A 57,671-nucleotide genomic window follows, 5' to 3' on the forward strand; every position below is an offset into this window, starting at 1 on the left:
TGCAAACAACCAGAAAGGGCAACTTAGCCGGCCTAAGCAGTTTCAGCCTTTGGTGGATTCTTTCACTTTATTTCAAAATACTGTCCAGCGTTTGGATGGTTTAAATGGGGTTGAAGCTCCTTTTGTTGTGGTGAATGGGGAGCATCGTTTTCTTGCGGCAGAACAACTGCGCCAGCTTGGATATTCGGCGTCTTCTATTTTGTTGGAGCCTGAGGGTCGCAACACAGCTCCTGCTGTGGCGTTGGCGGCTTTCCAGTCGTTGACAGGGGGAGATGATCCTTTATTACTGGTTCTGGCTGCAGATCATGTGATTCAGGATGTTGGCGTTTTTTACTCTGCGGTGACTGGCAGTGTTGACAGTGCGGAGCAGGGGAGTCTGGTCACATTCGGAGTAACTCCCAGTCGTGCAGAAACCGGTTATGGTTATATCAAAGCTGGCTCTGGTGAGGGTTCTTTGCCCAGACCTGTTGGGGCCTTTGTGGAAAAGCCTGATCATACGACAGCTGAAAGCTATGTAGCCAGCGGTGAGTATTACTGGAATGCTGGCATGTTCCTGTTTCGGGCATCTGTGTATTTGCAGGAGTTAAAAACCTATCGGCCGGATATTTATACCGCTTGTGAAAAAGCAGCTGCCACTCAGGTGTCAGATCTTGATTTTACCCGTATTGATCAAAAGGCGTTTTTAGCCTGCCCTTCTGAATCTATTGATTATGCAGTGATGGAAAATACTACCAAAGCCATGGTGACGCCATTGGATGCCGGTTGGTCTGATATTGGTTCCTGGGCCGGGCTATCGGATGTATTACCAGCTGATGAATATAATAACCAGATTCACGGTGATGTGATCAGCCTTGATTCTAATAATTGCATGTTCCGTTCAGATGATAAATTACTGGCCTGTATTGGGCTGGATAACCTGATTGTGGTGAACACAGATGATGCGGTTTTGATTGCAGATAAACGTCGCAGTCAGGATATTAAGCAACTTGTAGAGAGGCTTCAGCAACAAGACCGTAAAGAAGCACTTTCTCACCGCAAGGTTTTTCGCCCATGGGGTTTTTACGATACGGTGGATTATGGCAATCGTTTTCAGGTGAAACATCTGGTAGTGAATCCCGGTGCCAGCCTTTCCTGCCAAAAACACTATCATCGAGCTGAACACTGGGTAGTTGTGACTGGCACGGCCAGAGTGACACGGGGGGAGGAAACTTTCCTTGTTGCTGAAAATGAGTCGGTCTTTATTCCTGCCGGGGAAATTCATCAGCTGGCGAATCCGGGTAAATTACCCTTGCACTTGATTGAGATTCAAAGTGGCGGTTATCTGGGTGAGGACGATATTACCCGTTTCACGGAGCCTGGTGGGGGGCAGTGAAACTGTCTCCCATGTTTTTGATTAAATGGTCCGGGCACTTAGCATTGTTTGATCCAAATCAGAGCTACTCCGTTAATATCTGAATAGAATTTGATCACAATCCTCACCTTTTACTTCAGTACTTTCATTTTGTGCTGTGCATTGCCGTGCGGGAGGGTTAATAAAACCTGATGGAACAACTCATGAAAAGTTGGATCGAAAACACTCTCATCTCTCCTTTGAAGCGTCGCAGCTTCATGAAATGGGGGTCTGCAATGGGTGGTGCTGCTGCGATTGCAGGCTCACTGCCTCTCAAATCGGTTGCCAAAGTTAATGTTGAACAGGCAAACGAGAATGTTACCAAAACCACCTGGTCTGCGTGTCTGGTTAACTGTGGCAGCCGCTGTGCCCTGCGTCTTCACACCAGAGATGGGGTGATTACCAGCGTAGAAACCGATAACACCGGTGATGAAAACACCTTTGGTCTGCACCAGATTCGCGCCTGTCTCCGTGGTCGTTCAATTAAGCACCGAGTGTACAATCCCGATCGCCTGAAATACCCCATGAAACGTGTGGGCAAGCGTGGTGAGGGGCGTTTTGAACGTATCAGCTGGGATGAAGCCCTCGACCTGATGGCCGATCAGCTGAAGGACAAGGCCAAACGCTTCGGCAACGACTCCATCTTCTGCTCCTATGGTTCCGGCACCACCGGTTACCGTACCGATGGCCGTAATGCCCTTCGTCGCCTGTTGAATATGACTGGCGGTTACCTGAACTACTACGGCAACTATAGCTGGGGCCAGATTCAGTTTGCTCTGCCATACACCTACGGTTCCAAAAAGCCGTCTGCGTTTGGCAGCTACACTACCGAAATTGAAAACAGCAACCTGCTGGTGATGTTCGGTTACAACCCTGCTGAAACCCGCATGAGTGGCGGCGGTGAAATCTATGAACACATGCACGCTATGAAAAAGCGTAGCGTGCGTACCATCATCATCGAACCTCGTTACACCGACACTATGCTCGGTAAGGAAGACGAGTGGATTCCCATTCGCCCCGGTACCGATGCCGCACTGGTAGAAGGCATTGCCCACGTATTGATCAGCGAGAATCTGGTTGATCAGGCGTTTCTGGATAAGTACTGTCAGGGTTTTGATGAGAAATCCCTGCCAGCCTCTGCCCCAAAGAACGGTCACTACAAAGCTCACATCATGGGCCAGGGCCCTGACGGTGTTGAGAAGACTCCGGAGTGGGCAGCCAAAATCACTGGTATTCCGGTCAAGCGCATTATTAAGCTGGCCCGTGAAATTGGCAACGCCAAGCCTGCGTATATTGTGCAGGGTACTGGCATCCAGCGTCAGGCTAACGGCGAGCAGACGGCCCGTTCCATCGTTATGCTGCCGATCCTCACCGGCAACATCGGCCTGCCCGGTACTCACACCGGCGACATGCCTGCTAACTACAACTATCCAGTGCCACGCCTGCCAACAGGTGCTAACCCTGTGAAGGCATCTATTCCTTTCTTCAAATGGACTGATGCCATTATCCGTGCCGACGAAATGACCGACAAAACCGACGGCCTGCGTAACTGTGAAAGCCTGAATAACGCGATCAAAATGATCATCTGTTACTCCGGCAATTTCGTGAACCAGCATGCGCAGTCCAACCGTACTGCTGAAATTCTTAAGGATGAAAGCCTGGTTGAGTTCATCACGGTGATTGATAATCACATGACCCCAAGCGCACGGTATGCTGACCTGCTTCTGCCGGATGTAACCTACTTCGAAAATACAGAGGTGACCTCTAACGGTTACGCGTCCGGCTCTCAAGGCGTTGTGTTCCCCATGGTGCCTGCGATAAAGCCCATGTATGAATGCCGCAGTGCGTATGACTTCTGCTCTTCTCTGGCAGAACGTTTCGGTATCCGCGAGAAGTACACCGAAGGCCGTACCCACGAAGAATGGGTCGAGTACCTCTACGCCGGTGCCATGGCGAAGGACCCTCAGCTCCCCAGTTTGAAAGACCTGCAAAAGAATGGTCCCTACAAGACGATAGCGCCTGAGGAAGGCCGCATTGCACTGGAAGATTTCCGCAATGATCCGGAAACCCATGCGCTGGGTACACCGTCTGGCAAGATCGAAATCTACTCCACCAGGCTGGAACAGATTGCCAGAGAGTGGACCCTGCCAGAAGGGGATGTGATCACCCCGCTGCCCCAGTATGTGACCACTTGGGAAAGCCATCTTGACCCCCTGACTGAGAAGTTCCCGCTGCAACTCATTGGTTTTCACACCAAAGGCCGTGTGCACTCTACCTACCACAATATTCCTGAATTGCGAGAAGCGGTGATAGATGGCGTGTGGATTAACCCCCGCGACGCTGAAGCCCGTGGCATCAAGAACGGTGACTCTGTGCGTATCTGGAACGATCGCGGTGAAACCCGTGTGCTGGCCAAAGTGACGCCACGGATTATTCCCGGCGTTATGGCTCTGGGGGAGGGTGCCTGGTATACGCCAGACCGCAAAGGTGTGGATCAGGGCGGCTGCATTAACACCCTCACAAGCCATCGCAATACGCCACTGTCCAAGGGTAACCCTCAACATACCAACCTGGTTGAGATCGCCAAGGTTTAAGGGCTTAAGGAATAGTTAGCTATGACCCAATTAGGATTTTATGTCGATACCAGCAAGTGTACCGGCTGCAAAACCTGTCAGCTGTCGTGCAAAGACGATAACCAGCTGCCCGTAGGTGTGAACTGGCGTCGTGTTTATGAATATGGCGGCGGCAACTGGGAAGAGAATAACGACGGCACCTTCTCACAGGACGTGTTCACCTACTACGCCTCCATCAGTTGCAACCACTGCGCCCGGCCTGCCTGCACCAAGGCATGCCCAACCGGTGCCATGCACAAGCGACCTGAAGACGGTCTGGTGCTGGTGGACGAAAGCGTATGCGTCGGCTGTCGTTACTGTGAAATGGCCTGCCCTTACGGTGCACCACAGTACAGCGAAGAGAAAAAACACATGACCAAGTGTGACGGTTGCTACGACCGTCTCGCACAGGGCCTTGGGCCTATCTGTGTGGAATCCTGCCCGCTGCGCGCTTTGGAGTTTGGCCCTATTGAAGAGTTGCGCGCCAAGTATGGCGACCGTGCCAATGTGGCACCGCTGCCTGATCCCACACTCACTCATCCGTCCGTAGTGATTGGCACCTGCCGCCACAGTCGCCCCAGTGGTGATACCACCGGCGCAATTCTGAACCCAACTGAGGTGTAAAGGATGAACGAATTACCTCTCGTTATTTTTACCGTTCTGGTGCAGGGTGCAGTGGGCCTGTTCCTCTGCCTCGGGCTGGTATCCATCCTGTTCCCGAAAACCGGTGAACAGGCCATGAACAAGGCCTTTGTCGCCACCATGGTGATGTTTGGCATTGGTGCCACAGCGGCTATCTTCCACCTCGGCACACCTGTACGTGCGTTTAATGTGTTGAACGGTGTTTCCCACAGTTCACCATTAAGCCTGGAAATTGTAGCGTTGAGCCTGTTTGGTGCTTCCGCTGTCGCCTACACAGGTATGCGCCTGTTTAACCTGCAGCCTGCACTGCGCAAGGTTCTGCTGCCCGTGGCTATGGTATTGGGCCTTGTGCTGGTTTACGCCATCGCACAGGTTTATACCCTGAGCACTGTGCCTACCTGGGACAGTGGCTGGACCTTGTTCCAGTTCCTGATGACGGCGGGCGTGATTGGCCCTGTGGGCGCGATGACACTGCTGCGCTGGCAGTCTGCCAGTGCCGGTCATTACCAGAAGATGGCAGACCGTGGTCTGGCAACCTTCGGGCTGATGATGCTGGTCGTGGCAGTCACCTGTTTTGTGGGCTTTGTCGTTTATCTCGGCGGCCTGACACTGCACAGCAATCCGCTGGCCATGATGGATTATCACTCCACACTGATGTTGGCCCGCGTGGCTCTGATGATGGTTGGTGTGATCTGTGCGGCAGTATCTGCAACCCGTGGCAACCATCAGGTAACCGGCGTAGCAGCACTCTGCTTCCTGCTGGTGGTTGTGGCTGAAGTGATGGGTCGTATCTTCTTCTACGACATTCACATCAGCGCCAGCGCCGGTATGTAACGGCAACTGCCTTATCTGCAGCCAGCCTGTGCTGGCTGCAGTTCTTTTCAGGATACAAGACAATGACTGAGCAGCAGCTCCATCAAATGGCAGGCCTTCATATTGCCAGCCAATTCTTTTACCGCTTTCTCCATCAGGCTCCCGATGCCGAATTGATTCAGGCTCTGCAGGGAGATGGTGATGTTTGTTTGCTGGATCACTGGCCCGTTGAGCTGAACGACGAAGATCAGCAGGCTCTGGCTATCATGAAAGCCGGGCTGGATACACATTTGAGCGAACTGTCCCAGGATTATGCAGATCTGTTTGTCGGCCCTAATGCGCTGCTGGCGGCTCCATGGGGTTCTGTGTATCTCACCGAAGATCAGGCGAACTGCGGCCAGCCTACTTTGCAGGTGAAAGCATTCTACCGCGAATACGGCGTTGAGATTGATACTGGCGAGAACGAACCGGACGACCATATCGGCCTGATGTTCGCGTTTCTGGCTCATCTGACCGAGCAAGGGTTGCAGGCGGCTGGCAATGGCGGAGAGGCAGAGCCGTGGATTACAGCGGCTAAGGCCTTCCTTGAACACCACATACTCACCTGGGCGCCTCGCTTCCTGACCATTATGGGGGAGAATGCCAGGTCTGATTTCTATAAAGGTGGAAGCCTGCTGTGTAAGGCGACACTGGATAGTTTTGCCGAGCTGACGGGGGCGCAGTTCAAAATCGTTAAGCTGTATCGCTAATGGAAGAGGCCAGTAAAGAGGAGGTGCGGTCACCTTCACGGCGAAACTTCTTTAAGCATCTCGCCCAGCCCCAGGAGATCAAACTGCCGGAAACCTTTCATCCGCGCCCACCCTGGAGTTGTGATAACAAAACCTTTCTGAGCCTGTGTGATCGATGCAATCTGTGCATTGATGCCTGCCCTCAGAAGGTTTTGCGCAAGTCGGAAGAGACAGATCCTGTATTGAAAAAACTGCCGGTGTTGATACTGGAATGCGGCAGCTGTGACTTTTGTGGTAAATGTGTGGAGGTCTGCCCCACAGATGCGCTGTCGAAAGAGAACGGCCGGCAGGCTCAGGCTGTTGCCGTGGTTAGCGGCAACTGTTCACCGGGTTATGGCTACCCCTGCCAGATGTGCGTAGAAGCCTGTGAGGTGGACGCGATAACACCACCTTCGTCGTCTGATGGCAAGTCTGATCGGAAAAAGGCCAGGGTTGATACCGAGCGCTGCACAGGCTGTGGTGAGTGTGTTTTAAGCTGTTATAACTATGCCATCTCTATGGAGAAACGTGCTTAAGGGTTAAGAGTCAGGTTGAGAATAGCGTGCCCTCGCTCCATGAGGTGATAAACGGTTCGTTCTCAATGGGGAAGCTGGCGTAGGCGTAGATGTGGGGCATGGTGCTCACTTTGTAGTTATTAGCCTGTGGCTTGCACTGTGTCAGTGTGCTGTCGTTTAATCGTCTCCATTATTTAAGACTCCAACCCCTCAGGTGCAGGCTATGACTCTGAAATACTCCGGCAATATCCGTGAACTCTGTTATCCGTTTATCTACGAGGACTCCCCCCTTTGTGACTACGAGATTCTGACGGATGAGCTGTGCACTCTGCTGGGTGGTGTGATTACAGAACTGGAAGGGGACGAGAATTTCGGGGATATTTATGATTTCCTGACAGCCCTTCAGCCCCGCATCTTTCACATGAATGGTTCCATTCGTGGCAAACAGGCCATTTTTGAAGAGCAGATTGAGTGGGTGGCGGAATACTTTGATCGCTACCAAAAGGAGATTGAAGGGCAGCTAAAGGGTTTTGTTCTTCCCCGTGGCGGACACGCTGTTCAACTGTTGCATATGGCGCGCTCGCTGTCCAAAAAAGTCGTGCGAGCACTGGTAAAAGTGGATGCTGCTGGCATTGATGTGCCTGATGAACTTCACCGAATGGGAAATATGCTTTGTAACTTGTTCTTCCGGTTGACGGTGGTAATCAATCGTCGTTCAGGAGTGGTGGAGCCTCCTTACGAGAGCTTGAGTTATAACCTCAAGCCCTCAAAGAAGTACTCCTGATTATTCGTACTCGACAATATTGGTGACACTGAAACCATAGAGGGTATCGGTGTAATCAGAGGTGTTTTTCTCCACCTTCAAAGTTCCTTCCAGCCAGTAGGGGGTATAACCGGCTTCGGTCACCTTCATGCCCTTGGGGTAGTGGACATAAATTGTCTGGTTGGGTGGCGGTGGCGGTACGTGAATACAGGAACCCATGGTGGGAACCAGAAGCAGTTCTGTCGCGACCTGATTCTTATCCATATTCAGTGGGACAAGGAATCCGGGAATTTTAACCTGGGTTTTATCCATTTTCATAACGGGGGTGTTCCCTAACACCTCCATATAATCCATCACATCTTCCCGGCTTAGTTTCCCGTCTTCCCATTTTTTAACCATGCCTTCATCAACGGGAGGCATCAGCCTTTCCCAGGTAATTTCTTCATAAATCGTGACTTTGCCGGTGGCTTTTGCTGGTGCATTTGCCGCCAGCGTGGCTGTGCTGATAAAGGCAAACACCAATGTCAGCAGACTGGTTTTTACTTTTTTAACGGTGTTATGCATCCCAAATGCTCGTTATTAAATCCTTACAGTGAGGCCATCGGCCAGAGAGTTTCGGTAAGCCCGCCAGGCTGGAATAGCACCAAGTACTGTTGCGCCCACGACGATCAAGCCTGCCAGAAGGCTTTCAAATTGACCGGGTAGGGTAATGGCAAGGTGGAGCCCCAGGTAACTTTGTACCACGGGTTGTACCGCAAATAACAGGCCGTAGGTAAAGGCAAAACCCAGTGCGGTGCCAACGACGCCGTAAATCAGGGATTCGGTAATCATCAGAACAAAGATATGCCAGGGGCGGGCACCCACGGAGCGCAAAATAGCCATCTCTCGTCGTCTTTCGTTGAGGGAGGTGAGAATCGTTGTCAGCATTCCCAGCAGGCCAGCAACAACAACCATGCCGGAAACGACCAGCAAAGCCTTTTCAGCAGAACCAACCAGCTTCCAGAGTTCACCCAGGGCCACACCGGGCAGGATGGCGGAAAGCGCTTCCTGGCGGTACTCGTTTACACTGCGCTGGTAACGGAAGGCTGCGATGCGGGATTTCAGACCCACATAGTAAGCGGTAATGCTGGAAGGCTGCAGGTGCATGGCCCTCGCCCTTTCAGCCGAGATGGCGAAAGCTGCAACCGGTGGCGCACCGTTCACCCAGTCGATATGCAGCGCTTCCATACCGCCCAGTGAAATCATAATCACCCGGTCCATCGGTGTGCCGGTGGGAGCAAGAATACCGGTCACGTGGAAAGGTTTATCGTCATGGCTTTGCAGACTCTTCTTCTCAATACCGTGACTGAGGGCAATCTGGGCACCTATGTGATAGCCGAGGGTCTGGGCCACTTCGGAACCAAGAACCGCGTCGTATACATCGTTGAAGGGCTTGCCGTCTACAAACGACAGATGTTCTTTATCACCATAAAGAAAGTGTTTGAACATATCCTGAGAGGTGCCCACAACTCGGTAACCCTTGTGGGAGTCTCCCAGCGAAATGGGAATAGTCCAGGCAACAGCCGGATCAGACGACAAATCCTGATAAGTTTCCCAGGTAATGTTGTTAGTAGCGTTGCCAATATGGAATACGGAGTACAGCAACAGGTTCAGGGAGCTGCTGCGGGCACCGACAATCAGGTCGGTACCCGACACGGTGCTGGTAAAGCTGTTCTTCGCTTCTACCCGCACTTTTTCCACACCTAGCAGCAGAGCAACACTGATGGCGATGGAAAAAATGGTGAGCAGGGCGGTTGTTCGACGGTTTTTCAGGCTTTGGTAAGCCAGCTTCATAACAGACACCAGGGAACCTCCACGGTTTTTTTCGCTGGAGTGGCGGCCTTGTTCAGTTCCTGCAGGGCGATGGAGCGATCGAACAAACTTTCCAGTGTTGCGTCATGGCTTACAAATATCAGAGTGCTGCCTGCCGCTTTGCACTCGGTGAAAAGCAATTGGATAAAGGCTTCCCGGGTTTCGGTATCCAGTGCGGATGTGGGTTCGTCAGCAATCACAATATCCGGCTGGCCGATCAGTGCCCGTGCGGCGGCAACCCGTTGCTGCTGCCCGATACTGAGTTCGGTAACACTGCGGGTTAGAAGAGCCGGGTCGTCCAGTTCCAGATGTTTGAGCAGACGAATAGCTTCTTCTTTCTTGCTGCGCCCGGTTTTGGCAACGGCTGCCTGTCGGTTTTTGGCAAAACTCAGGGGCAGGGTGATGTTATCAATCACTGATAAATAGGGAATCAGGTTGAACATCTGAAAGATAAAACCGATATGTTCGGCGCGAAAGTGATCTCGTTCGGCCGATGAACGCTGCGCAAGGTCGGTGCCCAGTACAGAAACAGAGCCAAGCTCCGGCGTCAGTACGCCGCCAAGCAGACCAAGCAGGGTGGTTTTTCCTGACCCGGACGGGCCACGAATAAAGACCTTCTCGCCCCGCTGGATAGAAAGCTCCCGGATGTCCAGCACAGGTGTGCCAGACGTCCAGCTGAACTTCACGTCACTCAGGGTAATAACCGATGGGTGAGTGTCGAGCATAATTAGAAACGTACCTCAGGGCGTTCGCGGTTGATTTCCACGAATACCTGCCCGTTGTTTGTCAGACCCTGAACCTTCAGCTCTCTGCTGTTGGGGAAGGTGTTAAAGAAGTTGCTGCTGCTAAAGGCGCGCAGCTTGCTGATGTTGCCACACTGGTACACATAAGTCGCCTGGATATCCATGTGGCCACCCTCAGCGTGGTTGTGGTCTGTGTGGCCATGACTGTCGTGCTTGTCGTGGTCTTTCTCATGATCGTCGTGGTGATCTTCGTGTTTAGTGTGGTCATCACCGTGATCGTGATGGTCACCATGATCATTATGGTCGTGGTGGTCTTCCTTGCCGAGGATGTCTGCTTTGGCCAGTGTGCAGGACGCTTCCGGGGTCAGGCTCCACAGTTCACCGTTGCCCAGCTTTTTATAGGCAGCCTGAAGCAGGTTCCGCTGTTCATCGGTTTTGATGGTCTCAAAACCCAGAATATCGAAGCCAGGGGTTTTCAATTCCAGATAAACCTGACCGCCATCAATGGCAAAGTTCAAAGCGCCGGAGCCGTGAACATGTTTTTCTGCATGGCGGGTGTGTTCCGCTGCCCAGGAAGGGGAAGAAAGGGCTACGCAAGCGATTGTCGCAGCAAGAGTGGCAATACGCTTTTGGGAAAAGAGCGCCATGTATGACTCCAAAGGATTGATTATGATTGAAGGGTTTCCATGAAATGTTACAACATAACGATTTTGTGTAAAAGATGTTGACTGACTCTGTGCAGGGTCCGTTGAATACGTCGCTTTATGAAATCCAGTTACTTCATGGTAGCCTTACGGGTTTGCCATGGCTGTTGAGTCAGGCGAATTTTCAATTGTTATCTGCCCGGGAGGGCACATCCATGGCTCCTGTTTCAAAACCGGTGAAACTCCCCGGTTTTTGCCATTCTCTTTGTACGTTTTTATGTATTCTGAGCATTATTTCTATCGGGTTGTTTTTCCTTTCAACCAGCCTCCACAGCTTGATGCTGGGATGCATTATTGTGTCTGCCGTAAGTGCCTGTGTATTGGGATATAGCTATCAAGAGGTACGGGATGCCATGAACGAAGGCATCCGAGGTGCGCTTCCCGCGATTTATATTTTCATTATGATTGGGGTGATGATCGCCTCTCTGGTGGAAAGCGGCACCTTAGCTACCATGATTTTTTACGGAATTCAGCTGATTGAGCCTGTTATTTTTTTACCGGCCAGTTTGGTGTTTTGTAGTTTAATGTCCATTGCCACGGGCAGTAGCTGGGGAACGGTGGGTACAGCGGGTGTCGTACTGATGGGGATCGGCTCGGCTATGGGCTTCCCGCCTCCGGTTGTTGCTGGTGTAATCGTGTCTGGTGCCTGTTTTGGCGATAAGATGTCACCTGTCTCCGACACCACAAATCTGGCTGCTATGTCGGCGGGAACCACTCTTTATGGTCACATTCGCAGTATGTGTTTCACAACCCTGCCTGTGTACTGTCTTGTGCTGGTGATTTTTGCATGGGTGGGGCTTAACAATGCCAGTCATCATTTTTCCGCCAGTGACCTGAACACCCTCACTCAAGGTTTACACGACACATTTACTATAAGCTGGCTGACTGTGATGCCACTGGTAATAATGCTGCTTCTCAGTGGTTTGCGAGTGCCTGCGGAAGTAGCGATGATGGCTGCTTCCCTTAGTGCTGTAGTGCTGGCAGTCACCTTACAAAACAGAGAGTTGGGAAGCGTACTGACCAGCCTGTTCCATGGCAGTGATATGCGTTCGGGCGTGGTCATTCTGGATAAGCTGCTGGCCCGTGGGGGGATTGCTTCCATGATGTGGACATTATCTCTGGCGCTTATGGCCCTGGCCCTGGGGGGGATTCTTAGCCACTTTGGTTTTCTCCGTGTTCTGGTAGCCGGGCTTCTCAACCGGGTCAGGCGGGGCGCAGCTCTTATTCCTGTCACCATTCTGACCTGCTTTATTGGCAACATCAGTATGGGGGAAGCCTATATGTCCATTATTCTGGGTGGGCAGTTGTTTGGTGAAGCTTATGACAATCTTGGGGTGGAACGCTCAATTCTTAGCCGTTCTCTGGAAGAAGGTTCTACCTTGACTATGGCACTGATTCCCTGGACGACAGGGGGCGCATTTTTTGCCTCTGCACTGGATGTATCCGTGCTGGATTATGCGCCTTGGGCTTTGTTGAACTGGCTCAACCCTGTGTTATCTATTGTTGGTGGTTATTTGGGTTTTATCCTGTTTCGCAATAACATACAGCCAGTGCTGAGCCAGGCGGGGGTATCGGAAAACCCCAGCCAGCATGTTATTTGAGGTGTTCTACTTCGATGTTTGAGGGTGGGGTGGCCCAGCGCCAATCCACCCAAGCTCCTGAGCAGCACAACTTTTACATATAGAATAATGTGTCGGCGGTTTGGCCTGAGCGCAGGACTGGCAGCTGAATCGTAGTTGCCCTACAGGATTTTCAGCTTTGCATTGTGAACAGAGCCGGCCATGACTGCGAGTATAAACAGAGCTGAGAGTATGCATATGCCTGCCCTTGGGCTTGCTGATTGACAGTGCATCATTGACAGCACAGTCTATGCAAAGATCATATCCCCTCTCCACGCATCCTCTTTCTTTATCTCGCTGGTAACAGTCTGGGCAGGTATAGTGGTGAACACCGCGCAGGTTTTTCTGTGGTTTTTGGTTTTTACACTCTCTTCCATCACAGATCAGGTTGGTGTATGTAGGGTTTGTATCCCTTATGCCGGGTATCAGGGTCATCTGGTGGCTGGACGGGCATTGGACTGTTTGTGGTAGGCCCGGAACACCTAATTGCTGTACACAGCTTTCCATACACTGATCGTAACCCCACATTCCCATACCGCATTGGCTGCAGTGCATAACCCATTCCCCCTTAATAGGTTTTTGCTCTGGTGGCTCCTTTTGTAGATCCAGACATTTGAAGTTGTCACATCGAATACCTGCTACACCAGCAACACCAATGTACTCTGTAGCCAGCTCCTTTGTTTTCCTGAGGGTGAGTGAATGGCCATTACTACAACACAAATAGTGGTGATCGGGTGCCTCAATGACTTCGGCTTCCTGTTTGTAAAGCTGGGTTTGGTGGGTTAGTGGAACTTTCAAGGCCTGCTGAGTTACAGGGTGGGAGGCTTTCGACCTGCCAGCCTTAAGAGCCGGTGCAAGAGTAGGAGTACCCGTTACAGGAGCGAATAAGCGTAAAACTGACGTCGGTGTTTGTTCATTGGGGGAGGCGGCCATCATTTTAATCACAGCCAATTCTTCTTTATCTGCAATTGCACTGGCGGATGACAGCCACTCTTCCCACATTTTTTGAGGTTTCAGGTGCCACTCACTCAGAGCTTCTTCTATAGAGGAACTATCTGACGGGCTAATCTGTTTTTTTCTTAAATAAATGGTTTCCAGAGATACGCCTGTGCGCAGCTCAAGGTAAGTCATCATCAGCTGCTCGAGGTGAACGGTAATTAGCGCGGAGGCATCGACTTTGCAGTTGGTCTCCTCCGGCCCGCAAAAGCTAAGGGGGGGGGCTGTGAAAAAGACTTTAAATGGTGGTTCGAGAGGGTTATGAGAAGGAACAAATATACTGAATTTGTTGATATGAGACGGGTAGATGCCATTCTCGTAGAGGGTTTGCAGTGCCTTGAGGCTCTCACGGAGAAAATGGCGGGATGTGTCCAGTGAGTGCGGGGAGCCTGTCAGTTTTTTGGATAGCTGTTCTGTATCGTCCGGAAAAACAATTATAGGAATATGGAGGGACCTTCCTGACCAGAAGGCGATATGTCTGGGGATAGGCAGAGAGACGTTTTGTCTGGATAGTACTCTTTTGATGGCCATAACCATATAAGTGCGCTCCAGTTCCGGGAGATCCTGAAAAATAATCAGTTGGTGTTGTGGTACAGTGGTGCCCTCATGGTACATAGGTGTGACCCTTCGAACGATAGGAAACTGGGTTATCTCAGGGCTTTGATCGACTAATAAAAAAGATTTATGGGGACCAAATGCCCCATGAAGAAGTGTCCAGAGTTCACTATCGTAGGATTCCTTTTTCTGCAATTTGCTATGCAGGTCGCTCTCCAGTTTCCACAGCTCTTTGTTTTTTTTGGCCTTAGGACTAGGATCCTTCGTCTTTTTTGCATCATTTGGTGGGGCTACAGGCGTCAGGAATAAGTTCTCTCTATATACGACTTCCAAAGCTTCGTGCTCTTCAGAAGAGCGAGTGTGGGCTCCAGAAAGTACGGGGATGGATGAAATCGGAATGTTCAAATCCTTGAATGCCTGAGCCATCATGATAACGGGCACTGCCAGGGTGCTGAGCTGTGTTTTAGAGTCAGTTCCGGGAGTGAGGGTGAGCACTTTGTGGGCAACCTCGGGGTACAGCAGTGCTATTCCTGCAAGCACATTGGCTTTAACTGTTTTGCTCAGCTCTGCGGGAACCCTGCTCTGAAGAGATAACAATTTCATGTTTCTCATCATAAGCTCCAGTGCACTGGGAGGTTGCACCGGGTCAGCATTATGGGAAGGGGCAGTTTTCGAGGCCTGATAGAGCGGGCGGAGATAGGTGATTAAGGGAACTTCTTCTACTGCCAGCAGGGGGCCAGCGGTATAGGCAGGAAAAGCCGTAACTACTGTTTCACCACTGAGTTGTCCCGCTACAGTGCTGTCGTGGATTTCGGAAAGGCTAAGGGCGATTGCTCTGGAATAGCCATCGAAGCCGCGTGAGAAATCCGATTTCTGGGAGTAAACCTGGGTCTTTTCTCCATTAAAAATCTTATACTTTTTCTGCCCCCCTCTATAGCTATGAATGGCGAAACCAAATAGCTCTTGTTTCCTCTCGGGAGGTGCATCTGCAGGAACGTCGGATGCAAATGCCGTGACCTTCAACGCTTCTGGAATCAGGATCTGTGCTCGCCCTCTGGGCTGACGGGGAGATAGCATATACAAGAACCCTCTTGCCAGTTTCATATAGCCGCTAATGGCGAGAGTATCTTTGTAGACGGTAGGGATTAAGAGTCGGTGGGAGGGTGTATCTTCTTGCGGATCTGCTGGCAATTCTAATTTCAGTACAATGTTTCTCATATTGTGGAGCCATTCCAGGGTCACCACGGTTCCCGGAGCCTGTGCACAGGCGTAGGGGGAAAGAGTGGCAAGGAGAAGCAGGAAGGTAAAGACCAGCCACACAGCATGGCCAGAATGGGCTGTGTCAAGTGTTTGCTGTTTGAAGTGCTGCATACAGGCCTCCCGTGATATCCCTGAAAACGCGGGGGAGGCAGTATAGTTCAGTCTGAGGAATGTAAGAGACCGGCTTTTGGGGGATTTTATGAAAGCGTGCGTGGTCGTTTATTGATGTAAAAAAGAACTGCCTTTATACTCCGCGCGGCTAAATCTAACTAAAAATAATAACACTCCTATTATAAATAGTATTAAATTTTCAAATACCGGTTATCGGAGAGAATCCCTTTTGTTTGATATTCGCGTAAGTAGAGTCGCATCTGTTAAAAATGATCTGCTTTCGGGCCTGACAGTCGCGCTGGCCCTTGTTCCTGAAGCTGTTGCTTTTGCCTTTGTTGCTGGTGTTGAACCGCTGGTGGGGCTTTATGCAGCTTTTATGGTGGGTTTGATTACAGCGACTGTCGGCGGTCGGCCCGGGATGATTTCTGGAGCAACAGGAGCTCTGGCAGTAGTCATGGTGGCACTGGTTGCCGATCATGGCGTGGAGTACCTGTTTGCCACAGTTGTACTGATGGGTATTTTGCAGGTGCTGGCAGGTATTTTCCGGTTGGGGAAATTTATTCGTATGGTGCCACACCCGGTGATGCTGGGTTTTGTGAATGGTCTGGCCATTGTCATCTTTCTGGCACAGCTGGGGCAATTTGGTACTGGTTCAGGTCCAGGCTGGCTGGCGGGTACTTCTTTGGAAGGCAGTGTGGCCGATGTGGCCTTTATGGAAGGGCAGGCCCTTTACATTATGCTGGGGCTGGTGGCACTGACCATGTTTATTATTCACTTCCTGCCCAGGCTGACCAAGATGATTCCATCTTCCCTTGCAGCCATTCTAGTGGTGTCCGGGTTAGTGATTGGCTTTGGACTGGATACCAGGAGCGTCGGTGATGTGGCCGGTATTGCAGGTGGTCTGCCGAAGTTTCATATCCCCACAGTGCCTTTAAATTGGGAAACTCTGACCATCATTTTCCCATATTCGGTGATTCTGGCGGCTATCGGCATTATTGAATCCCTGCTCACCCTGCGTATGGTGGATGAAATCACTGAAACCCATGGCAGCAGTAATCGTGAGTGTGTGGGGCAGGGAGTTGCCAATGTTGTGACTGGTTTCTTTGGTGGCATGGGAGGCTGCGCAATGATTGGGCAGAGCATGATCAATGTGAACTCCGGTGGTCGTGGGCGCTTGTCTGGCATCACCGCGGCACTGTGTCTGTTGTGCTTTATCCTGTTTGCCTCCTCATTGATTGAGATGATCCCGGTAGCGGCACTGGTGGGGGTGATGTTTATGGTGGTGCTGGGCACCTTTGAGTGGAGTAGCTTCCGGATTATGAACAAGGTACCCAAAGGTGATGCCTTTGTTCTGGTTCTGGTATCTGTAGTGACTGTGCTGACGGACCTTGCGGTGGCTGTTGTAGTGGGTGTGATTGTCTCTGCACTGGTCTTTGCCTGGGAGCATGCAAAACATATTCGGGTGGAAAAGCAGAATGATGAGAAAGGTTCGACTGTTTACAAAGTGCACGGTCCGCTGTTCTTTGGCTCTACTACCGGCTTTCTGCAACAGTTTAACCCCAGAGACGATAACACCGATGTGATTGTGGATTTTGCGGATTCCCGTGTAAGTGACCACTCTGGATTAGAAGCTATTGATACCCTTGCGGAGCGATATATGAATGCTGGTAAGGTGCTGCATCTGCGCCACCTCAGCCGGGACTGTCGTAAGCTACTTAAGAAAGCAGGCAGCCTTGTGGAAGTGAATGTGATTGAAGACCCCCGGTATTTTGTTGCTACGAACGCTTAACCTTCATTAAAAGCCTTGCTGAAACGGATTTCACTTTATGGCGCATTCAAAAATACAAGCCTCTCTTGCCATTGGATGGCTTTGTGGCTTGTTTCTTTTCAATGTGAGCACGACTCATGCTGTCGGTGTGGAAGGCTATACGCCTGTAAACAACTGCGGTGTTCTTGTAAAACCCTATGCGACCTGCAGCTCCTCTCCCGGTGTTTTGGAAAAACCCACAGACGATGTTGGCAGCGAGGCTGTGCGGTTTCCCGATCGTCAAGGGTGGGCAGTTTTCTTGCGGTCGGTGGCACCTGCTCATCAACAAGCGGGAAGCATCGCTTTTCTCAATGCTCCTTGGAAACAGCGCCGTTCCACATTCTCCTTCGAGAATTATTGGCTTCGAGATGCTCCGGAGAAGTTTGAACCCCGAGATTCGGTACAGCAGCATTTAGCATTGGCTGGTTCTAAGGGCCAGGCTGTTGAAAAAGAGTTGGCCCGATGTGGTCAGCAGGCCAAAGATGTTGTGTTTTTCAATGATACCTTATCTCGTTATATCCGGGATAACGACCTGTGGTACCGGGCTGGTATACGGCAGTTTTTCAATACTGGAAAGCCATTGACCTTTCCTCAGGGCAGCATCCGCCTGAAATCAAGCTGGGTGAAAACCAATAATGTGAAAGATACTGGTAACTTTATTACTTCACGGGATAGCAAGTTCCAACTCTGGAAAATGGTGTCCCTGCATATTGCGACAAAGCAAATCCCCGGCTGGACCTGGACGACCTTTGAGCATCGAAATAATCCCTGTTTTAACAAATCCCCTAAGGCTCAGGACAGTTTTGGTTATCCCTATGGTCCCCAGGGCGAGTACAGCAAAGAGTTGTTGCACATGGCTCACAGTGTGGCCGGGACAGATGCCCGTTTCCTTCAGCTGCTTGAGGTGATCACCAACTATCGTTTGGTGGGTACGATGACGGATTATGTCGATACCACAGGCCGTCCTATTGTTCTCGGCAGTTCAGTGACAGAAGCTGGCACGTTACAAACCGCCAGTTGTAAAACCTGCCATAGCCGTGCTGCACTGAATCTTTCTGTCACAAAGCCGTTAGGTATGCTGAATGGCAAAGGAGAAGGGTTTATTGGCAGTCCTCAGTGGCAGTGGTTCTTTTTCGAGGGGGAGTCAGGTGAGTTGAAGCAGAGGTTTATTCAAACAGACTTTCTCTGGTCACTCCCCCTGTGTGCTGCTGCTACGGATACTTCAGTGACAGAGTGTTAAGTACCCGGACCATTGCTTTCGCATAGTCTGACGGCGTCTTTTTCCGCCCTTGCTGCGTCACAACTCTGGTCACGTTGCGGGCTACGCTCCCGACGTTGTTCCTTGAAGAGCGAAAAAATTCACTCGCCACCATTATGCGAAAGCAATGGTCCGGGTACTTAGAGGTTATTCCCCCACTTTCCGATAAATCAGAATATAAAGCTCCGGCTCATTGAGCAGGCTATCTATCTCCAGCCCTGAGTCTTCAATCAATTTAACAGCCTCTTGTCTATTAGGAGGAAGAGTTCCCGGAACAATGGAGGGATCCTTCCTGTTCAGAGTTTGTACGAATCCGCGACCGAGAGGGTGGGTGATCAAAAGCTTTCCTCCGGCTTTGAGCTGTTTGGTGAGTTTGTGAATCACGGCTTTCTGATCATAGAAATTACCAAAGCAGGCATTGCACCAGGCGGCGTCGTAGAATTCTTTGACATTTGCTCTATCAGGAAAGTCAAGAACATCCCCCTGCCAGACAGCAATATCATGGTCAGAAAAACGGGATTCAACGTTTTTCAGCTGATTGGCACAAAGGTCAATACCCGTAATATGACTGCAGGGGTAAAGTTGAATCATAGCCGGGAATAATGCCCCGGCTCCACATCCAATATCCAGAAAGCGAGGTGAGGCGGTGGTCGGGAGATCGTATCCGGACGCTACAATCCGCTGCAGACATGGCTTCACATATTCTGGCACTGCCTCTTCCGAGGCAAACCATTCGGCAGTGTCTTCAAAAAAGGCCCGCTGACGAGCGACCTGTTCCTGGTAAGAGGCAGTATGGTTATTATCAGATGTTTGCTGGTCGACTCGATGATTCAGGTGATGGGCTATAACCTTATCTTCATGTTGTTTTAATGACACTGATTTCCCCCTCAAATCTTTGACTCCACAGGGTATCTTCTGTGTAAGTGATGCTGAAGGGGCGAAACCTGGATGAAGGCTTCGCCCGTATATTGAGCGATTAGACAACGCTGGCAATTTCTCCAGGTTTTCTCAGCATCTTATCAATATCGCCAATATGGCTTTCCTCTTCCGCAATCAGCTGGCGGGCGTATTCTTCAACAAATATGGATTTTTCTTCTACCGCTAGCTCCAGCAGTTGGTAATAAAGATTGATTCCGGCTTTTTCAAACTGCAGGGACTCAAGCAGGATGTTGTGAATATCATGCTGAGAGGTTTCCAGCAGCTCGCCAATACCAATAGAGGGGTGTTCTCCGAAGTGTGTGATCATCTCTCCTGCATTATGGGCATGGGTGAGCGTTTCCGTTGCGGCGCTGCGCAGCCAGCTAACGATAGGAATTCGGCTGTGACCAAATACCATGAAACTGTAATGAGTGTACCGTACGACACCAGCCAGTTCATGTTCAAGAATCGCATTGAGCTTGGCTATGATTGCGGCTTTATGGGTGGACATTGTTTAATCTCCAGTGACTTGTTGCTCATCAGGCCAGTGGAGTATAGAAAAAAACTCGTTGTCTGGTGCATTGAAAGAATGAGTCAACGACAGAGTGGTTGATAGTCCCTGGCAAGGTTTAAAGTGGGGGCTTTGTACTCAGCTGAAGGCAGCTAAAGTGCAGTCGGAAGTTGCCTGAAGTAACAGCCTGTAAGGCTCGCTGGGTGAAATGGAACTGTCAGCCTTAACGACTGTCTCAGCGAGTATGACGGACGCTATTCAAGCATTCACTCTCAGAGCGGTGACACAATATCTGTTTCGCAGAAGCTGTATCAGTGTATTCTTTGCTGGTTGCCTGTGCACAATTGCTTGTGGGCAGGACGTCCCAGAACCTGCCGATCATGGCATTCCCCTCAGTGTTTCTTATGTTGCTGCCCCCACAGGCACCTTCTTCCCGCAAGATAGCGGTACGCTGCTCTACTTTGAGGGAGTGGATGTGTTCTCTGGCGCAGGCAGTGCCATTCAAAATGGCATTATCAGCACACTGTACAATATGGGTGCATCTTTTGCTGTGATGAGTCTCATCGCCACCCTTCCTGTCACGGGGCCGGGAGCCATCGTCGCGATGACCATGACGGCTCTGTGGAAGTATCGCATCCCCCTCAGCTGGTGGCGTTCCTACCGCATAGCTCTGGAAGGAGTATGGAATTACCAGCACCGGCGAGTGGGTAATATGCCAGTTTACTTCTCGTCCCACAGATTGCAGCGCAGGCTGATAGTGAACTGGCGTTTTCCTTATAGTGATGAACGTCCTGTGCAGTTGGATATTGTGGTCGTGCCGCAGCTGGATTCTGGGGAGGCTGAAACGGGCACTGTTGCAGAACAGGAGCAGGGCTGGTTGGCCATGGCCCGGAGTTTGAAGGAGAAAGAACTTGTTCGGTTTGTGATCAGCATCGGGCAGGAGCAGTTTGTTGTATCTGCTCAGCATCAATCCGGGCAATGGTTTCATCGCACATTATCGCGGCCTGAGCAGCCGTTAGTGGTGGAGCAGCTGGTGGAATGGGGAAAGCGTAAAGAGATCAATGATGGTTTCACCTTGCTTTCTACTTCCAGCCTGAATTATCTCACCCGTGCGCTGGAGTGCCAGGCGTTCGATGTTCCTCCCTGGGCAGCAGGTTTTAGCCCGGACCGGAAGTTGTCAGAAGGCGAGGAGGGGTCTTTATGGGAACTAGGCACTGATATAAGCAGCACCACCGATAACAGAGTCAACGCTGAATGTGGTTTTCTGGGGATTGTTGATAACAGCACCCGTTACGGGGGGCTGGCCGGGTACATGCATTTGAACACTCAAGGCTGCGGCAAGCAGGACGCATTGTTTGACCGGTACAATACCGGAGGTTTTGAAAACGAACTTATTCAGAATAACTACATACAGGTTGTGCCTTACTGGCTGACAACACTGGTGTTACGCATAGTGGAAGAGGGGGTGTCTATCGGTGTGCGCACAGCCGCAACTCCTTATATGCCAGCGGTAGAGAATGACTCTGCCACTCCTGAACAGAACCTCAGCGACTGGCTGGCCTCTGCAGAATCTCAATGGATTCGAGGTATTACACTGGGTAAGCCTGATGTGGAAAGTCAGCCTGCACAGGGCAAGGTGTTTTGTCGCTGGCTCCGTGGCAGTGGCATTACGGGAAATCTTGGTAAAGCCGTTTCGAAGTGAGTTGGCTGATAGGGTATTCTTAGGGAAAATAATGTCTGGCATGGAATGTCCCTTTATGACCACGGCTTCATTGATTTACCTGAGTCTCACACTTGTTCTTCTTATTGTCGCAACAGCACTGGCCTGGCGTTTTTCTGCCCTGCATGCCCGCAATCGGTTAATACATGAATGGCGTGAACAGGGGCAGGAAAAGTCTCATCAACTTCTGGAAGCTCAGCAAAAAGCTACTTACCTCACAGAGCAGAAACAAAATCTTACGCAACAAGTGGAATCCTTGAGTGACAAGCTGGCCATCACCGAGCGAGAGTTGGAAGAACGCGGGCTGGCACTGGTGGCAGCACGAAAGGATCTGGAAAACACAACTGAGAAACTGCAGCTGTTGGAGCAAGCTGAGCAGCGGCTGGGTCAACAGTTTGAAAATCTGGCGAATAAAATTTTCGAGAACAAAACCAGCCGTTTTACTGAACAGAACAAAGCCGCTATGGAGGGCGTACTGGGGCCTTTCAAACAGCAGATCAGTGACTTTAAACAGCAGGTGTCTCAAGCCTACGACAGCGAAGCCCAACAGCGTCGTTCCCTGAAAGATGAAATCAGTGGTCTGAGAGAGCTGAATCAGCGAATGAGTGAAGAGGCTCTAAATCTCACCCGTGCCCTGAAGGGGGATAAAAAACTTCAGGGTAATTGGGGGGAATTGGTGCTGGATCGGGTGCTCGAAGAGTCCGGTCTGAGGGAAGGGCACGAATACATCCGACAGGTGTCTCTCAAAAATGAAGAGGGTGGACGCCAGCAGCCGGATGTCATCGTGCATCTGCCCGATGGCAAAGATGTGATCGTAGACTCCAAGGTTTCATTGATCGATTACAGCCGTTCTGTGGAGGCAGACGCTGAAGAGGAGCGCGGTCGCGCTTTAGCTGCTCATGTGCAGTGTCTGCGCAATCATATTCGTGGATTAGGGAAAAAGAATTATCAGGACATAGAAGGCGTGAGAACTCTGGATTATGTGTTGATGTTTATCCCTGTGGAAGCAGCGTTTTACAGTGCCATTGAACACTCACCCAACCTGTTTCAGGACGCGTTGGATAGCAATATTATGCTGGTCAGCCCCACTAATCTTCTGGTGGCGCTACGCACTATTGAAAACATCTGGCGCTATGAACATCAAAACAAAAACGCCCAGCTTATAGCGGATAAAGCAGCGGCGTTATACGACAAACTCCGTGGTTTTACCGAAGATATGCAGAAGTTGGGCAGCCAGCTGGATACTGCCCGCAAAACCTACGATGGAGCCATGAATAAGTTCTCCAGTGGCCGGGGGAATGCTGTTCGTCAGGCTCAACAGTTTGTGGAGTTAGGCGTGAAAGTGAAAAAACAAATGCCTTCTGAACTTCTGGATCGTGCTGCAACGGAGTTGGAGTCACAAAGTTCATGATGCCTGTATTGAGCCATTAGAGCTGTTTCATGATCTATCCTCTTACCGGTTTGAGTGGAGGGTTGTTAATGGCGTTTTCATTTCGAAAGGCATACACGTTGCTTTTGATGCTATTCACATTTTCCTGTTATGGAGGTGTGGACGGTTTCCCCTTGAGGTTCACAATACCCCCTGCCGGGGGGAGGGGAAATCTGATCCAATTGTGTTCCCTGATGTCTTTAAACAGGGAGGCAGCGACTACTCTGATATACGATCAGGATGACCGTTTTGCTTTAGAGACAGATACGCACCTTCGGGGCATCAGGAAAAAGTATATATATGGCGTAAGACGCACTCCTCGGAATGACACCTTGTTGATTACCCATGGGGATCCTTTTCGAGAGGATGATTCCCAAAAGTACCCGATATTGCAGGTGGAGCTGCGTTTCAATAATGCCAGGGAAAAAGAAACTGCCTTTAAAAAATTGAATGAAGCGTTATTCGGGAGAAGTGATGGGCTGGCCAGTCGCAGGCCTTTGAAAGTTATCGTGAATCCTGTGAGTGGAGAACGCAGGGGAAACGAGGTGTGGGCCAAGGTTGCGCAGCTGCTGGCAGATGCCCAGATACAAACTGAGGTGTACTTTACTGAAGCTGCTGGCGATGCAGAAACAGAAGCCAAAAGGCTTATCGGAAAAGAGGAAGAGTACAGCGGAGTGATGGTTGTCGGTGGTGATGGAACGGTTTATGAGGTGCTGAATGGCCTGACTTCCCGGGGGGACATGTTTAATGACCTTCCAGTCATGATGATACCGGCAGGAACCGGAAACGGCATGGTGGCCTCGCTGGGTATCAGACACTACAACCGGGCAGCGTTAGGTGTGATACAGGCTATACGTAATGAGAGAAGTGCTTCGCTGCCAGAGTGGCCACTTTTGAACTACACATTGCTTCAGGCGCCAAACGGGGACGAGGAGGACGAACCGAAGGCACTGGAGCATGGGGTCAGCTTTATGGGGCTGCACACAGCTATTGCTACGGATGTTGATATTGGCAGTGAACTGATTCGCGGGGTACCGGGCAGGGAAACCTTGTGGGCTATTAAGGAACTGGTTCGCCCCAAACACCACCCAGTGAAGTTCTCCGGAAAGAGAAAGGGGGGGGATGACCAATACTTTGAGAGTGAAGGAGATTTTACTTATTTGATGGTGATGAATATCCCGTGGGCTAGTGCGGATCATCACATCGCTCCGGATTTGGATCCACGGACAGAGGGTATGCATGTCATTCACATAAACCGAAGAGATGCACCATTACGTGAACGTTTCCATGCTTTTACCCACATGTCTGACGGCTCTTATATCAACAGGCCTGCCGTGAGGCGCAATAAGGATGTGCACAAAATCAGTGTGACAGATGAAGCCCAAAGAGTAGGGCAAAATCTGTTCACGATTGATGGTGAGCTCAAGGTTGGCGGGCAGATAGACCTGGAGATCAGCCGGCACAAACTCAAGATTCTCTATCTTTAGACGGAAATGTCTCCAGCAAATCTTTAATCATGACGTCGTAAGCAGGGTTGAATGTCAGCCTCGCGTGAAACCCTTTCCCCTCATGGCTGCCCCAGGCACTGTACCATACCGGCTTACCAGCACGACAGGCAGCCCTGTCGGCCTCGGATGCTTCTTCCTGATTACGACAAAGGCGCTCTGTGCCGTTAACTCCGTAATAAGGGTTGTTCGGTGAAAACAAAATGCCCATGTGAGACATGTTGCGGATTCTCCACTCAGGCATATAGCTTTGGATCGTGCGGATTTGGCCATCGATACTGGATTTTGCTGATCCATACCAGATCAGGTGGTTGTTCGGGTGGGTAAAGCGGGTCTTGAACATCTCTTTGATCCAGGCTGTTTCCAGCACACTGTCGTGCTCCGTCAGCACCATAAACACCGGGCGATCAAAGGTGGCCTGGTTAAGCTGGTGCATGGCCATGCGACTGGTTTTGTAATACTGGGCAAAGCCGTTCACAGGCATATCGGAGTAACGGGCATAGTTAGTGAAATTGCCTGGATCTCTGGAGGTTACCCAGTTTTTCACCCGTGACAGTGCAGGTGTCATAAAAGCCAGAGGTTCATTGGATTTAAATCCGGGGGCGAACAGCATCAAGCCTTTAATGTCCGGGTCGTCAACACTGTAGGCATACGCCAGGTTACCACCGGTAGAGAAACCGCCCAGATACACGTCGTCAACATCCTTTTTCAGCAAGGCGACCTGCTGTTCCACAAGCTGTTTCCACTCCCGATAATCTACATCAACCATATCTGCAGGGCGGGTGCCGTGGCCGGGTAGCAGAACGGTACGCACCAGAAAGCCTTCATGAGCCAGTGACTGAGCAATATCAACAAACGAGAACGGCGAGTCACCCAGCCCGTGTATCAGTAATACCCCTTTTGTCACGTCTTTTGAGTGTTCCGGTTGAACTTCAAAGGGAGCATTGGCATCAATTTCGTCAGCGTGATGACTGGTGAGAAAGTAGCGGTGCTCCGCCAGCATCTTACGGGATTGCTGAACGTACTCATCAAACGTCGTATATGCCTTGCTGTAACTGACACCGGACGGTGTGTAAAACGGGTGTGTGGAGTGGGACTGGCAACCACTCAATATCAATAATGGAAAAACAACAGCTATCAGGAACTTTTTCATTCCACTTACCAACCTGACTCTAGAGCGAAGATGACTTTGCAATGTATCAGTGGTTTGCAGGCAGGTCTTGCCGTGATGGACAGAACGATGTGCTATTTGCATGAGTATTACACTCCCTGACGAAATGATGACGAAGCTCTCCGGGAAATCGTCACTCCTGACGAAATGCCCGCGTTTCCGATTTGCTCAGGCGTTACTAATTCCAGCAAAAATGATGTGAACGCCTTGTGAATAAAGGCTCATGGAGAGTTGGTACATAAAGTGCTTAGCAGGCTTAAACTGGCAAAGTTGCTGGCTCTGTGAATGAATCGTTGGCGAGCTGGCGGTCAAAAGGAATCCAGGTAGTGAACAAATATATTTTTGCCGACTCCCAGTCTTGTATTGGTTGTCGTACCTGCGAAGTGGCCTGTGTCATCTCTCACCAGGAAGACCGTTCCCTGAGTGCGTTGGACCCGAACAGCTTCGCCCCCCGTCTGCAGCTGATTCAGAATGCACAGGTCACTGTACCTGTGATGTGTCGTCAGTGTGAAGACGCCCCCTGTGCCCGTGTGTGTCCGAACGATGCGATTACCCGTGAAGACGACATGATCAAGGTGAATCAGGAACGCTGCATCGGCTGCAAGACCTGTGCAATCGCCTGTCCTTTTGGAGCCATGAATGTGGTTACCCAGAACAAGACAGTTGGCAGTGGCCTGTTCGCCCGGGATGAAACCCGAGCACTGGCGCTGAAATGTGATCTGTGTACCGATCATCAGGAAGGCCCACAGTGCGTAAAAGTTTGCCCAACCAATGCCCTGCGTGTTGTGACACCTGCAAAGGTTGAGGAAGTGAGCGCCAATCGTCGTGAGGCGGCAGCTATGGCAGCTATGGCTGTCTCTTAAGCGCTACTTGTTAAAAGATAATTGAAGACTGATTTTTTCAGGAAAACTGGATGAAGAAGATTACAACGGTGTGTCCGTACTGCGGCACCGGCTGTAAGATGAATCTGGTCGTGGAAAACGACAAGGTCATCAGCGCCGAGCCCGCCATGGGCCGCACTAACGAAGGCAACCTCTGCCTGAAGGGTTACTACGGTTGGGACTTTCTGAACGACACCAACTTGCTGACACCGCGTCTGAAAAGCCCCATGATCCGTCGTGAGAAAGGTGGCAAGCTGGAAAATGTGTCCTGGGACGAAGCCATCAGCTTTGCCTCCGAGAAGCTCAAGCGCATCAAGGCTGAAAACGGCCCTGACGCGATCATGACTACTGGTTCTGCACGCGGACCGGGTAACGAAGCTAACTTCGTTATGCAGAAGTTCGCCCGTGCTGCAATCGGCACCAATAACGTGGACCATTGCGCCCGGGTCTGACACGCCCCCTCTGTCGCCGGTCTGGCGAAAACTGTAGGTAACGGTGCAATGAGCAACGCCATTACTGAAATTCAAGACACCAAGTGTCTGCTCGTATTCGGCTACAACGCCGCGGATTCCCATCCTGTTGTGGCACGTCATATTAACAAGGCCCGTGCGAACGGTGCCAAAGTTATCGTTGTTGACCCGCGCAAGATTGAATCTGCCCGTGTTGCCGACCAGTGGCTGGCCCTGAAGAACGGTTCCAACATGGCTGTGGTGAATGCCCTGGCCAATGTTCTGATTACTGAAAATCTGGTGGATCAGAACTTTATCAACAATTACACCGAAGGCTTCGAAGAGTTCAAGGCGGTTGTTGAGAAGTACACCCCTGAGTCTGTTGAGAAGATCACCGGCCTGAAGGCTGAAGATGTTCGCATGGCGGCTCGCACTTACGCAGCGGCACCCAACGCCATGATCCTGTGGGGTATGGGCGTGACCCAGTATGGTCAGGCGACAGACGTTGTCCGTGGTCTGGCAGCTCTGGCCCTGATGACCGGAAACTTCGGTAAGCGTGGCGCGGGCTGTGGCCCTGTGCGTGGTCAGAATAACGTTCAGGGTACCTGCGATATGGGTATGCTTCCTGACGTTTACCCCGGCTATCAGAAGGTGACTGACGACGCTGCTCGTGAAAAGTTCGAGAAGCACTGGGGCGTAAAGCTTTCCCCTGATGAAGGCTACAAGATCACTGATCTGGGCCATAAGGTAAAAGACGGCTCCTGCCGTGCTTACTACATCTTTGGTGAAGATCCTGCCCAGACCGAAGCCGATCTGGCGCACCTGCGCAAAACCCTCCAGGCCATGGAGCTGGTGATTGTGCAGGATATCTTCATGACCCAGACTGCTGAAATGGCCGACGTTATCTTCCCGGCAACCAGCTGGGGCGAACACGAAGGTGTTTACAGCTCTGCAGACCGTGGTTTCCAGCGTTTCTCCAAGGCCGTCACTCCTCCTCCGGGCGTGAAGACTGACTGGGAGATTTTCTGCCTGATGTCTCAAGCTATGGGTTACCCTATGAGCTACGAGAACACCAAGGAAATCTGGGACGAAATCCGTGAGCTGTGCCCACTGTACGCGGGTGCGACCTACGAGAAGATGGAAGGTCTTAAGTCTGTTCAGTGGCCTTGTCCGACGGAAGATCACCCAGGTACCTCCTTCCTGTTCGAAGGCAACACGTTCTCTACGCCTTCCGGCAAGGGCCAGTTCATTGCTGCTGAATGGCGCGCGCCAATGGAACTGCCTGATGGGGATTATCCGCTGGTGCTGTCGACCGTACGTGAGGTGGGTCATTACTCCTGCCGTTCCATGACCGGTAACTGCTCCGCGCTGCAGACTCTGGCGGATGAGCCTGGTTACATCCAGATGCACCCTTCCGACTGTGAGAAGTACGGTGTGAAGGATCAGCAGCTGGTATGGATCTCCTCCCGTCGTGGCAAGGTGATCAGCCGAATCAGCGCTAACGAGCGTGTGAACAAAGACGTTGTGTACATGACCTACCAGTGGTGGATCGGTGCCTGCAACGAGTTGACCATCGAGCACGTTGACCCTGTCTCTGCAACACCGGAGTACAAGTACTGCGCCGTTAAAGTGGAAGGCATTGAGGATCAAGCCTGGGCCGAAAACTACGTGCAGACCGAGTACAGTAATCTGAAATCCAAGTTGCGCACCGCCGCACGCGGTTAAGCGTTCTTCCCCATAACATTTCAATGATGTGAGTTGTTTAATTGTTATGGGGTTGACCGTCTCTTTACGATCCCCCTGACAGTGCATTCCTTGAGTGTGCTGTGTCTTTTCCGGACCGATGAAGAGGTTGATTCATGCACTGCGAGCACTCGCATATTGAAATGGGTTCACTGGCCAGCCGATGGGATGACGACTTTATAGGACTCTCCGGTTGCCTTCTTGAAGCCGATAGTATTTCAACCTTTGTGCGCAGCCTGAATGAGTTTTCTATTGAATTTGCCAGTCTCGCTGTTATCAGCCTGGTGATTCACGATTACCCTGGTCGGGGTAATACCGTTTTCTCCATTGATCCCAACAGTCTCGAAATACTGAAAATTTCTCGTGAAAATTACGACATGCCAGACCATGAGCTGGATGAGCGGGAAGTGATCAATATGATGGATGGGGACATCTTCGGCAGTGTCTATCCGGAACTCACTCGCCTTCCTCCTTACCGTAACTTAAAGCAGTACTGTCAATTCCCTCTCAATGCAGTGAACCGGCACCTGGGCGGTATTGAATTTATCAGTCACGAAAGCGAGCCATTCAGCGAACTGGTGCTGTGCAAACTCAAGCAGTATGCATCCATTGTTGCGACTTTGATTGCCCCGATGCTTGATCGGGACAGGGCCAAATACGAAAGCAGAAGAAAACAACCGGAAAATAACGCTGCCAGGTTGCTTGTAGAAGTCACCAACATGGTGATGAGTCAGGGGAGTGTCGATGGCCTTGTGGCAGGTCTGCATGAATTGTTGTTCCGTCACTTTGGCATTGACCATGTCGCTCTGAAATATTTTTCAGAGAAACTGAACGTTTTTGAGTGTTATGTCCTCTCAGCCAATCAGCCTGATAAAGTGCACTTTGAGGTGGAAGACGCCAGCAAGGGCTGTGAAATTGAATTAAATGTCCTCCACACCAGCCATCCAGTCACGCGCAAAACGGCGTTGAATGGTCAAGTACGGGGCATGGGATTTCTGCCACTGGTGTTCCGAAATCGCTGCCGAGGTGTGGTGTGTTTGGGCCATGCCGGGGATTACTTCTCTATCTGTGATCTGAGCCTGCTGCAACGCATTGTGGCGCGGGTGGCTATGGCACTGCACAGCATACAAGTGCATCAGCGCACCTTCTCACTACAGCAGGAAAATCAGGTTCCCATTCGCGAGCAAATTCATCGTCACCAAGTGTTTGATGAGGTTATCAGTCAGAGCGAAGTGATGAACACTGTATTGAATCAGGCTGCTATGGTGGCGGATTGTGACTGTACGGTTCTGATTCTTGGCGAAACCGGTACCGGCAAAGAGCTGATTGCCAAAGCTATCCATGCCTTGAGTCATCGCAGTGACAATAAGATGGTGAAGATGAACTGTTCCGCCGTGCCTGCCGGACTGTTTGAGAGTGATTTGTTTGGACATGAAAAGGGTGCCTTCACAGGTGCGCTCAACAAACGTATTGGACGTTTTGAACAGGCGGACAAAAGCACGCTGTTTATGGACGAGATTGGCGATATGCCTCTCGACCTGCAACCCAAAATTCTCCGTGCGCTCCAGGAGAGTGAAGTGGAGCGGGTGGGCAGCTACAAGCTGATTCCTGTCGATGTGCGTGTGGTGGCCGCCACCAATTGCGATCTGTTGAAAATGGTACAGGAGAAGACGTTTCGCAGCGACCTTTACTATCGTTTGAACGTGTTTCCCATCGTACTGCCGCCCCTGCGGGAACGTCGTGAAGATATTCCTCTGCTGGTGAAGCACTTCACCGCCCAGATCGCCGACAAAATGAAGCGGGAGATCAGCAGTATCCCTGAAGACACCATGCGTATTCTCTGCGCCTACGACTGGCCGGGTAATATTCGTGAGCTGCGCAATGTGGTTGAGCGGGCTGTGGTACTCACCCGTGGTCATGTACTGGATGTGCCTCTGGATGACTTGATGTTTTCAGAAGCCACTTCACGGGTCTCAGGCACATCGGAAGTGCGCAGTGTGCCTGAACGTATTCCTGCCAGCGAAATCCCTGCCCCGGTGTCTCCCCAGGCGTCTGAGAAAGAGCGCATCATCCGGGTATTGAAAGAAACAAACGGTGTCGTGGGCGGCCCTCGTGGCGCGGCTCAGATGATGGGTGTGAAGCGCACAACATTACTATCCCGTATGAAACGCCTTGGCATATCTCCCAAAGGCACAAGTAAATCCGCCACGGCTATTAAAAGAATAAGGACGTATGATGAAATCCACTGAGCTGACTACCACAGAATATTCACCCCTGCCCGTCTATCGCATACGCAGGAATGCAGGGCCGGACTACTTTGAAGATAACCTGATCGAAGAAGTGCCTGTTGCGCTGGTATATAACGGCATCTCCCACGCGGTGCTGATGTCCATTTGCACAAATCTGGAAGATCTGGCGGTAGGTTTCTCTCTGACCGAAGGGATTATCGATAGCTACCGGGATATCCGTGATATGGATATAGTACCCGGTTGCAGTGGCTATGAAATCCAGATTGCTATTTCTCCCCGCTGCTTCCAGCGTCTGAAAGAGAAGCGCAGAAGTATGGCTGGCCGTACAGGTTGCGGTATCTGTGGTGCAGAGGAGCTGGATCATGTGGTGCGGGAACAGCCTTGTGTTGGCAACGATCTGACCATCGATCCTGCCACTGTAGAAATGGCTTTCCGTACTCTGGAAGATCACCAGTTGCTGGGGCAGGCGACTGGTGCGGCCCACGCTGCAGCTTATATTACGCCAGCAGGCGAATTGGTTGCTGTGCGTGAAGATGCTGGCCGTCATATCGCTCTGGATAAACTGATTGGCTATATGGCCAGACACCAGCTGCAGGGAGGGGCGATTCTGGTCACCAGCCGTGCAAGCTTTGAAATGGTGCAGAAAACGGTGAGTGCTGGTATCGAAGCATTGTTCGCCATTTCTGCCGTCACTCGTATGGCTCGTAATCTGGCCGAAGAATCCAACCTGACTCTGGCGGGATTCTGCCGTCCCGGTAAAATGAGCGTTTATGCTCACCCTCAGCGTTTGGGTGCTGATGCAGGTTTGCAAGGTGATCATTAACCGTCTGGCTGTCCGTGTTTGGGGCACGGTGCAGGGGGTGGGGTTTCGCCCAACCATTTACCGTCTTGCCAAAGAGCTGCAGCTGACAGGAGTTATCAACAATAACGGTGAAGGTGTTTATATTGAGGTGCAGGGTGAGCAGGCGCTGTCGTTTGTTGACACCATGCACCGGGAAGCACCTCCACTCAGTCGTATTGAGCGGGTGGACACTCAGGAACTGCCCGTTGTTCAGGGTGAGCAGGTGTTTGTTATTGTTGCCAGTGAACATTCGACACTCACCAGTATCAGTATCTCTCCTGATAAAGGTGTATGTCCGGACTGTCTGGCGGAGATGAGCCAGCCCGGCAACCGCCATTACCGTTATCCTTTTACCAACTGTACCCACTGCGGCCCCCGTTACACCCTGGTGAAACAGCTGCCCTATGATCGCCCGTTCACCAGTATGTCAGCATTCCCCATGTGTCCGGACTGTGAAAAGGCCTATAACGATCCGGAAGATCGTCGCTATCACGCCCAGCCGGTGAGCTGTAATGTATGCGGACCACAGATCAGGCTGCAAACCTTTGAGGATGTGACGCTGGCGGATCGTTACGATGGGGTTGTTCAGGCCGCTGCCGCTATTCATACGGGTAAAATCGTTGCAGTAAAAGGCATTGGCGGTTACCACCTGTTCTGTGATGCCACCAATTCTGACGCTGTTGCACGACTGCGCAACGGTAAGCACCGCCCGAAAAAGCCTTTGGCGGTGATGATGACTCATCTGGAGCAGGTTCAGGCTTACACCGCAGGAACAGAGCAGGAGTATGGCCTGCTGAGCTCTCAGGAGCGCCCCATCGTACTTTTGAGTAAATCCGGTGAAGAGCTGGCAGAGAATGTTGCACCGGATGTGAATTGTCTTGGTGTGATGTTGCCTTATACGCCGCTGCACGTTTTGTTGCTGGAACTGCTGGATGTCCCCGTGGTGGCAACCAGCGCCAACTTATCCGGTCAGCCTATCTTGACGGCATACGAGCAGGTGAGGGCGCAGCTCTCCAATGTCGCTGATCTGATTCTCGATCATAACCGCCCGATTGTTCACCCCTGCGATGACAGCCTTGTACAGATTGTGGGTGGTCGTCGTCAGACTCTGCGCCTTTCCCGTGGTTATGCGCCCTTAATTCTGCCGTTGGAATCGCGCGTAGAGAAAAACGTGCTTGCATTGGGAGCCCAGCAGAAAACCAGCCTCGCCTTTGCAACGGGTAAGCAGGCGGTGATCAACCCCTTTATCGGGGATTTGAACAGTCTGGATATGCAGGAGCGTTATGAAGCAAATCTGGAGTCTGACTCAGGCCTGTATCAGTTCAAACCCGGGATGGTTGTTGGGGATCAGCACCCCGCTTATGAAACCACGCTTTTAGCGCAGTCAGAGGCAGAAGAGCATGATCTGTCCCTGTGTCAGGTTCAGCATCATCATGCCCATATCCTCTCGGTGATGGCAGAGCATGGCCGTACCAATACAGTGCTCGGTTTTGCCTTTGACGGTACTGGCTTTGGTGATGAAGACAACTCAGAAGAACATATCTGGGGTGGAGAGGTACTGCTGGCGGATGTCGAACAGGCACAGCGACTTTACCACCTCAAGCCTTTTCGCTTGATTGGCGGTGAGCGGGCGATTAAAGAGCCTCGTCGTATTCTTCTGGGGCTGCTGTTAGAGTATTTCTCACTTGATGACATTCAAGAGTTTCAACTCCCGGCTTTCCGGACATGGGCGCCGATGGTGTTCAACAACCTTTACAGGCTCTGGCAGAACCCTTCTGTTTCACCATTAACCAGTTCCATAGGGCGCTTGATTGATGCCTGGGCCAGCTTGCTTGATCTGGTGCAGGAAACAGCTTTTGAAGGCGAGTGCGGAATGGCGCTGGAGCGAGTGGCTCATGGCCAAGGCTGCGAGTACAGGCTTCAGGTGTCTGAGAATGGGCTGATGGATTGCAGCGCTATGCTTGCGCAGGTACTGGATGATCTGCACTGCAAACCAGTGTCTTCTGTTGCCACCGGTCTGCTGACCTCTGTAGCAACGCTGGTTATGGATATAGCCAGGTGCCACCCTGAGTTTCCTGTAGCTGTATCCGGTGGGGTATTCCAGAACCGCTTTATTATGGAACGTCTGATTAATCAATTCCATGCTGCCGGGAGAGAGTTGCTGACCAGCGAAAGTATCCCCCCGAATGATGGTGGAATCGCAGCCGGACAGCTGTGGTATGGCATTCACTCAATTCTTCAAAATAGATAACAGTTTTTATGTGCTTATGTGTTCCTTCACAAATTGTTGAACTCCACGAGGATTCCACTGCCACTGTGGAAACCATGGGGGTTCGTAAACGAGTCAGTGTCCATCTGTTAAGTGATTCGCTGGCTGTGGGCAACTATCTGCTGGTCCACGTCGGCTTTGCCATCAGCAGAATCGATGAGAAGGACGCCCTCGAAAGCCTGCAGGAATACGCCAACCTCAGAGAAGAACTGGGTGAGGAAGAATTCAGCAGACTGCTGGTATAACAGTCAGTCTGAGAGTAACGAAATGAAAGATATTGAACTGAAAACCCTCAGTGCCGGTTTCCGTGACCCTGAGGTGATCCACTCCCTGACCCGCAAGATTAACAAGCTGGCGACAGAGTTGAACGACTCCATTCAGGTGATGGAAGTATGTGGCGGTCATACCCACACCATTATGAAATACGGCCTTAATCAGCAGATGCCGGACAACATCGAGTTCATTCATGGGCCCGGTTGTCCTGTGTGCATTATGCCCAAGGAACGTATCAACCATGCTGTTGAACTGGCGGAACAGCCCAATGTGATTCTGGTGACACTGGGAGACATGATTCGTGTTCCTGGCTCTAAAGGTTCTCTGGCTGAGTGCCGTGCCCGTGGCGGTGATGTGCGCTCTGTGTACGATCCTATGGATGCTCTGACCATCGCTAAGGAAAACCCTGAGAAAACCGTTATCTACTTCGCTATCGGTTTTGAAACTACTACCCCCATGACGGCGGTACTGGTGGAACTGGCGGAAACTCAGGGTATTGAAAACCTGCTGTTCCATGTAAACCACGTGCTGGTGCCTCCGGCTGTGGATGCCATCCTTTCTGATGATGATTGCCGGGTCAACGCGCTTATTGGCCCGTCTCACGTGAGTGTGATTGCCGGTGCAGAGATTTATCAGCCATTGGTAGATGAATACAACGTGCCAGTGGTAGTGAGTGGCTTTGAACCGGTGGATGTGCTGGAAACCATGCTCAACATTGTTGAGCAGAAGCTGGAAGAGCAGAAATCCGGTGAAAAGCCTAAATTACAGCTGCAGTACTCCCGTGCTGTGGTACCCGGTGGTAACACAGCAGCCCAGAAGAAGGTCGATGACTGCTTTGAACCCCGTGAGCACTTCCGTTTCCGTGGTTTGGGAGATATTCCCGGTTCTGCCCTGAAACTGCGGGACAAGTACGCTCACCGTGATGCGGAGCTGATTTACAGCGACAAGCTCTCTACCGAAGAACTGGACGACCATAAAGTGTGTCTTTGCCCATCTATTCTCCGTGGTCAGGCGAAACCCTATGAGTGTCGTGCATTTGGTAAAGCCTGCACACCGTCTCGCCCTATGGGTAGCTGCATGGTCAGCTCTGAGGGTGCCTGCAATGCTTATTTCCGCTACTCCGACCTGACGGATTCCGAATGAAAGCCAAAGAGATTCAATTAAGCCACGGCAGTGGCGGCCAGGAGATGAATGATCTTCTGGGACGTCTGTTCTACAAGCATTTTGCCAACGATATTCTGCTGAAGGCGGAAGATGCCGCCATGCTGCAGATGGATGGCCCCATTGCCTTTACCACCGACAGTTTTACTGTGTCGCCGTTGTTTTTCCCCGGTGGCAATATCGGCAAGCTGGCTATTGCCGGCACAGTGAATGACCTTGCTATGGCCGGTGCTCAGCCGGAGTATTTGAGCAGCAGCTTTGTGATTGAGGAAGGTTTCTCCATTGAACAGCTGACCACTATTGTGGAAAGCATGGCGAAGGAGCTGGAGAAGTCTGGCGCTAAAATCGTCTGTGGTGATACTAAGGTTGTGCCCCGGGGCACGCTGGATGGGGTGATTATCAATACCAGCGGTGTGGGTTCTGTAAAGTATGCGGGGCTGTCTGCCAGCAATGTGCAGCCGGATGATGCGATTCTGGTTTCCCGTAATGTGGGCAGCCATGGTAGCTGTATTCTGATGGCCCGTGATGAGCTGAAGCTGGAATCTGACCTTGTGAGTGATTGCGACACGCTCTGGCCTCAGGTGAAGGCGTTAATGGATGCGGGTGTTGAGCTGCACAGCCTGCGGGATGCCACCCGTGGTGGCTTGGCGGCGGTGCTGAATGAATGGACGGCGTCGTCCAGGGTCGGCATTCATGTTCAGGAGAAGGCTATTCCGATTCTGGATGAAGTTCATGGTTTGTGTGAGCTGTATGGTTTTGAGCCTTGTGATCTGGCGAATGAAGGCACGATGATTCTGGCGGTGCCCAGGGTTGAGGCTGAAAAGGCTTTGGCTGTTTTGCGGGAGTTTCATTCGGATGCAGCCTGTATTGGTTGTGCTGCTGAAGCAGATAAGCATCGGGTGACTTTGACTACGCCCTGGGGGAGTCGTCGTTATCTGGATATGCCCCGTGGAGAGTTGTTGCCTCGGATTTGTTGAGAATGCCCCTATGCATGAAATGTCCCTGACTATGAGCATGATCGAGCTTGCGGAAGAGCATTGCCGTAAGGCCGATCCCTCTGTGAAGAAGATTACTGGTATCTGGCTGGAGATAGGCGCGCTGTCCTGTGCTGAGCCAGAGACTATTGAATACTGTTTTGATGTCGCTCGTCGTACGACGATGGCGGAAGACGCAAAACTGCATATCGTGCGAGCCAAAGGTGTGGCCTGGTGTGTGGATTGCGAGAAAGAGATTCAGCTGGAAGTGCGGGGCATGGCCTGCCCACACTGCAACGGTTTTAACTTACGACTGACCGCAGGCGATGAGCTGCGGATCAAAGATATTGAGGTAGAGTAGTATGTGCGGCGTTTGCGGCTGTGGAGACAGCCATATTGAAGGTGATGAACATCACGGACATTCCCACGATCATGGGCACGGACATCATCACCATCACGGCCATAGCCATGGGCATCAGCCTCAGCCAACAGTGATTGTGCATCATCACCACTACTACGGAGTGATGCCTCCTGCTGCAGGGGCTCCTGCCGTTCACAGCCACGCCCGCAGTGATCATAGCCATCACCATCATGAGGAACACACTCATTCTGCAGATGAAGTCAACAAAGGTCAGGATCTGCATTACGGTCATGGTGAAGCGGGTGTCCATGTGTCTGGCCTGAGCCAGCGTCGTCTGATGAAGATTGAGCGTGATGTGCTGGAAAAGAACGATGAGCTGGCAGCCCATAACCGTGAGCATTTCAAGAAAGATAATCATCTGGTACTGAATCTGGTATCCAGCCCCGGTTCCGGCAAAACGACCACCTTGTGTGAGACCCTGAAACTGCTGAAAGGCAAGCGTAAGCTGGCGGTGATTGAAGGGGATCAGCAAACCACTAACGACGCTGATCGTATTCGTGAAACCGGCGTTCAGGCGTTGCAGGTGAATACCGGCAAAGGCTGTCATCTAGATGCCCAGATGGTGCACGACGCCTGTCACAAGATGGAGCTGGAACCTGAAACCCTGCTGTTTGTTGAGAATGTGGGTAATCTGGTTTGCCCCAGCAGTTTTGATCTGGGCGAAAAATACAAGGTAGCGATTCTGTCTGTTACCGAAGGTGAAGATAAGCCGCTGAAGTACCCCAATATGTTCGCAGCTTCCTCCCTGATGATTATCAACAAAATCGACCTGCTGCCTTATGTGGCCTTCAATGTTGAAAAATGCATTGAGAATGCCCGGAAGGTGAATCCTTATATTCAGGTAATTCAGCTTTCTGCTACCACTGGGGAAGGTATGGAGGCCTGGTTGAGCTGGCTGGAGCAGGCGTAAATCTTGATGCGTTGGACTCAGACCTTGTTGAGTTATGGATAAGGTCTGAGCCGCATTTATTTAATACTTTCCTGTTTCCAGCTCTTTCAAACGTCGACTGGTTTCTTCGATAATCCACCTTTCATGTTCGACAAACTGCTCAATGGCCTTGCGCATGATATATGAGGTGTCACGCTCTGCCAGCTCCGCAATTTTGTTGAGCTGTTGTATGGTTTTCTCTTCCAGTCTTACTGACACAGCTTTGGCTGCCATGTGCGTGATCTCCAATACTATGGTTCGATCTTCTGGCAAGGGTAGTCATTTATGCAGGAAAGCGCTCCTGTAGATACTGAATAATAGCGCTGGATTCATACATCCATGTGACTTCACCATTCTCCTCAATACGCAGGCAGGGCACCTGCACTTTTCCACCCTGACTTTCCAGCTCTTCGCGATAAGTGCCGTAACTGGCTTCACGAGTTTCTATATTCAGGTTGAGCTTGTAAATCGCACGGCGGGTTTTTATGCAGAATGGGCAGGCATAGAACTGATAGAGAACCATGGATTGAGTGGTCGCGTTGGTCGCAGCCTGATTCTCTGCAGAGCGTTTTAATCTTCCAAAGCGGGTCATCAGGTCGGCGGTGGCAATGGTGTAACCGAGCAGGTTGCGGATGGCCTTTAACAGCATGGTGTCTCCCCCTGTGATTTTATTGTGTTGGTATTGTACAGCCTCCTGAAGAGATGTCTTGTATCAATATTTTACACTGACATTTTTTGTACCCTCCCCAGCACGGAGGGTCTTTATGCGAAATGGAGTAGCGGTCAAGCGTCATGACCGTTTTCAACTGGAAATCTGTGTGGAAAACACCGATGAGAGCCGCAAGCAAAACATTGATATGTACCTGTGCTTTCCCAAGGCTCTGGATATCACACCCAAAACTTATCGTAGAAGTACATTCTACCGGGATAAAAAGAGTGGTTTGCAACTTCTTCCGGAGATGATCGATCTGACCGGCTCACCCCTGACCTGCTGTCGAGCGATAAGAGTGTTCCTTCACCCCCAGAGCGTCAGTACCGATAAGGATTATCGTCATCTTCTCAAGCTATTCAGCTGTGCATTTTCCCGCTCCCTGCAACGAACGCTGGACAATCTTGACAATGATGCCTGCGAGGAATTTCTGGCTATAGACAACAATGTTCGACTGATGCTGGCATTGTTGCGCCGGCACTCTCCCGAGGGAGACAAGCGACAGAGTTACTTCCGCTTTCTTGATGGCTATTTAAGCACTGTTATGAATCAGGCTTATTTGAGCCTGTTTGCTCGACTCCCTGACTTTCAGGCCCGCCAGCAGCTTCTGAACACTATCGCTCTGGAAATCAAATACCGGGAGGGCGCAGGACTTTCCAGTTTTGATAACAGCCACCGGGCCGGAAAGGCTTACCGTCGTCTGGCGACGCAACGTAAATACAGTGAAAGTGTGCTGCATCTTGAAAACAGTTCACGCCCCCACGGGGTTCTGGTTCAGCAGATGGCTTATAGTCTTGTAGCAGGCCTGGCTATGGCGATTGCTACGGTGATTGCATTCTGGTCCCAGAAAAGGTTTGGCAACCTGACCATGAACTTTATGATATGCATGGTGCTGGGGTACATGCTGAAGGATCGGGTGAAGGCACTGGGCACCAGTTTCACCGACCGGCGTCTGGGACGGGTTCTTGCAGACTATTTTGGTGAGGCCACTAATAAATACAGCGGCAAGAAAATGGTCAGTGTCCGTGAGGTGGTGAACTTTGCCAGCCAGAATGGTGAAGAGGAGCCTTTTCTTCAAGGCTTCCTGAAAGAAAAGCGCCGCTTTCGGCCCGAGCATTGTGTGAGTATTTTGCGTTACAGCCGGAAGTTGAGGCTGGAAAGGCAGTCACTTCCACCTTTTATCACTGGCGTGTCAGATCGTACCCTTGTGAATGTCGAGGCTATGCTGCGCAATACGGCCTGGGAATCCCGCAGTGTTTATTTTCTGGAAGGGGAGAGGGTGGTGACCGGTTCTGCCCTGCCGGACTATGAGGTGGAGTTGCTTGTGCATTATGGAGATGAGCAGAGAAGTACCTGGAAAGCCTACACGCTCAAGGTAAATAGGAAGGGGATACGCAAGGTGCTGGAGAAAAAGAAGTGGAGTTTTAACGAGACAGTTAATTCAAAAGCGGAAAAGTAAACCTAGCCGGGCTCGGGTTTTTCTAGTAGTGTTCACCGGTTTACTGCCCCGTAGACATGTTTTTGCCTGCCTCGGGGCTTTATCTCTATTTTACAGGTGACCTAATGGGCAAACATTACACCCAGACCAACCTTCAGATTGACGACCGCGTAAGTCAGCGTGATTTCAGTGGTAAGCGTCAGGCACGTCTGGGCACTGAGAAAAATCCAGCCTCCGTCACTGTGCAGACAGAAGAGCGCAAGGCCGAACTGGAAAAAATTTTTCAGGAACATGAATGGGCTTTCTCCATTGCGGTGAATGAAGAAGCTGTTGAAGATGTCAGCGACCTGGAGCTGTTGAAAAAGATTCCAACTACAACAACTGTATTGGAAAAAACACCGGGCCGGAACGATCCCTGCTCTTGCGGGAGTGGTAAGAAGTATAAGAAGTGCTGCGGCTGAAGTTTGAACCCTGACTTCTAAAGCTCAGAGCCTCTTCCCGGCCTGGCCAGGCCGGGAAGTAAGAATAATTGTCTCGTACAGGGCGTTCCAGGCTGTAAAGTTACCAGCCAATAGACGAACCATCGTAGTTCAAAAACTCACCAGAGTTTTCCATGGTTAAGGCAGCAATTGTGGTACGCAGGCCACTGACTGATGCTGGCGTGCTAATCAAGGCACTTGCCCCTCCCATATCTGTTTGTACCCACCCCGGATGATAAATGCCTACGGCGATATCACGCTCGGCCAGATCGTGGGACAGGCTTTTTCCCACCGCGTTCACAGCCGCTTTGGAAGAGCGGTAGATATAACTGCCGCCGCTGGTGTTGTCACTCATACTGCCCATCTTACTGCTAATGATTGCAATCTTTGAGCCGGCACTGAAAAGCCCTGACAGGCTTTGGCTCACCATCATCGGTGCAATAGTATTCACCTGCAGAACTTGCAGCCAGTCCTGGGGCTGGACTTTGCCAAACAGGGCATCCCGAGGGCCATAAATACCGGCATTGTTGATTAGCAGGCTGATGGACTGGCCCTGGAGCTTTTCTGTCAGTTCATCTTTCAGACGATCCAGATCACTCTGGCTGGTGACATCGCCATAGAGAATTGTCAGTTGAGGGTGCTGGTTGGTGAGGGCCGCTAAACCATCGGAGGGGTGTGTGCCTCTGATAATGGCAAAGACGGTGTCTCCGGCTTCAAGGTACTGACGTGTAAACTCCAGCCCAATACCGCGCCTGGCTCCTGTAATCACAATCGTCTGGGACATGTTTTTCTCCATTCGGAAGTTTGGCAAAGGGTGCTTGAATCTCAGGAGTGTAACGATAAAGTGTGCAGACCGCACGAAAGAAAACCCCTGAGAAAGCAGGGGCTGAGGTGAGTTTAAACAGACTCTTCGTGAGGTGTAGTGCCTGGATTGATCGTTTCTGTCAGAAGCTTAAGATCTTCCTCAAGCTTTTGCTTTAGCTCCTGCTTATATGTGAGTGTGGCCTTCAGCGTGTTGGCTTTTTCCAACTGTGCCAATGTCTTTTTCATAGCTTTCAGGTTGGCCTTGTCTGCCTTATCTGGAGTCTTAAGAGCATTCAGAGCCTTGATGTCTTTCTTCAGCTGGTCCTCAATGTTTTGTGTGGATTCGGGCCATGAAGGCTGTGAACGGTATTGCTTTGAGTCTGTTTGCTTACGCATTTTGTGCATCAAGTCATCTGCGCGGTTTATAGCGGCAGTGAACCTGGAGCTGGCTTTTTTCACAGCATCATTCGCGTCACTGATCTTATCTTCAAGTAAGCCGGCTGGCGTCAGGTTGAGCACGGAGCGAGCGCTTTTCAGTGCACCAATGGTGCCGCCGATGCCTGCTCCTGCCACTACCCCAACCCCGGTGCCTAAAGGAATGGCTGCGATGTGCATGGTGAACAGTGCACCCAGGCTACCGACGGCCAGCCCGACAACACCACCAGTGATTGCACCTTTCACGGCCGCATGTAGCGATTTTTTGAGGAGCAGCTTTATCTTTCTGGGTACAGTGACTTTGTAATCATGCCGCAGTTGTTTCTTTTTCAGGGGGCGCAATTCGTCGCTGATGCCTTCTGACAGATGGCGTTCCACATGGTTCTCTGTGCTGATCGCGGGGGCAGCACTTTCTGTGGCCGGGGCGATACTGCTGACACCTATGGTTGCTGGGTCGGCAAACGGTTGTGAAATTGAGTGTGACATGTCCATAGTGATCTCTCCCTGCTGTGTCTTTTGTAATACGCAAGTGAATTTGCTTTGTGTCTTCTCAGTTTTGGCCGGGATTGAATATTCAGCTATGGGCCTTTAGTGGCAATTACGACTTTGGTATGAGGAACTCTTCAAGAGGAATGTGGTCAGCCAGAGCAAAGACAAATGGACTTGCTTCAATCCCTTCGCCGATAATAAGGGGTAAGAGTGCCAATCCTGCGTATTTCAGCGCATAGATGGATGATGGCCGAACAATATTATTGGAATTTCCGGCATTTATGGAACAATTCAAACATATTGGAGTGATAGGGCGGCAGGGTAATGTTCAGGTAGTAGATACATTGAAGCGCCTGAAAAGCTATCTGCTTTCCCGTGAGCTCCAGGTCATTCTTGAAGAGCCTATGGCGCAATTGATGCCAGGGCACGGGCTTCAGGTATGCAGTCGAAAGATGATGGGCGAGGTGTGTGACCTTGTTATTGTGATCGGCGGCGATGGCAGCATGCTCGGCGCAGCACGGGCGCTGGCCCGTCATAATATTCCCGTGCTGGGGGTAAATCGGGGTAGTCTGGGTTTCCTGACTGATGTTCAGCCCGATCATCTGGAAGAACAGGTGGGGGATGTGCTGGATGGCAAGTACTTTATTGAGAATCGCTTCTTGCTGGATGTGACGATAAAGCGTAATGGCGAACTTATCGGCCATGCGGACGCCTTGAACGAGGTCGTGCTGCATCCCGGTAAGGCGACCCGTATGATTGAGTTTGAGCTATTTATAGAGGGCCAGTTTGTTTACAGCCAGCGTTCCGATGGTCTGATTATCGCCACACCCACTGGCTCCACAGCCTATGCGCTTTCTGGCGGAGGGCCTATTATGCACCCGAAGCTGGATGCGGTAGTGCTGGTGCCAATGTTCCCCCATACCCTGAACAGCCGCCCGCTGGTGATCGATGGCAACAGCGAAATCAAAATCGTGATTGGCCGCAATAACCCGACTTATCCGCAACTCTCCTGTGATGGTCAGGTACATATCACCGCTGCGCCCGGTGATACACTGTCGATTCAAAAAAAGCCGTTTAAACTGCGGCTGATTCATCCTTTAAATCATAACTACTACGAAGTGTGTCGCTCCAAGTTAGGCTGGGGCAATCGCCTGGACACTTAAAGAATTCACTATGGACATAATTCGGGTTTTTGATCGCCCTTCGGATGAGGACCTCTTGCCCTTTTCCGCTTTTCTCTGGCAACAGAGTATTCCCCACCGTATTACGGAAGAGGGCGGCCGGCAGGTGCTGTGGATACAGCACCCTGAGCAGATGCGTACCGTACTTGGCTACTACGAGGATTGGAAAGCTGGGCTGCTACAGCTCGAAGAGGCAAAAGTCTCCTGGAAATCTTCCGGTGGGCTGGTGGCCGGGCCGCTGGCGAATTGGAAAAAGATGCCAGCCACGCTGATTTTTCTGCTCATCTGTGCAGTGGTTGCCATTATCACCCATCTTGGTGAAAACAAAGAACTGGTGTCTTTGTTCACAATCACCGATTTTCGCATCACAGGTAACTACATTGAATACGCCAGCCTGAGCACCATGCTGGGGCTGGGGCAGCTATGGCGAGTTATTACCCCTGTCTTTTTGCACTTCGGCATATTCCATTTTGTGTTTAATATGCTGTGGGTGCTGGATTTTGGCTACCGTATTGAATCCCGCCACAAAACGCCGTTTCTTGTTGCGCTGGTGCTGGCAACGGGGCTGATTTCCAATATTGTGCAGTTCTACACCGGGGAAGGTTATCCGCTCTTTGGTGGCATGTCCGGGGTGATTTATGGTCTTCTGGGTTTTTGCTGGGTACGGGAAAAACAGGAACCGGGTCTGTATCAGGTTCCCTCCGGCATCTACCTCTTTATGCTGATGTGGCTGGTGATTGGCGCCACCGGCGTGCTGGGTGCTTTCGGCTTTGGCAAAATTGCCAACGCTGCCCATGTCGGCGGTTTGCTCTCCGGCGTGCTGGCGGGGTGGCTGTTTAACCGGTTTGCTGGTAGAAAGACAGCATAAACCATAAAAGAGGGGGAGATTATGGATTTCCAACAGCTGTTGTCTACTTTGACGCCAGACATTGTCACCAGCCTGAAGCGTGCTGTAGAACTGGGCAAATGGTCCGATGGTCGCAGTCTGACTCAGGAACAAAAAGAGCAAAGCCTGCAGGCGGTGTTAGCCTGGGAAGCCCGCAACCTGCCGGAAGAGCAGCGTACCGGTTATATGCCCCAGGCCTGCAAAAGTTCGGCTGCTCGCTCTGATACTGGCGCCAAGATAGAAAACAGCGAACAAACCATTCTTCGATTTCAGGATGCCTGATGTCCACCGTTGTAAATAATGATGCAATTCAACTGACCGGAACGGTCGCCAAAATGCACACAAAGCTGGGCGAGAACGGTCAGCCTGTGTCTTACAAATTGCCTGTGGGTGATGAATTTATTTCCATGAACGAGGCTATCGGGCGTAAAATTCGCCTGGAATACACTGGAAAAATTTTCTGTACCCACTGTAACCGTAAAACCAAAAAGAGTTTCAGTCAGGGCTTTTGCTGGCCCTGCTTCCAGAAACTGGCCTGTTGCGATAGCTGTATCATGAGTCCGGAAAAGTGCCACTACCATAACGGCACCTGTCGTGAGCCGGAGTGGGGTGAAAAATTCTGCATGACGGACCATGTCGTTTATCTGGCAAACTCCTCCGGCATCAAAGTGGGCATAACCCGCGCCAGCCAGGTGCCGACTCGCTGGATTGATCAGGGTGCGGTGCAGGCGCTGCCTGTTCTTCGGGTTGCCACACGACAACTCTCCGGTTTTGTGGAAGACCTTCTGCGTCAGGACGTCAACGACAGAACCAACTGGCGTGCCATGCTCAAAGGCCAGACAGTTGAAATTGATCTGGAACAGGAGCGTGAACGCCTGCTGGATAAATATGCGGATGGCATTGATGCTCTGCTGCAGGAACATGGCCTGCAGGCTGTTCAGCCAGTCACAGACGCTGTACCTTTAGACATCCACTACCCTGTAACCGAATATCCCACCAAGGTGACATCCTTTAATCTGGATAAGAACCCTGTGGCAGAAGGGGTATTGATGGGCATTAAAGGACAGTATTTGATTTTCGATACCGGCGTTATCAATATCCGCAAGTACACTGCCTACGAATTAAATATCGAAGTTTCTTGATCGCGCAGAAGCTACAAGCGGCGAATCGCGATATCTGAAAGGCTGAGGTTTTACAGAGTATTTCACACACCATGGATGGCGTGAGAGCGACCCAATACAGAGATGTATTGACGGAGCGGAAATACCCTGTGAAACCTCGGCCGAAACTCTATAGTGAAGTCACATTTCCATACTCGGCCAAAAGCTGAGGCTTAAGGGAGAAAGAATGAAAGACGCACAACCACGGGCTATTTATCTCAAGGATTATCAGCAGCCTGATTACTGGATTGATACCACAGCTCTGACCTTCGAGCTGGGTGAAGAATCCACGCTGGTGACATCTACCCTGAACTTTCACCTCAACGAATCCAAAACACACGACAGCCTGCCACCGCTGCCACTGCACGGCACCGACATGGAACTGGTGAGCGTAGCGATTGATGGGGAAGTGATTCCAGCAGATCAGTATCAGGTTGATAAACACCAGCTGATGCTGCAGCCCAAGTCTGACGCTTTTGAAACAACCATCGTGACCCGCATTAAGCCTCAGGAGAACACGTCTCTGGAAGGCTTATATCGCTCCAGCAGTATGTACTGTACTCAGTGTGAGGCCGAGGGTTTCCGCAAAATTACCTACTATCTGGATCGCCCGGATGTCATGTCTGTATTCACCACCACCGTGATTGCAGATAAAGAGAAGTACCCTGTGCTGCTCTCCAACGGTAATGCCATTAAGCGACAGGAGCTGGATAACGGCCGCCATATGGTGACCTGGAATGATCCGTTTAAAAAGCCAGCTTACCTGTTCGCACTGGTGGCCGGTAACCTTGAGTTTATTGAAGACTCCTTCACCACCATGAGTGGCCGTGAAGTGAACCTGAAAATCTTCACCGAAGCCCATAATATCACCAAGTGCGACCACGCCATGCGCTCCCTGAAAAAGGCCATGAAGTGGGACGAAGAGGTGTATGGTCGTGAATACGATCTCGACATGTTTATGATCGTAGCGGTGGATGACTTCAATATGGGGGCCATGGAGAACAAGGGCCTTAACATCTTTAACTCTTCCGCTGTGCTGGCTCGCCCCGATACCGCTACCGATGCTGCATTTCAGCGTATTGAAGCGGTAGTGGCTCATGAATACTTCCATAACTGGTCGGGCAACCGTGTAACCTGCCGTGACTGGTTCCAGCTGAGCCTGAAAGAAGGTTTCACCGTATTCCGTGATGCCGAGTTCTCTGCGGATATGAACTCCCGCACTGTAAAACGTGTGGAAGATGTGAACCTGCTGCGCAGCCATCAGTTTGTGGAAGACGCTGGCCCTATGGCCCACCCCATTCGTCCGGATTCCTTTATCGAAATCAACAACTTCTACACCCTGACGATTTACGAAAAAGGTGCGGAAGTTGTGCGCATGATTCATAACATCGTCGGTAAAGAGGGTTTCCGCAAAGGCTCCGACCTGTACTTTGAACGCCACGACGGTCAGGCGGTGACCACTGAAAACTTCGTATCCGCCATGGAAGATGCCAACGGCGTTGACCTGACCCAGTTCCAGCGTTGGTACAACCAGGCCGGTACACCTGTTCTGGATGTGAGTGATGCTTACGACGAAGAGAAGCAGGAATACAGCCTGACCATCAAGCAAAGCTGCCCGGCTACACCGGGGCAGAACACCAAGCTGCCGTTCCATATTCCCGTGGAAATCGGCCTGCTGGACGGTGAAGGCGAGCCTATGCCTGTGACACCAGACGGTAAGACGACCACGGTTCTGGATCTGAAAGACGAAGAGCAGACCTTTGTATTTGCCGGTATGGATGAACGTCCACTGCCGTCTCTGCTGCGGGGTTTCTCCGCACCGGTTCGCCTGAACTACGACTACAGTCGTGAAGATCTGGTGTTCCTGATGAGCAACGATGAAGATGGCTTTAACCGCTGGGACAGCTGCCAGCGTCTGGCTATCGACGTACTGATGGAGCTGGTAAGCGCCATTCAGGAAGGCAAAGAACTGGTGGTGGACACCAGCCTGATCAACGCTTACGGGCAGCTGCTGGCGGATGAGTCTCTGGATAAGGCGATGGTGGCAGAAATGCTGAACCTGCCTTCCGAAACGTATCTGGCCGAGCAGATGGACGTTATCGATGTTGATGCTATCCACCAGGCCCGCGAGTTTGTGAAGCAGCAGATTGCCGCAGGTTTGAAAGATCAGCTGGTAGACACTTACAAGAAGCTGAGAACAGACAAGCCTTACCAGCCCGAAGCTGCTGATATTGCTGAGCGCTCCCTCAAGAACACCTGTATGGCCTATCTGACTGAGCTGGACGACGTTGTGGGTGTTGATCTGGCAAAAGCCCAGTATGAATCTGCTACCAATATGACTGACACCATGGCCGCCATGGGCTGCCTGATCAATGCCAGCCATGAAAGTGCGGCTCCAGCCGCGAAGATGGTGCTGGCAGAGTTTGCCGAGAAGTGGGCAGACGATAACAATGTGATGGATATGTGGTTCTCTTCCCAGGCCGGCAGTGCAAGCACAAAGCTTGAGACAGTCAAAGCCTTAATGGAGCACCCTTCTTACGACAAGAAGAACCCGAATAAGATGCGTGCCGTAGTGTCTGCCTTCTGTGTGCGTAATCTTGTGAACTTTCATGATCTGTCCGGCTCTGGCTATGAATTCCTGACTGATGAAGTGATTCGTGTCGATGCCCTGAATCCTCAAATGGCTGCCCGCCTGATTAACCCATTAACGCGCTGGAAGCGTTACGATGAAGCGCGCAAAGAGCTGATGCAGAAAGCACTCAAACGTATCCAGAAACATGAATTGTCTGCGGACATCTTTGAAGTGGTGAGCAAATCGTTGGCGTAAACTGACATTTTAACTGGCATAAGAAACCGGCTTGTATGGCCGGTTTCTTCTTTGTAGTGAATTTGTCTACAACTTGTCTGCTTTGTACGTCAAAATACGTACATAAAACTATACAAAAATTACAAATCAGGATAAATTGACCGCAGCCTGAGGTGGGATGGTCAGCTGTTAATCAGGGCAAGTGAAGTGGAGGGGAACCCTTGTCGCTTGAACGAATGGCCAGAGTCCACCCGGGGTGAAAAATTCATCACACAAAAATAAGAACGCCATAAGGTTGATAATAATAATGAAGCTGCGCAGGATTTCTGTTTCTACCCCTATACATATCGCCCCTGCGAAGGCAGGTTTTGCCCTGGCCAGTATTCTGGCAGTGGCTCCGGTTCAGGCTGTTGAGTTTGACCTGATGGATGGCAATGTCTCCGGCTCTCTGGATACCACTGTTTCCTACGGCGCTATGTGGCGTGTGCAGGGACAGGACAAGAATAACGACAGTATGAACGGCAACGATGGAAACCGTAACTACGACACCGGTATCGTATCTCAGGTTTACAAAATTACCTCCGATCTGGAACTGAACTACGAGAACTATGGCCTGTTCGCCCGTGGTACGGCTTTCTATGATTCCGAACTGGGTGGAAGCACTAACTACGGGAAGAAGTCCTGGCATGCTGATCAGCCAAGTCAAGCTCAGAACGCTAACCCCAATAACCCTGCAAACCGTTTTACCAAAGATGCCAGGGATATTTCCGGTAAGGATGCCCAACTACTGGATGCTTATGTTTATGGCAGCTGGGATGTAATGGATCGTCCGGTTGATGTCCGCCTGGGTAAGCAGGTTCTGAGCTGGGGGGAAGGTATCTTCTACCGTAATGGTATTAACACCACCAACCCTCTTGACGCTGCCAAATTCCGCCTGCCCGGCTCTGAACTGAAAGAAGCTCTGATTCCTGTAGAAACCTTTGGTGTGAGCATTGGTTTGACGGATAATCTGTCTATGGATGCGTTCTATCAGTTCAACTTCCGTAAGACTCAGATTGATCCAGTGGGCACTTATTTTGCTGAGACGGATCTTTTTGCTGAGGGTGGTAACACTGCCTACACCCAATCTTTAGGGACAGCTGAGCGGCCTGTTATTCAAGGGTATGCTGGGTCTGCTGCGGTGCAGTCAGGTGCATTAAGGGGTCTTGGTATTACTGGTGAAGCAAATACTTCCTTTTCCTCAATTGGAGTGACGCAGGTAGCACGCATAGGAAAAGATATAAACGCGAGTGATGATGGGCAGTTTGGTGTATCATTCCGATATGTCGCTGAAGAGCTAAATGATACGGAGTTCGGTTTTTATTTTGTGAACTATCACAATAAAGAACCACTTATCTATGCAAAACTGGATAAGGACTTCACGGGAGTAGATATTGCCACACTAACCGGGGCGTTAACTCCTGATTATGGATCAGCAGCTGGAACAACGGCTCAAGGGTTGGCGACTATAGAACTACTGGATAATGTAGAGGCGAATCGGAAGTATGTTGAAGATATCCGAGTTTACGGCTTCAGCTTCAGTACAACATACGGTAATACTTCCTTTGCAGGTGAAGTAGCCTATCGTCCAAATTTACCAATTGGTATAGCAACAACAAATGACCTGCTAGGCGATATGATTCTTCAGGGGGGAACAGTCGCTGATGGTGATACAGGCCTCATAGCAGGTGAGACTGTAGCCTTAGGTGGTGAAGTTAATAACTACGAGCGTGTCGAGTCATATAATATTTCTCTTTCCGCTATCCATAACTTTGGCCCAGTTATGAGCTTTGACTCCTTGTTCGGCATTGTTGAAGTTGCCTCTGAACATCTGCGTGGCTCTAACTTTACGTATAACTCTATTGGAGGTGAACGTAAGTTTGCTGGGCGCGGCGACTGTGCGTACGTTGACTTCAATTCCGGTGAATGTAACGAAGACGACCAAATCTCCAAAAACGCCTACGGCTACAGCGCAGTTCTCGCCGGTTCCTGGAACGACGTTTACGCTGGTGTAACCCTGAACCCCTACCTGCGCTGGAGTCAGGACGTAAAGGGTAATTCCCACCGTACCGGTAACTTCCTGGAAGGAAAGAACTCCATGACTATAGGCATGAAGGCTCAGTACCTGGATCTGGAAGGTGAAATCCAGTACACCGAGTTTACTGGCCCAGGCACTTACAGTCAGCGTGACCGTGACAATATCTCCATCGGTGTGAAATACTCCTTCTAATCGAAGAGATTGCTAAAAACGGGGCTGGTTTTGGCTGGCCCCACTACACTGTTTCGTTGCCATCTCATTCGGGGCTGATATCAGGGCTAAGCGAGAACAAAAATTATGAGAACAACAAGAACACTCATAGCCAGTCTGGCTGCACTTATGTTATGTGCCGGTCCGGTTTCGGCAAAAGTGTCCACCGTCGAAGCCAATAAGCTGGGCAATGAACTCACTCCCCTGGGGGCTGAGCAAAAGGGGAATGCTGATGGCAGTATTCCTGAGTGGAAACCGTTTACCAAAGCAGACTTTCCGGCCAGTTACACCAAGCCCGGTCAGCACCTGCCTAACCCTTATCCTGACGATAAACCGTTGTTTACCATCACAGCCGCGAATCTGGAAAAATACAAAGACAATCTGACTGCTGGTCAGATTGCCCTGTTCAAGGCGTATCCTGATACCTTCCAGATGCCGGTCTATCAGACTCGCCGTAACGCTTACTACCCTGAGCGTATCTACCAGAACACCAAAAAAGCCGCTAAACAAGCCCAGCTTCTGCCCGGTGGTAATGGCTTTACAGGTATCAGTGATGCTTATCCTTTCCCCATTCCCAAGAATGGTCTGGAAGCCCTGTGGAACCACATCGTTCGTTACCGTGGTGAATACCTTGTCCGCCGTGCTTCCGAGGTAGCCGTGCAGAGGAATGGTAGCTACTCGCTGGTCACTTCCCAACAGGAAGTGTATTTCAAGTACAATGATCCCAAGGTGTCTGCTGCCGATCTGGATAACATCATCTTCTACTACCTGTCGTTTACCAAGACACCTGCACGCTTGGCTGGTGGCGCTGTTCTGGTTCACGAAACCCTGGATCAGGTCAGGCAGCCACGTAAGGCGTGGGGTTATAACGCAGGCCAGCGTCGTGTACGCCGTGCACCAAACCTGGCTTACGATACACCAATTGCGGCAGCGGACGGCCTGCGTACAGCCGACGACACCGATATGTATAACGGTGCCCCCGACCGCTATGACTGGAAGCTGTTGGGCAAGAAGGAAGTCTACATTCCTTACAACAACTACGACTTGCTCAGCCCCAAGCTGAAGTATGAAGACATACTGGGCACCGGCCACCTGAACCCTGCCCACACCCGTTACGAGAAGCACCGTGTATGGGTCGTGGAAGGCAACCTGAAGAAAGGTAAGCGTCACATCTACTCCAAGCGTGTAATCTACCTGGATGAAGACAGCTGGGGTGCCGCGGTTGTAGATCAGTACGATGGCCGTGGTGATTTGTGGCGTGTAAACATGGCTTATCTGACTAACATCTACGACATGCCAACCACCTGGACTGTACTGGATACTTTCCATGATTTGCAGTCCCGTCGTTACCATGTTCAGGGTCTGTCAAACGAAGAGTCCGAATTCCTGAACTTCACCAATGCGATCCCCGGTGAGAAGTACTTCAAGCCTTCCGCACTGCGCCGTCGTGGTCGCCGCTAAATTATCTGTATGACCTTTCTGGTGTCCGGCTTTTGTTGAAGCCGGGCTCCAGCCTCAGAACAACCAATAATAATTATCACAGGGTCTGCTATGAAGTTTCCCTCATCCTTACCTTCCGCCTGTTCGGGGCTACTGGCCTTGGGGCTGGCCCTGGCGGGGGGAGTTGCAGCTGCTGAACCGGCTTCTGATCGTGTTCTCTCCTCACTGTTTAATGATATTGACCGCGCTGGTAACAGCTCACGGGTTGTTGCAGTAGGCGACCGGGGTTATGTGGTGTGGTCCGACGATATGGGTAAAGGCTGGAAGCAGACTCAAACCCCTTCTGAAGTGCTGCTGACAGCTGTTGACTTTCCAACCGGGTCTGTTGGCTATGCCGTAGGGCATGATGCTGAAGTGTTTAAATCCCTAGATGGCGGCCAGACCTGGACACGGGTGTATCAGGATATGGAAGCAGAGGTTCCTCTGCTGGACGTGCATTTTACCGACAAAAATACCGGCTTTGCCCTCGGTGCCTACGGTTATCTGATTCATACGACAGATGGCGGTAAAACCTGGCACGACCGCAGGGACTCCGTAGATAACGAAGACGAATTTCACTTCAATGCAATGACCAGTCTGAAAGATGGCACGCTGGTGATGGCCGGCGAAGCGGGCACCCTGTACCGCTCTACCAGCAATGGCTCCGACTGGGAAACCCTCGAAAGCCCCTATGAAGGCTCCTTCTTTGGTGTGCAGTCTCTGGAGCAATTTAATGCTGCAGTCGCTTATGGTTTGCGGGGGAATGCGTTTATTACCGTCGATAGCGGTAAAACCTGGGAAGAGCTGGATACGGGAACTGAACAGTCGCTGTTCAGTGCCGTTGTGTTACCGGGCAATCTTCCTCTGCTGGTCGGTGGCAGTGGCACGCTGGCATTGAACGATGGTGACGACAGTCTGGTTGCCAATCAGCCAGATCGCGCCACCCTGACCGGCGTTGTGCTGGCGCGTGATAATGCTTATATCGTGACCGGCGTTAACGGTGTGAAGCGTGTGAACCCATCCATTCTCGGGCAGTGATTTGGATCTTATTTTATGAGTAATCATCTTTCCACAGAGCCGGTACTGGAGCGCGCGTTTTTTAATAACCGTCTGCCCGTACTGGTGTTCTTTATTCTTGCATCAATCTTTTTGAGCTGGAAACTTACCGGTCTGAAGGTGGATGCCAGCTTTGAAAAAATGATCCCTCTTAAGCACCCGTTTATTATGAACTGGCTTGAGCGTCGGGATGATATGGGCAGCGCCAATACCTTGCGTATTGCCGTAGCCCCTGAAGAGGGTGATATCTTCAGTGCGGGCTATATGAAAACCCTGCAGAGTATCACCGATGAAGTGTTTTATCTTTCCGGTGTTGATCGCATGTCGTTAAAATCCCTGTGGACACCCAATGTTCGCTGGTTGATGGTGACGGAAGAGGGTTTTGAAGGTGGCCCGGTTATTCCTCAGACCTATGATGGCAGTACGACCAGCTTGGAAGAACTGCGCACGAATATCCTTCGCTCCGGCACAGTTGGACGACTGGTGGCCAATGATTTCCAGTCCAGCATTGTGGAATTTCCGCTGTTTGAGCTAAATCCGGAAACCGGTGAGAAACTGGATTATTCTGAGCTTTCCAACGCACTGGAAGAGATGCGTGATAAGTATGCAGGGCAGGGCGTAAACCTTCATATTATAGGCTTTGCCAAAGTGGTGGGTGATCTGTTTGAAGGTGTGAAGTCCATCGGCCTGTTCTTTGTGGTGGCGCTGGTTATCACCGCTGTACTGCTGTTTGCTTACTCCCGTTGCCTGAAATCCACTATCGTGCCGATTATTTGCTCCCTGATTGCGGTGGTGTGGCAGTTGGGCCTGTTAAGTGCTCTTGGCTTTTCTCTGGATTTGTACTCTGTACTGGTGCCGTTTCTGGTGTTTGCTATTGGCGTCAGCCATGGCGTTCAGATTATCAACAACATCGGTATTGAGTCCGCCAAAGGCGCGAACGGCCTGCAGGCCGCTCGCCTTACCTTCCGCGCACTCTACATTCCCGGCATGCTGGCGCTGGTGTCCGATGCTATCGGCTTCCTGACCCTGCTGGTGATTGAGATTGATGTGATTCAGGATCTGGCTATCGCAGCCAGTCTGGGTGTAGCGGTGATTATTCTCACCAACCTTGTGCTGCTGCCTGTGCTGATGTCATGGGTGGGTGTCAGCAAGAATGTACGCGAGCGTGGGGATACCAGCCAGCAGAAATCGCCGACATGGACGCTGATCTCCAAGTTCTCACATCCTTATGTGGCTCCGGTTTCCATTGTTCTGGCGCTGGCGGGTTTCAGCTATGGCTGGATAATGAAGTCTGAGCTGAAGATTGGTGACCTTGACCCGGGTGCTCCCGAGTTGCGAGCCGACTCCCGTTATAATCTGGACAATGCCTTTATCACCGGCAACTACTCCACCAGTGCTGATACCTTCGTGACCATGGTGGAAACTGGTGTGGAGCAATGCTCCAGTTTCGAGGTGATGAACGCTGTTGATAAGTACATGTGGCATATGTCACAAGTGCAGGGTGTTCAGGATGCGGTGTCGATGGTGACCGTTGCTAAGCAGGTGATTCGTGGTCTGAACGAAGGCAACCCGCAATGGCAGGCGCTTTCCCGTAACCAGTATGTGCTGAACAACGCCATCAGTAACGGTACAGCCAGGCAGTTATACAACGACAATTGCAGTCTGGCGCCGGTTCTGTTGTTCCTGGAAGATCACAAGGCTGAAACTCTGAAACGAGTGGTTGAAGCCACCAAGGTATTTGCTGAAGCCAATAATACCGACGACATTCAGTTCCTGATGGCCACCGGTAACTCCGGTGTGGAAGCGGCCACTAACGAAGTTATCTCTTCTGCCCAGAACCTGATGCTGGTATGGGTGTACTCTGTAGTGAGTGTGCTCTGCCTGCTGACTTTCCGCTCAGTGCGGGCTGTAATCTGTATTATCGTGCCGTTGGCGCTCACTTCACTGCTGTGTCAGGCACTGATGGTGCATCTGGGAATTGGTGTGAAGGTGGCAACACTGCCGGTTATTGCACTGGGCGTGGGAATTGGTGTGGATTACGGTATCTATATCTTTACTCGGCTGGAAGGCTTCCTGAAACAGGGCATGAACCTGCAGCAGGCTTACTATGAAACACTGCGTACCACCGGTAAGGCGGTTGTGTTTACTGGTGTGACTCTGGCTATCGGCGTATGCACGTGGATCTTCTCGCCGATCAAGTTCCAGGCAGATATGGGTATGTTGCTTACCTTTATGTTCCTGTGGAATATGTTTGGTGCCATTTGGCTGTTGCCTGCTCTGGCGCGGTTCTTTATCCGCCCTGAGAAGATTGTCACGCCAGACAAGGGTGACGTTCGTTCTGCTGGAACACTGTAATCGTCCTCTGGGAACGCTGAGTCAAAAAACAGTCTAAACCGGCGTCTTAAATGCGCGATAAACGCAGGTTTATCGCGCATTTCTATTTTCAAACTTCGCTGTAACAGCTCGGGGAGAGCTGATACCTATACTGTCAGGGAGCTCGGAGTATTAAGGATGTATTCAAGGAGTTGAGCATGGGCCCCATCGGAGCAGGGCAGGGTAAAAGACGGCCAGACAAATTAGACGTTCAAGCACGTGTGAAGTATCAGCGACAACAACTTGTTGAGCATCGCAATAAACAGCTTGCGGTAAACCCGGATCCAGTCAGAAAACTGTCCCTCTCCAGCAGCGGTGACTCAGGTTACAACAGCCCCCAGACGCCTTCTCCGAACCTCAGTCGTTTTGAGTCGGTTAAAGCTCTGCCCTCTGCAGTCGAGTATGAGTATCCTGCACCTCCCATCGATATTGAAAGTAGCTCTCTGGATACGGAACACCCTCTTTATTGCACGGATAGTGTCGAACTCATACCACTTCTGGATGCCAATGGGCAGGACACAGGCCTGCTATTGAAAACTCTGCCGGAGTCGCTTGAGGCAAAAGGTAAGGAAGGCAAGAAAGCCTGGGCACTGAAAAGTCTTGAGAATGAAGCTTATGCCTTCAAGCATATTCCCAGCAGTGAGAAATTGGTGCAGTGCTTTGGTATGCATACCATTAACGAGCGGCGGGGCATTCTGCTGGAGAAAATTCAGGGCTCCACTCTGGAAGACAAGTTTAAAGAGTTACGGGTATTGCATCAGGAGAAGGTTATTAATTCAATACAATTTCGAACCGCTACTCAACGACTTCTTTGCCAGGCGGCAGAATGTATGAAGGTCGTACACGATGCAGGCTTCATGCATGCTGATTTTCGCCCCCATAACCTGATGTATGATACCCAAAAGAAACATTTGCGCCTGATTGATCTGGGCACCACCACCCATGTTGGGGAAAAGGCAAGACCTGGTCATGAGTGGTTTGTCGATCCTGCTGCGGTCTCGTTTAAAGTTAACGACCGTCGTCGTTATATGTCTACTCCCCCAGCCGGGCGTGAAGAGCTGAATAAGTTTTCTGAGCGAGAACTGGAGGAACTGCCAAGGGGGGCGATGACAGAGCCCAAAGTGGATATTTACGGCTTGGGACAGATGGCCTATATGCAGGGGCTCAGTGACGGGGAGGACCCTGAAATCTTTACGTTGGGGGCGAATATTTCAGGCATTCGGGCAAATACAGAGCTTGCTATTCAACGGCAGTTCAGTAGCCTGCCTGTGCGTTACCAAAAGTTCCCTGTGCTGCCCCTTCACCTGGATCGGAAAATGTTTCCCAAACATGAACTTGCTAAAGCCGTCCGGCAAACAGATACCGCCAAGAAAATTGGTCGTGATTACATACAGTTTGTGAACGCAACACTGGCCCCTTTGCGGGATAATCGCTCAACAATTGATGAAGTGCTGGCTCTTCCCTATATGCAGATGAGCTTGTTCCAGAGTAATCTGGCCGATCAGGTTTTAAATACCAGCACGGATAAATACAGAACCATAGAGCAGGAGCGGATCCGGAAGGAAACGTTGAAATGGAATTCCCCTCGCACCTGAATGGAGGGGAATTGGCTCTTATGGATTAATAGCATCCAGCGTCAAAGCGTGTGTTTTGGTCCCGGTATGCACAGTCTTTTTCCTGATAAGTTTTAATGCCTCAGCCAGTTTGTTTGCATCAATATGTTTCTGGCTGTTTTCGCTATAACTGGATTTTTGAAGTAACGCCCATTCCTGAGACAGCGTTGGCGTGTTTAACGTTTCAATCACTTCACCGGCTGAGTAAAAGCTTCTACCCAGAAACTGGCGCCCCCATCCCTTGAGAGAGCTTTCAATCTGGAAAAGGTTGTTGGTGTCACAGGATGCTATAAGCGCCTTGAAGGCTTTCTGCTCATCATTGGACGCATTATTCCCCCTGGGGGATGATACTTGGGGCTGTTGCAAAGTTAGACGACGGTTTCGCAGGTAAGCGGCCAGGGTTCCCAGCCACAACACTCCGAATACACCTGTTGCGATTTTCCAGAGAAGTAAAGACCCGCTGTCTTCTACGGCCTGAGTCTGTATGGGGGCAGGTGCTGTTATAGCTGGGGTTTGCGTAACCACAGACGGACTTACAACGGGCTGTGCATGCACAGAAGCGGCTGAGCCTGGAAGTACGGTGATGGTTTGACCTGCCAGATGGGCCACTTCCACCTGCTGGGTGCG

Annotated in this window: 48 protein-coding genes (1 of these 48 running past the window's edge); 35 read left to right on the forward strand and 13 right to left on the reverse strand. The window is 51.0% G+C overall.

What is annotated here, in order from left to right; genetic code table 11:
• From E1189_RS20510 to E1189_RS20540, 7 genes are all read left to right on the forward strand, one after another.
• Positions 1 to 1,372, forward strand: a 1,372-nt coding sequence (locus E1189_RS20510; RefSeq protein ID WP_155163033.1) for a mannose-1-phosphate guanylyltransferase/mannose-6-phosphate isomerase, incomplete at its 5' end; no start/stop codon positions are given.
• A 182-nt stretch (positions 1,373 to 1,554) separates the two neighbouring features.
• Positions 1,555 to 3,984 (forward strand): DMSO/selenate family reductase complex A subunit, encoded by a 2,430-nt coding sequence (locus tag E1189_RS20515; protein WP_155163034.1) that lies wholly within the window; start codon positions 1,555 to 1,557, stop codon positions 3,982 to 3,984.
• Positions 3,985 to 4,005: 21 nt separating this feature from the next.
• The gene (locus E1189_RS20520) at positions 4,006 to 4,626 is read left to right on the forward strand and encodes a DMSO/selenate family reductase complex B subunit (RefSeq protein WP_155163035.1); all 621 of its coding nucleotides are present in this window, start codon (positions 4,006 to 4,008) and stop codon (positions 4,624 to 4,626) included.
• 3 nt (positions 4,627 to 4,629) lie between these two features.
• Positions 4,630 to 5,478 (forward strand): dimethyl sulfoxide reductase anchor subunit family protein, encoded by an 849-nt coding sequence (locus E1189_RS20525; protein ID WP_155163036.1) that lies wholly within the window; start codon positions 4,630 to 4,632, stop codon positions 5,476 to 5,478.
• A gap of 62 nt (positions 5,479 to 5,540) precedes the next feature.
• On the forward strand, positions 5,541 to 6,206 hold the full coding sequence (locus tag E1189_RS20530; RefSeq protein WP_155163037.1) for a TorD/DmsD family molecular chaperone: 666 nt from the start codon (positions 5,541 to 5,543) through the stop codon (positions 6,204 to 6,206).
• On the forward strand, positions 6,206 to 6,760 hold the full coding sequence (locus E1189_RS20535) for a 4Fe-4S binding protein (RefSeq protein WP_155163038.1): 555 nt from the start codon (positions 6,206 to 6,208) through the stop codon (positions 6,758 to 6,760). Before E1189_RS20530 ends, E1189_RS20535 begins: the two co-directional genes overlap by 1 nt.
• A gap of 202 nt (positions 6,761 to 6,962) precedes the next feature.
• Positions 6,963 to 7,523 (forward strand): cobalamin adenosyltransferase, encoded by a 561-nt coding sequence (locus E1189_RS20540; RefSeq protein ID WP_155163039.1) that lies wholly within the window; start codon positions 6,963 to 6,965, stop codon positions 7,521 to 7,523.
• Here the strand turns inward: E1189_RS20540 and E1189_RS20545 are convergent, their stop codons facing one another.
• Genes E1189_RS20545 through E1189_RS20560 form a run of 4 tightly spaced genes read right to left on the reverse strand, consistent with a single transcriptional unit; the run spans position 7,524 to position 10,743 of the window.
• Positions 7,524 to 8,066 carry a DUF3299 domain-containing protein gene (locus E1189_RS20545; RefSeq protein WP_155163040.1) on the reverse strand — a complete coding sequence of 181 codons (543 nt, stop codon included), beginning with the start codon at positions 8,064 to 8,066 and terminating at the stop codon, positions 7,524 to 7,526.
• Between the two features lie 15 nt (positions 8,067 to 8,081).
• Complete coding sequence (locus E1189_RS20550; protein ID WP_155163041.1) at positions 8,082 to 9,335, reverse strand: ABC transporter permease; 1,254 nt, start codon at positions 9,333 to 9,335, stop codon at positions 8,082 to 8,084.
• Positions 9,332 to 10,078, reverse strand: a complete 747-nt coding sequence (locus E1189_RS20555; protein ID WP_155163042.1) for an ABC transporter ATP-binding protein — start codon at positions 10,076 to 10,078, stop codon at positions 9,332 to 9,334. Before E1189_RS20555 ends, E1189_RS20550 begins: the two co-directional genes overlap by 4 nt.
• 2 nt (positions 10,079 to 10,080) lie before the next feature.
• The gene (locus E1189_RS20560) at positions 10,081 to 10,743 is read right to left on the reverse strand and encodes a ZrgA family zinc uptake protein (protein ID WP_155163043.1); all 663 of its coding nucleotides are present in this window, start codon (positions 10,741 to 10,743) and stop codon (positions 10,081 to 10,083) included.
• Between the two features lie 212 nt (positions 10,744 to 10,955).
• Here E1189_RS20560 and nhaC point away from each other — a divergent pair, with 212 nt between their 5' ends.
• The gene (gene nhaC, locus E1189_RS20565; RefSeq protein ID WP_155163044.1) at positions 10,956 to 12,401 is read left to right on the forward strand and encodes a Na+/H+ antiporter NhaC; all 1,446 of its coding nucleotides are present in this window, start codon (positions 10,956 to 10,958) and stop codon (positions 12,399 to 12,401) included.
• 6 nt (positions 12,402 to 12,407) lie between these two features.
• Here nhaC and E1189_RS20570 read toward each other — a convergent pair whose 3' ends face one another.
• The gene (locus E1189_RS20570; protein WP_155163045.1) at positions 12,408 to 15,341 is read right to left on the reverse strand and encodes a hypothetical protein; all 2,934 of its coding nucleotides are present in this window, start codon (positions 15,339 to 15,341) and stop codon (positions 12,408 to 12,410) included.
• 229 nt (positions 15,342 to 15,570) lie between these two features.
• On the opposite strand from E1189_RS20570, the gene E1189_RS20575 reads away from it, so the two are divergent.
• Positions 15,571 to 17,130 carry a SulP family inorganic anion transporter gene (locus E1189_RS20575; protein WP_155163046.1) on the forward strand — a complete coding sequence of 520 codons (1,560 nt, stop codon included), beginning with the start codon at positions 15,571 to 15,573 and terminating at the stop codon, positions 17,128 to 17,130.
• A gap of 37 nt (positions 17,131 to 17,167) precedes the next feature.
• Positions 17,168 to 18,388, forward strand: a complete 1,221-nt coding sequence (locus E1189_RS20580) for a hypothetical protein (RefSeq protein WP_155163047.1) — start codon at positions 17,168 to 17,170, stop codon at positions 18,386 to 18,388.
• A 165-nt stretch (positions 18,389 to 18,553) separates the two neighbouring features.
• Here the strand turns inward: E1189_RS20580 and E1189_RS20585 are convergent, their stop codons facing one another.
• Together E1189_RS20585 and E1189_RS20590 are read right to left on the reverse strand one after the other, a co-directional pair.
• The gene (locus E1189_RS20585) at positions 18,554 to 19,282 is read right to left on the reverse strand and encodes a class I SAM-dependent methyltransferase (RefSeq protein WP_196221541.1); all 729 of its coding nucleotides are present in this window, start codon (positions 19,280 to 19,282) and stop codon (positions 18,554 to 18,556) included.
• A 100-nt stretch (positions 19,283 to 19,382) separates the two neighbouring features.
• On the reverse strand, positions 19,383 to 19,835 hold the full coding sequence (locus E1189_RS20590; protein WP_155163049.1) for a ferritin-like domain-containing protein: 453 nt from the start codon (positions 19,833 to 19,835) through the stop codon (positions 19,383 to 19,385).
• Positions 19,836 to 20,043: 208 nt separating this feature from the next.
• On the opposite strand from E1189_RS20590, the gene E1189_RS20595 reads away from it, so the two are divergent.
• From E1189_RS20595 to E1189_RS20605, 3 genes are all read left to right on the forward strand, one after another.
• On the forward strand, positions 20,044 to 21,537 hold the full coding sequence (locus E1189_RS20595) for a hypothetical protein (RefSeq protein ID WP_155163050.1): 1,494 nt from the start codon (positions 20,044 to 20,046) through the stop codon (positions 21,535 to 21,537).
• Between the two features lie 55 nt (positions 21,538 to 21,592).
• Positions 21,593 to 22,966: a DNA recombination protein RmuC gene (locus tag E1189_RS20600; protein ID WP_230460567.1), complete on the forward strand. Its 1,374-nt coding sequence runs from the start codon at positions 21,593 to 21,595 to the stop codon at positions 22,964 to 22,966.
• A gap of 212 nt (positions 22,967 to 23,178) precedes the next feature.
• Positions 23,179 to 24,471: a diacylglycerol/lipid kinase family protein gene (locus tag E1189_RS20605; protein ID WP_196221542.1), complete on the forward strand. Its 1,293-nt coding sequence runs from the start codon at positions 23,179 to 23,181 to the stop codon at positions 24,469 to 24,471.
• Here E1189_RS20605 and E1189_RS20610 read toward each other — a convergent pair.
• Entirely contained in the window at positions 24,452 to 25,642 is a 1,191-nt protein-coding gene (locus tag E1189_RS20610) for an alpha/beta hydrolase (RefSeq protein ID WP_196221543.1), read from the reverse strand. The genes E1189_RS20605 and E1189_RS20610 overlap by 20 nt on opposite strands.
• A 344-nt stretch (positions 25,643 to 25,986) precedes the next feature.
• Here E1189_RS20610 and E1189_RS25645 point away from each other — a divergent pair, with 344 nt between their 5' ends.
• From E1189_RS25645 to hypB, 10 genes are all read left to right on the forward strand, one after another.
• Positions 25,987 to 26,523 carry a 4Fe-4S dicluster domain-containing protein gene (locus E1189_RS25645; RefSeq protein WP_329602149.1) on the forward strand — a complete coding sequence of 179 codons (537 nt, stop codon included), beginning with the start codon at positions 25,987 to 25,989 and terminating at the stop codon, positions 26,521 to 26,523.
• A gap of 50 nt (positions 26,524 to 26,573) precedes the next feature.
• A complete protein-coding gene (gene fdhF, locus E1189_RS20620; protein WP_155163054.1) occupies positions 26,574 to 28,715 on the forward strand; it encodes a formate dehydrogenase subunit alpha in 2,142 nt (713 codons plus the stop codon).
• A 134-nt stretch (positions 28,716 to 28,849) separates the two neighbouring features.
• Positions 28,850 to 30,982, forward strand: a complete 2,133-nt coding sequence (locus E1189_RS20625; protein ID WP_155163055.1) for a sigma 54-interacting transcriptional regulator — start codon at positions 28,850 to 28,852, stop codon at positions 30,980 to 30,982.
• Positions 30,966 to 31,805, forward strand: a complete 840-nt coding sequence (gene fdhD, locus E1189_RS20630) for a formate dehydrogenase accessory sulfurtransferase FdhD (protein ID WP_155163056.1) — start codon at positions 30,966 to 30,968, stop codon at positions 31,803 to 31,805. The genes E1189_RS20625 and fdhD overlap by 17 nt, the downstream gene beginning before the upstream one ends.
• Positions 31,753 to 34,074: a carbamoyltransferase HypF gene (hypF, locus tag E1189_RS20635; RefSeq protein WP_230460568.1), complete on the forward strand. Its 2,322-nt coding sequence runs from the start codon at positions 31,753 to 31,755 to the stop codon at positions 34,072 to 34,074. The genes fdhD and hypF overlap by 53 nt, the downstream gene beginning before the upstream one ends.
• Positions 34,075 to 34,082: 8 nt before the next feature.
• Positions 34,083 to 34,337, forward strand: a complete 255-nt coding sequence (locus E1189_RS20640) for a HypC/HybG/HupF family hydrogenase formation chaperone (protein WP_155163057.1) — start codon at positions 34,083 to 34,085, stop codon at positions 34,335 to 34,337.
• Between the two features lie 22 nt (positions 34,338 to 34,359).
• Positions 34,360 to 35,508, forward strand: a complete 1,149-nt coding sequence (gene hypD / locus E1189_RS20645; protein ID WP_155163058.1) for a hydrogenase formation protein HypD — start codon at positions 34,360 to 34,362, stop codon at positions 35,506 to 35,508.
• A complete protein-coding gene (hypE, locus tag E1189_RS20650) occupies positions 35,505 to 36,503 on the forward strand; it encodes a hydrogenase expression/formation protein HypE (RefSeq protein ID WP_155163059.1) in 999 nt (332 codons plus the stop codon). The genes hypD and hypE overlap by 4 nt, the downstream gene beginning before the upstream one ends.
• A 10-nt stretch (positions 36,504 to 36,513) precedes the next feature.
• Positions 36,514 to 36,861 carry a hydrogenase maturation nickel metallochaperone HypA gene (gene hypA, locus E1189_RS20655; protein WP_155163060.1) on the forward strand — a complete coding sequence of 116 codons (348 nt, stop codon included), beginning with the start codon at positions 36,514 to 36,516 and terminating at the stop codon, positions 36,859 to 36,861.
• A gap of 1 nt (position 36,862) precedes the next feature.
• Complete coding sequence (hypB, locus tag E1189_RS20660) at positions 36,863 to 37,831, forward strand: hydrogenase nickel incorporation protein HypB (protein WP_155163061.1); 969 nt, start codon at positions 36,863 to 36,865, stop codon at positions 37,829 to 37,831.
• 60 nt (positions 37,832 to 37,891) lie between these two features.
• On the opposite strand, the gene E1189_RS20665 is transcribed toward hypB, so the two are convergent.
• Positions 37,892 to 38,083 carry a CopG family ribbon-helix-helix protein gene (locus E1189_RS20665; protein ID WP_155163062.1) on the reverse strand — a complete coding sequence of 64 codons (192 nt, stop codon included), beginning with the start codon at positions 38,081 to 38,083 and terminating at the stop codon, positions 37,892 to 37,894.
• A gap of 49 nt (positions 38,084 to 38,132) precedes the next feature.
• A complete protein-coding gene (locus tag E1189_RS20670; protein WP_155163063.1) occupies positions 38,133 to 38,498 on the reverse strand; it encodes a glutathione S-transferase N-terminal domain-containing protein in 366 nt (121 codons plus the stop codon).
• Between the two features lie 115 nt (positions 38,499 to 38,613).
• Here E1189_RS20670 and E1189_RS20675 point away from each other — a divergent pair, with 115 nt between their 5' ends.
• Both E1189_RS20675 and E1189_RS20680 read left to right on the forward strand, forming a co-directional pair.
• Entirely contained in the window at positions 38,614 to 40,017 is a 1,404-nt protein-coding gene (locus E1189_RS20675; protein WP_155163064.1) for a hypothetical protein, read from the forward strand.
• A gap of 104 nt (positions 40,018 to 40,121) precedes the next feature.
• Positions 40,122 to 40,457: a PBPRA1643 family SWIM/SEC-C metal-binding motif protein gene (locus tag E1189_RS20680; RefSeq protein ID WP_155163065.1), complete on the forward strand. Its 336-nt coding sequence runs from the start codon at positions 40,122 to 40,124 to the stop codon at positions 40,455 to 40,457.
• 100 nt (positions 40,458 to 40,557) lie between these two features.
• Here the strand turns inward: E1189_RS20680 and E1189_RS20685 are convergent, their stop codons facing one another.
• Entirely contained in the window at positions 40,558 to 41,259 is a 702-nt protein-coding gene (locus E1189_RS20685) for an SDR family oxidoreductase (RefSeq protein ID WP_155163066.1), read from the reverse strand.
• A gap of 113 nt (positions 41,260 to 41,372) precedes the next feature.
• Complete coding sequence (locus E1189_RS20690) at positions 41,373 to 42,200, reverse strand: syntaxin family protein (RefSeq protein WP_155163067.1); 828 nt, start codon at positions 42,198 to 42,200, stop codon at positions 41,373 to 41,375.
• 284 nt (positions 42,201 to 42,484) lie between these two features.
• On the opposite strand from E1189_RS20690, the gene E1189_RS20695 reads away from it, so the two are divergent.
• The 10 genes from E1189_RS20695 to E1189_RS20740 all read left to right on the forward strand — a co-directional run bounded on the left by E1189_RS20695 (position 42,485) and on the right by E1189_RS20740 (position 57,026).
• Positions 42,485 to 43,366 (forward strand): NAD(+) kinase, encoded by an 882-nt coding sequence (locus E1189_RS20695; RefSeq protein WP_155163068.1) that lies wholly within the window; start codon positions 42,485 to 42,487, stop codon positions 43,364 to 43,366.
• A 10-nt stretch (positions 43,367 to 43,376) separates the two neighbouring features.
• Positions 43,377 to 44,252, forward strand: a complete 876-nt coding sequence (locus tag E1189_RS20700; protein WP_155163069.1) for a rhomboid family intramembrane serine protease — start codon at positions 43,377 to 43,379, stop codon at positions 44,250 to 44,252.
• Between the two features lie 21 nt (positions 44,253 to 44,273).
• Complete coding sequence (locus tag E1189_RS20705; protein ID WP_155163070.1) at positions 44,274 to 44,552, forward strand: YeaC family protein; 279 nt, start codon at positions 44,274 to 44,276, stop codon at positions 44,550 to 44,552.
• Positions 44,552 to 45,412, forward strand: coding sequence for a DUF2797 domain-containing protein (locus E1189_RS20710; protein WP_196221544.1), 861 nt, complete (start codon positions 44,552 to 44,554; stop codon positions 45,410 to 45,412). The genes E1189_RS20705 and E1189_RS20710 overlap by 1 nt, the downstream gene beginning before the upstream one ends.
• 205 nt (positions 45,413 to 45,617) lie before the next feature.
• Positions 45,618 to 48,257, forward strand: coding sequence for an aminopeptidase N (gene pepN, locus E1189_RS20715; RefSeq protein ID WP_155163071.1), 2,640 nt, complete (start codon positions 45,618 to 45,620; stop codon positions 48,255 to 48,257).
• 286 nt (positions 48,258 to 48,543) lie between these two features.
• Positions 48,544 to 50,505: a DUF1302 domain-containing protein gene (locus tag E1189_RS20720; RefSeq protein ID WP_155163072.1), complete on the forward strand. Its 1,962-nt coding sequence runs from the start codon at positions 48,544 to 48,546 to the stop codon at positions 50,503 to 50,505.
• A 105-nt stretch (positions 50,506 to 50,610) separates the two neighbouring features.
• Positions 50,611 to 51,984 (forward strand): DUF1329 domain-containing protein, encoded by a 1,374-nt coding sequence (locus tag E1189_RS20725; protein ID WP_155163073.1) that lies wholly within the window; start codon positions 50,611 to 50,613, stop codon positions 51,982 to 51,984.
• 90 nt (positions 51,985 to 52,074) lie between these two features.
• A complete protein-coding gene (locus E1189_RS20730; RefSeq protein ID WP_155163074.1) occupies positions 52,075 to 53,040 on the forward strand; it encodes a WD40/YVTN/BNR-like repeat-containing protein in 966 nt (321 codons plus the stop codon).
• Positions 53,041 to 53,055: 15 nt separating this feature from the next.
• Entirely contained in the window at positions 53,056 to 55,413 is a 2,358-nt protein-coding gene (locus tag E1189_RS20735) for an efflux RND transporter permease subunit (protein ID WP_155163075.1), read from the forward strand.
• 176 nt (positions 55,414 to 55,589) lie between these two features.
• Positions 55,590 to 57,026, forward strand: a complete 1,437-nt coding sequence (locus E1189_RS20740; protein WP_155163076.1) for a protein kinase domain-containing protein — start codon at positions 55,590 to 55,592, stop codon at positions 57,024 to 57,026.
• Between the two features lie 18 nt (positions 57,027 to 57,044).
• Here E1189_RS20740 and E1189_RS20745 read toward each other — a convergent pair whose 3' ends face one another.
• Positions 57,045 to 57,671, reverse strand: the 3' end of a protein-coding gene (locus E1189_RS20745; protein WP_155163077.1) for a BatD family protein. It continues 1,128 nt past the right edge of the window; the window shows 627 of its 1,755 coding nt (coding positions 1,129–1,755); the start codon falls outside the window, past its right edge; the stop codon is at positions 57,045 to 57,047.

The organism is Parendozoicomonas verongulae, assembly GCF_009711465.1.
Lineage (GTDB): Bacteria > Pseudomonadota > Gammaproteobacteria > Pseudomonadales > Endozoicomonadaceae > Sansalvadorimonas > Sansalvadorimonas verongulae.

Bases quoted from the DNA above. Each gene is read 5' to 3' on its own strand.
- E1189_RS20675 (WP_155163064.1), top strand. From the start codon at position 38,614: ATGCGAAATGGAGTAGCGGTCAAGCGTCATGACCGTTTTCAACTGGAA.
- E1189_RS20680 (WP_155163065.1), top strand. From the start codon at position 40,122: ATGGGCAAACATTACACCCAGACCAACCTTCAGATTGACGACCGCGTA.
- E1189_RS20610 (WP_196221543.1), bottom strand. From the start codon at position 25,642: ATGAAAAAGTTCCTGATAGCTGTTGTTTTTCCATTATTGATATTGAGT.
- nhaC (WP_155163044.1), top strand. From the start codon at position 10,956: ATGGCTCCTGTTTCAAAACCGGTGAAACTCCCCGGTTTTTGCCATTCT.
- hypA (WP_155163060.1), top strand. From the start codon at position 36,514: ATGCATGAAATGTCCCTGACTATGAGCATGATCGAGCTTGCGGAAGAG.
- E1189_RS20605 (WP_196221542.1), top strand. From the start codon at position 23,179: ATGTCTTTAAACAGGGAGGCAGCGACTACTCTGATATACGATCAGGAT.
- E1189_RS20600 (WP_230460567.1), top strand. From the start codon at position 21,593: ATGACCACGGCTTCATTGATTTACCTGAGTCTCACACTTGTTCTTCTT.
- E1189_RS20570 (WP_155163045.1), bottom strand. From the start codon at position 15,341: ATGCAGCACTTCAAACAGCAAACACTTGACACAGCCCATTCTGGCCAT.
- E1189_RS20705 (WP_155163070.1), top strand. From the start codon at position 44,274: ATGGATTTCCAACAGCTGTTGTCTACTTTGACGCCAGACATTGTCACC.
- E1189_RS20550 (WP_155163041.1), bottom strand. From the start codon at position 9,335: ATGAAGCTGGCTTACCAAAGCCTGAAAAACCGTCGAACAACCGCCCTG.
- E1189_RS20535 (WP_155163038.1), top strand. From the start codon at position 6,206: ATGGAAGAGGCCAGTAAAGAGGAGGTGCGGTCACCTTCACGGCGAAAC.
- E1189_RS20725 (WP_155163073.1), top strand. From the start codon at position 50,611: ATGAGAACAACAAGAACACTCATAGCCAGTCTGGCTGCACTTATGTTA.
- E1189_RS20545 (WP_155163040.1), bottom strand. From the start codon at position 8,066: ATGCATAACACCGTTAAAAAAGTAAAAACCAGTCTGCTGACATTGGTG.
- E1189_RS20695 (WP_155163068.1), top strand. From the start codon at position 42,485: ATGGAACAATTCAAACATATTGGAGTGATAGGGCGGCAGGGTAATGTT.
- E1189_RS20625 (WP_155163055.1), top strand. From the start codon at position 28,850: ATGCACTGCGAGCACTCGCATATTGAAATGGGTTCACTGGCCAGCCGA.
- E1189_RS20580 (WP_155163047.1), top strand. From the start codon at position 17,168: ATGGCGCATTCAAAAATACAAGCCTCTCTTGCCATTGGATGGCTTTGT.
- E1189_RS20515 (WP_155163034.1), top strand. From the start codon at position 1,555: ATGAAAAGTTGGATCGAAAACACTCTCATCTCTCCTTTGAAGCGTCGC.
- hypD (WP_155163058.1), top strand. From the start codon at position 34,360: ATGAAAGATATTGAACTGAAAACCCTCAGTGCCGGTTTCCGTGACCCT.
- E1189_RS20735 (WP_155163075.1), top strand. From the start codon at position 53,056: ATGAGTAATCATCTTTCCACAGAGCCGGTACTGGAGCGCGCGTTTTTT.
- E1189_RS20685 (WP_155163066.1), bottom strand. From the start codon at position 41,259: ATGTCCCAGACGATTGTGATTACAGGAGCCAGGCGCGGTATTGGGCTG.
- E1189_RS20700 (WP_155163069.1), top strand. From the start codon at position 43,377: ATGGACATAATTCGGGTTTTTGATCGCCCTTCGGATGAGGACCTCTTG.
- E1189_RS20730 (WP_155163074.1), top strand. From the start codon at position 52,075: ATGAAGTTTCCCTCATCCTTACCTTCCGCCTGTTCGGGGCTACTGGCC.
- E1189_RS20530 (WP_155163037.1), top strand. From the start codon at position 5,541: ATGACTGAGCAGCAGCTCCATCAAATGGCAGGCCTTCATATTGCCAGC.
- E1189_RS20690 (WP_155163067.1), bottom strand. From the start codon at position 42,200: ATGTCACACTCAATTTCACAACCGTTTGCCGACCCAGCAACCATAGGT.
- E1189_RS20595 (WP_155163050.1), top strand. From the start codon at position 20,044: ATGGAACTGTCAGCCTTAACGACTGTCTCAGCGAGTATGACGGACGCT.
- E1189_RS20520 (WP_155163035.1), top strand. From the start codon at position 4,006: ATGACCCAATTAGGATTTTATGTCGATACCAGCAAGTGTACCGGCTGC.
- E1189_RS20560 (WP_155163043.1), bottom strand. From the start codon at position 10,743: ATGGCGCTCTTTTCCCAAAAGCGTATTGCCACTCTTGCTGCGACAATC.
- hypE (WP_155163059.1), top strand. From the start codon at position 35,505: ATGAAAGCCAAAGAGATTCAATTAAGCCACGGCAGTGGCGGCCAGGAG.
- E1189_RS20740 (WP_155163076.1), top strand. From the start codon at position 55,590: ATGGGCCCCATCGGAGCAGGGCAGGGTAAAAGACGGCCAGACAAATTA.
- E1189_RS20665 (WP_155163062.1), bottom strand. From the start codon at position 38,083: ATGGCAGCCAAAGCTGTGTCAGTAAGACTGGAAGAGAAAACCATACAA.
- E1189_RS20525 (WP_155163036.1), top strand. From the start codon at position 4,630: ATGAACGAATTACCTCTCGTTATTTTTACCGTTCTGGTGCAGGGTGCA.
- E1189_RS20710 (WP_196221544.1), top strand. From the start codon at position 44,552: ATGTCCACCGTTGTAAATAATGATGCAATTCAACTGACCGGAACGGTC.
- E1189_RS20670 (WP_155163063.1), bottom strand. From the start codon at position 38,498: ATGCTGTTAAAGGCCATCCGCAACCTGCTCGGTTACACCATTGCCACC.
- E1189_RS20555 (WP_155163042.1), bottom strand. From the start codon at position 10,078: ATGCTCGACACTCACCCATCGGTTATTACCCTGAGTGACGTGAAGTTC.
- E1189_RS20640 (WP_155163057.1), top strand. From the start codon at position 34,083: ATGTGCTTATGTGTTCCTTCACAAATTGTTGAACTCCACGAGGATTCC.
- hypB (WP_155163061.1), top strand. From the start codon at position 36,863: ATGTGCGGCGTTTGCGGCTGTGGAGACAGCCATATTGAAGGTGATGAA.
- E1189_RS20720 (WP_155163072.1), top strand. From the start codon at position 48,544: ATGAAGCTGCGCAGGATTTCTGTTTCTACCCCTATACATATCGCCCCT.
- hypF (WP_230460568.1), top strand. From the start codon at position 31,753: ATGCTCACCCTCAGCGTTTGGGTGCTGATGCAGGTTTGCAAGGTGATC.
- fdhD (WP_155163056.1), top strand. From the start codon at position 30,966: ATGATGAAATCCACTGAGCTGACTACCACAGAATATTCACCCCTGCCC.
- E1189_RS20540 (WP_155163039.1), top strand. From the start codon at position 6,963: ATGACTCTGAAATACTCCGGCAATATCCGTGAACTCTGTTATCCGTTT.
- pepN (WP_155163071.1), top strand. From the start codon at position 45,618: ATGAAAGACGCACAACCACGGGCTATTTATCTCAAGGATTATCAGCAG.
- E1189_RS20590 (WP_155163049.1), bottom strand. From the start codon at position 19,835: ATGTCCACCCATAAAGCCGCAATCATAGCCAAGCTCAATGCGATTCTT.